This is a genomic window from Curtobacterium sp. 458, from assembly GCF_030406605.1.
GTDB lineage: Bacteria > Actinomycetota > Actinomycetes > Actinomycetales > Microbacteriaceae > Curtobacterium.
In genome coordinates this window covers 570,072-626,187 of record NZ_CP129104.1, presented here as the reverse complement: position 1 = coordinate 626,187, position 56,116 = coordinate 570,072, and the positions used below count along the sequence as shown (strand labels likewise).

The window sequence follows — 56,116 nt, the reverse complement described above, 5'->3', positions numbered from 1 at the left end:
AGCCAGGGCACCCGCCCGCGGAAGCAGAGCGTCGCGACCAACGTCCTCGCGAAGCCGCCGATCCGGAAACTCGCCCGTGACCTCGGGGTCGAACTGAGCGAGATCGTCGCCACGGGGCTCTCGGGTGAGATCACCCGCGACGACGTCATCCGGCACGCGAAGCAGGCCAGCGTGTTCCGCAACATCGAGACGCCCGAGTGGGGCGAGGTCCGCAGCGAGACCATCCCGGTGAAGGGCGTCCGCAAGGCCATCGCGACCGCGATGACCACCTCGGCGTTCACCGCGCCGCACGTGTCGCTGTTCGTGGACGTGGACGCGACGCACACGATGGAGTTCGTCAAGCGCCTCAAGGCCTCGCCGACGTTCGCGGGGGTCAAGGTCTCGCCGCTGCTCATCGTCGCGAAGGCCGTCATCTGGGCGGTCCGTCGCAACCGCTCGGTGAACTCGACCTGGACCGACCGCGAGATCATCGTCCACCACTTCGTGAACCTCGGCATCGCCGCGGCGACCCCGCGCGGGCTCATCGTGCCGAACATCAAGGACGCGCAGGACATGTCGCTGCTCGAGCTGGCGCAGGCGTTGGAGGAACTCACCCTCACCGCCCGCGACGGCAAGACGAGCCCGGCGCAGATGGCGAACGGCACCGTCTCGATCACGAACATCGGCGTCTTCGGCATGGACACGGGAACGCCGATCCTCAACCCGGGCGAGGTCGCGATCGTCGCCATGGGCACGATCAAGCCGAAGCCGTGGGTCGTCGACGGCGAGGTCCGGTCGCGCATGGTGACCACGATCGGTGCCTCGTTCGACCACCGGGTCGTCGACGGCGACGTGGCGTCGCGGTTCGTGCACGACGTGGCCTCGGTGCTCGAGGAGCCGGCGCTCCTGCTCGACTGAGGCTCCGCGTGCGGGATGCCGCACGTGGCGAGCCGAGTCGCGCGGATGTCGCGTGGTGTTCACGCGGATGTCGGTGGTGCGGGTGAGGATCGGAGCATGGTCCACCAGCTCCTGGTCCCCCCGCAGGAGATCCGAACGGATCGCCTGCTCCTGTCACCGCTGACGCCCGGTGACGTCGACGACGTGCACGCGCTCTTCTCGGACGCCCGCACGTGGCAGCACCTGCCCGCGGGTCGGCACCGCTCCCGGGCGCAGACGGTCGAGCTCGTCCAGGCCAAGATCGGTGGACGCATCCGGCACGGCCTCGGTTCCTGGGCTGTCCGCTCGGTGCACGACGGCACGTTCCTCGGGGTCGCCGGGGTGGACATGACCGCCGGTCACGTGTGGAACCTCGGCTACCGGTTCGTCCCGGAGTCCTGGGGCAACGGCTACGCGACCGAAGCCGCTGCCGCCGCGGTCCGGGCGGCGCACGACACCGCGGCGGACGTCCCCGTCACCGGGCGCGTGCTCACGAACAACGCCGGGTCGGCCGTCGTGCTCCGGCGCTCCGGACTCTCCCTGGTGTGGCAGGGCACGACCTCGTCGCCGACGCCCGCCGGGGTCGAGCGCCAGGTGTGGTCGGACCGGGCCCTCAGCAGCGAGCAGCACGACTGGCTCGTCGCGCACGCCTGAGCGGGGCGTCCGCCACGTCCCGTCACGGCGCCACGCTGCGCCGTCGAACCACGGGTACGACGTCGAACCAGGCGCGGCGGTCGGTTCGACGTCGGTTCCGTGGTTCGATGCCGCTGCCGTTCCTGCTCGGGGGCACGCGCCAGGTCGACGGTCAGTCGGCGAGCGCGTCGCAGAGCTGCGGCAGCTGCGAGCGCAACGACCACTGCACGGTGTTCCAGTCGTGCCCGCTCTTCGGCGCGGGCATGAACCGCGTCCGAATGCCGGCGCGCGCTGCGGCGGCACCGAGCAGCCGAGCGTTCTCGGTGAACTCCCGGTCGCTCGACCCCGCCGTGAGCCAGAGGTCGTGCCCGCGGTAGGGTGCGTGGTCGGCCATCAGCGCCCGGGGTGCAGCGGCCCTCCACCGTGCGACGGACCCGCCGAACGCCTGGTCCGCGCTGTGCTGCGGCGACTGGTCGATCGGCTGGAGCTCGCTCGAGATCGCCAGCGCCGCCGCGAAGTCGGACGGGTGCCCGGTGAGGAACTGCACCGCGCAGGTCGCCCCCTGCGAGAAGCCGACGAGCCCCCAGTGCGACCGGTCCGGCGTCACCGGCAGGTGTGACTCCGCCCACGCCGGGACGTCCCGGGTGATGTAGGTGTCGACGTCCCCGAGTCGGGAGTCGACGCACATCGTGTTCCGACCGGGCGCGGAGAGCTGGTCGACGGAGAGCACGATCGGCGCACGACCGTGGTGGGCCCGGGCGTAGGCGTCGAGCACGGTGCCCATCTGCCCGGCGGTGAACATGTCGCTCGGCGCACCGGGTTGACCGGCGAAGGCGAGGACGACGGGCAGCGGGCGGGGGTCACGGACGAGGGCGGCCGGCGGGAGGTACACGATCGCGGGCCGGGCGTCGAAGTGCGACCGGCGTCCGGGGATCGTCACCGTGCGGACCTCGCCGACGGCCGGCATCGTGGCGGCGGGGGCCGCGTCCGTGTCGAACGCCGGGTACGGGTCACTCTGGACGACCGTGCCGAGCGTCGGGTACTTGGCGAACTCGACGTTCACCCCGAGCGCCGGCACGAGGAGTGCGGCGGGCACGAGGACGACCGCGACGGCCCGACGCCAGCGCCCGCCCTGCACCAGGGCCGTGACCGCGAGCGCGAGGGCCGCTGCGGCGAGCGCGCACCACATCCGCGTCACCGGGCTGAGCGCCACGCCGAACAGGTTCAGCACGTCGCTCGTCACCCAGCAGGCGAGCAGCACGACCACCGCCGCGGCAGCCGCGATCCCCGCCCGCAGCCCGACACCACGCCACGCGGCGCGGGAGTGCCAGGCCGCCGCCCGTCGCCGGACCGCGGGGAGCAGGACGAGCAGGGCGACGACGACGAAGGCGAGGTCGATCGGGACGAGCTTCGACGGCGCCTGCAGCTGGGTGGCGAGGAGCCACTCGGTGACGGTCACGAGCGACCGGCGGCAGCGGGCGGCGTCGTGGCCGGCTGCTGCTCCGGAGCGTGCGACCGCCGGTGCGCCTGACGGAGTGCCCACAGGTGCTTCGGCCGCAGCCCCGGCACGTACGCCGTGGCGAGCGCACGGGCGACCCGCGGCACGTGCAGCGGCGTCGGGACCACGAGCCAGAGCGGCTCGTGCCGGGCACCGAACTTCTCCTTGAAGCGCTGGAGCGACCGGAAGCCGTACACCGGCTCGAGGACCCGGGCGAGCACGGCGGAACCCCGGGTGACGAGGACTCCGGCGCCCGGGTGCACGGCGAGCGGCGTCCCGGACAGGCTGATCGTGGTGAGGCCGGCGTCGCGTGCACGGAGGGCGGTCCGGGCGATGAGGAACTCCATCACGCCGGGCATCCCGTCCTCGCCGCGGCGCATCACGTCGAGCGTCCACCCGGTGAGGGCACCGCGCTCGTGCACGGGGAGCCAGCTCGTGACCCCGACCACGCGGTCCTCGGCGTCGATCGCGAGCATGAGCCGCACGTCCGGGTCGTCGAGCTCCCGGAGTCCGCCGAGCGTGAAGCCCATCTCCGGCAGCCGTCGGTCGGCCGCCCACCGGGTGCAGATCGCCTCGACCTCGCTGCGGTGCTCGGGCGACAGCGCAGCGAACGTCGTCCACTCGTCCCGCACGCCCTCGCGGTCCGCGCGGTTCGAGGCGGTCCGGAGGTCCTGGCGCTTCTTGCCGCTCAGGCTGAACGCGGTGACGTCGAGCACGGCCTCGACCCCGACCGGCACGGACGTCCAGCCGTCGGCCGCGAGGATCTCCCGCACGGGTTCGTGCACGCTCGTGAACGCGGGCACCCAGCCGTTGCGCTCGCAGGCCGCCGCGAAGGCACCGAGCACCTCGGCGCGGTCCGCAGCGGCGCACACCGGGTCCGAGACGGTCAGCGCGACGTCGCCGTGCACGCGGTACGCGACCGCGCCGAGGCCGTCCGGGTGCACCCAGGTGGCGTTGCCGTGCCAGGTGCCCATGTGCCCGAGGCTGCCGGCGTCCCCGTCGCGGAGCATCTCGACGAGCGCAGCCTGCGACCCGTCGACGGCGCGGAAGCGTGCGCGGACGAGGCGGCCGTGCAGCCCGAGCACCACGACGACGACCGTGGCGGGCACCAGCCACGCGCCGAGGAGCGTGACCTGCCACTCGAGGGCGTCGAGGCCCAGCCCCTGCCACTGCACGCCGCCCTCCTGCATCGGCTCGATGAGGAACGCATCGGCGAGCACCGCGGTCAGCGTCACGAGGACGCCGACGGCGATCGTCACGCCGAGTCGCCGGCCGTGCTGGACGAGCCAGGCTGCGATCAGCAGGAGGACGCCCACGGCGGCGACCGACCGGTCGCTCATCGCGTCCGCGAACGGCGACAGGACGCCGTCGGCCTGCGGGACGACGAGGGTCACCAGGGTGCCGGCGCCGAAGGCGCTCAGGGTCGCGACGACGAGCGTCCGCGGTGGCGGCACCGCGCGTCCGGTGCGCTCCACCGGCCGGGAGGCACGGGGCGCGACGAGCACGCCGGCTGCGGTCCCGAGGAGGGTCGCCAGGGCACGGGCCAGGTCCGACCCGTGGCCAGCGAACAGCACGAGCGTGAGCACGACGGTCCAGAGGACCGCGCGGACACGCCACCGCGACTGCGTCGGCATCGTGGCGGACGCCGCGCCGAGCAGCGCCACCGCGACCGTGGACGGCGCGGTGAGGGGCTGCCCGACCGCGGCCTCCGCATGCGCCTCACCGAGTGCCGATCCGAGGCTCACGACGGCGAGCGTGATGCCGGCGGCGAGCAGGGGTGCGGCGACCCCGACGAGGACCGTCCGGACCGAGCCGAGCCGGCGTTCGGCGACGAGCGTCGCGAGGACCACGGCGACGAGGGCGAGGCACGCCACCGGCGGGTGGTGCGGGAAGTCCGGCTCGGAGTGCATCATCCGCGCCGAGACGATCAGTGCCGTCGCGACGATCGCGACGACGACGGTCCCCGGGAACGAGCGGAGCCGGGAGAGGACGGGAGGGAGTGCCACGTCCTCATCGAAGCGGCGGACGGGGTGCCGGCACATCGCTCCGGGGCGTGATCCTCGGGTGGCCGATCGGCCATCCGGACCTCATCCGCCCGACGGCGTGTGGTCGGCGGGGATGCGGAGGTGCAGCGCGTACCCGTCGCCGGGCTGCGGGCCGGCCTCGAGCGACCCGCCGAGCAGCGACGCGCGTTCGCCGAGTCCGATGAGGCCCAGCCCCGAGCCGGGCAGTTCGAGCCGTTCGGCACGCGCGGGGCCGTTCACGAGGTCGACGAGGACCACGCCGTCGTGCATCCGGGCACTCACCCGCACGGCGGCGTCGGGTGCGTGCTTCCGGACGTTCGTCAGCCCCTCCTGCACGAACCGGTACACCGCGCGCTGCACGGGCTGTCCGAGCGACTCCGGCAGGTCGACGGTCGCGGTGGTCTCGAGGCCACTGTCGGCGATGAGCCGCGGGAGGTCGGCGAGCACCGGCTGCGGGGCGATCTCCCGCGCGGTCCCGCCCGAGGCGCGCAGCACCTGCACCATCTCGCGGAGTTCCTGCAGCGTCACGACGCAGAGCTGCCGGATCGTCCGGGCGAACCCCCGCTCGGCCTCGTCCCGTCCCGCGACCTGGACGGCCCCGGCCTGCACCGCGATGAGGGTCACCTGGTGCGAGACGACGTCGTGCATCTCGCGCGCGAGGAGGGCGCGCTCGCGGGACAGCGCGACCTCGGCGGCCTGCCGTCGTTCGTCCTCGCGGGCGAGCCGGACCTCGGCGAGCTGCTCGGTCAGCCGCGCGCGGGTCCGGACGAGCAAGCCGATCGCCAGCGGCCCGAGCGCGAAGATCACGGCGTAGAGGATCGACACGACGAGCTCGTCGAGGCTCTGCGGCGGGCCGACGAAGCCGCTGAAGCCGACGAACTGCACGGCGGCGGCGACGAGCATGAGCCAGCGTCGGTCCGTGCGCTCCCCGAGCGTGAAGAGGGCGATGCTCGCGGCGACCACGGCCGAACCGACGAACAGCCCCGGCATGGTGAGCGCGAACGCGAGGACCGGCAGCCGGCGGCGCAGGAGCAGCGCCGCGGCGGCGAGGAGCGACAGCCCGGTCTCGACGGAGGTCGCGCCGGAGATGTCGAGCACGGCGTCCGCGACGGCGGCCACGACGAACAGGACGTCGACCACCCACCAGGGTGCCCGGTGGGTGCGCGCCCAGCGCAGGCCGACGTCGACGAGGCGGTCGAGCCTCCCGTCCGTGGCCCGGAGGGCCTGCACCAGCCGCGACCGGTCCCGGTGCTCAGCCATCCAGCAGTCCCGCCTCGGCTGCGCGCAGTGCGAGCTGCACCCGCGTCGGGACGCCGAACGCCACCAGGAGTGCGCGGACGTCCTCCTTGACCGTGCCGGTGCTCACCCCGAGCCGTCGCCCGATGTCCGGGTTGCTCGCGCCGTCGGCGATGCACCGGAGCACCTGGCGCTCGCGGTCGCTCAGCGGCGGGACCGCGACGGGGCTCCTCGTCGCGAAGAGCCGACGGCGGTCGACCCCGGGTGCGAGGACCACACCGCCGCGGGCGAGGACGCGGACGTACTCGGCGAGGGCCTCGGGGTCGGTGTCCTTGAGCAGGAACCCGGCAGCGCCGAGCTCCATGGCGCGCCCGATGTACTCCTCGGCGTCGAACGTCGTGAGCATCGCGACGGCCGGAGGCTCGGGCAGGGCGTGCACCTCCCGCAGGACGTCGAGACCGTTCACGTGCGGCATCCGCACGTCGAGCAGGACGACGTCCGGGCCGTGCTCGGTGACCACCCGGACCGCGTCGACGTCGTTGGCGGTGGCGACGACGTCGATGTCCGGCGCCGCCCCGAGGATGAGTTCGAAGCCGTAGCGCACGAGCGTCTCGTCGTCGACGATCACCACCGAGGTCACGGCCGTCATCATGTCACGGGCGTTGGCGTTCCGATGCGGACTCGCTACTGTGATGGGAACTGGTCATGTCCGCGCATGACCACCCCTCGTACCACCAGGACAGCAACGGAGCAGACCGAGCGATGACGACCCGCATCACCGAGGGTGCCGAACCCAAGCACCAGCAGCTGCGGCGCATCCTGCTCGACCTCGCGACCGCGCGGCTCGCTCCCGGCGCGGCGATCCCGTCCGAGCGGCAGCTCATCCAGGAGTACGGCGTCTCGCGGATCACCGTGCGCGAGGCCCTCGGCCAGCTCGTCAACGAGGGTTACCTCGAGCGCGTCCGCGGCAAGGGCACGTTCGTCGCCCACCGGCCCGTGCAGTCGACGCTGCACCTCGCGTCCTTCACGGAGGAGATGCGGGCGCTCGGGCACGTCCCGACCACGGTCGTCCTCGTCCGTGAGGAGCGCGTGCCGCCGACGGACACCGTCGCCGCGCTCCGGCTCGCCGAGGACGAGACCGCGTACCACCTCAAGCGCCTGCGGATGGCGGACGGGGCACCGGTGTCGATCGACGACGCCTGGCTCTCGGCGTCCGCGTTCCCCGGGCTGCTCGACCACGACCTGTCCGGGTCCGTCTACTCCCTCGCGGCGACCGAGTACCGGACGCCGATCGACCGGGCGCAGCAGACCGTGGCGGCGAAGCCGGCGGCCGACGACGTGGCGACGCTGCTCGGCACGAAGACGGGCGCCCCCGTGCTCGAGTTCGACCGGGTGTCGTACTCGGGGGACCGCCCTGTCGAGCACAGTCGCTCGTGGTACCGGTCGGACCGCTACCGCGTGCAGATGGAGGTCACCGCGACGGCGCCGCAGGCGGTCGCGTAGCCGCGCCGGTCGCATCGTGCCCGCGAAGGCGACAGTCTGCCGCCCGGACGGCGGGGCAGACTGTCGCTTTCGCGTGTTCGTCGGAGCTGTACCGCGACCTACGCCTCGAAGAGCGCGTCGCCCTCGCGGACCGTGGTGCCGACGGCGCCCTGCGGTACCGAGTCCGGCGCGGAGCCGAGCACGACGACGGGGCAGATCGGCGAGTAGCCGGCGGCGGAGATCACCGACGGGGTGAACCGGACGACCGGGTCACCCGCCGCGACCGTGTCGCCCTCGGCCGCGAGGAGCTCGAAGCCCTCGCCCGAGAGCTTCACGGTGTCGATGCCGACGTGCACGAGGACGTCCGTGCCGGAGGCGCCCTGCAGTGCGAACGCGTGCGGGTGCAGCTTGACGATCGTGCCGTCGACCGGGGCCACCGCGGTCACCGGCCCCTCGACGCCCGTCGGGTCGACAGCGACCCCGGCGCCGACGAGCTGCCCGGCGAACACCGGGTCCGGCACGTCCGCCAGTGCGACGACCGGACCACCGAACGGCGTGCGGACCGCCGTCACAGCTCGTCCTGGATGTCCTGCGCGAGGTTGTCCGCGATCGGGCCGACGATGACCTGCCAGCCGGTGCCGCCGCCGACGACGGCCTGGGCGCCGGCGGCCTGGAGGGCGGCCTTGTCCACGAGGTCGCCGTCCTCGACCTCGACGCGGAGGCGCGTGATGCAGCCCTCGACCTCGTCGATGTTGTCGGCACCGCCGAGCGCGGCGATGATGTCGGCTGCCTTGATGTCGGCCATCGTTTCCTCCTCGTTAAGGGATCTCGCACCAGGTTGACATGCGTCCGGTCCGGTATCAGACTACGGAACTGGTCATGACCGGACAGGACCGGCCAGGTGTCTCCGCCGAGCGTACCTGCGCCCGGCGGTGCGACTCAAGCCACCCCGAAGCCCCCCCCGCAGCTCCACCCGACGACGAGAGGAACTCCGATGAGCGCCACCACCGCCACGGACGTGCCGGAGAAGAAGACCCCGAAGAAGCAGTCGAAGCTCTTCGCCAACGCGCAGCGCCTCGGGCGGAGCCTGCTCCTGCCGATCGCGGTCATGCCCGCCGCGGGCATCCTGAACCGCATCGGTCAGCCGGACCTCCTCGGCGCGATCCCCGGCTTCGAGACCGGCGCGGGCGTCATCTCCGCCGCAGGTCAGGCGATCTTCACCTGGCTGCCGCTGCTCTTCGCGGTCGGCATCGCGATCGGCTGGGCGAAGAAGTCGGACGGCACCACCGCCCTCGCCGCGGTCGTCGGCTACATGGTCATGTACCAGGTCTTCGCGGTGATGTCGCCGATCGTGCTCGCGGGTGTGAAGGACGCGAACGGGAACCAGGCGACGATCAACTTCGGCGTCCTCGGCGGCATCGTGATGGGTCTCGTCGCCGCGAACCTCTGGACGCGGTTCCACCGGACGAAGATGCCCGACTTCCTCGGGTTCTTCTCGGGGCGGCGTCTCGTCCCCATCCTCACCGCAGCCGCGGGCCTGGTCATCGCGGTCCTCATGTCCTTCGTCTACCGCTACTTCGACATCGCCCTCACGGCCGCTGGCCAGGCCGTCTCGGACAACGCCGTCATCGGTGGCGGCATCTTCGGGTTCGCGAACCGCATGCTGATCCCCGTCGGCCTGCACCAGTTGCTCAACTTCTTCCCGTGGTTCCAGCTCGGCAGCTTCAACGCCAACGGCACGATCTGGCACGGTGACATCGCCCGCTTCCTCAACGGCGACCCGACCGCGGGCATCTTCCAGACCGGCTTCTTCCCGATCATGATGTTCGCCCTGCCGGCCGGTGCCCTCGCCATCTGGCGGAACGCGAAGCCGCAGAACCGCAAGGTCGTCGGCGGCATCATGCTGTCCGCCGCGCTCACCTCGTTCGTGACGGGCATCACCGAACCCCTCGAGTACTCGTTCATGTTCGTGGCGTTCCCGCTCTACGTCATCCACGCGTTCCTGACCGGCACCTCGCTCGCCCTCGTCAACGCGCTCGGCATCCGAGACGGGTTCTCGTTCTCGGCGGGCGCGATCGACTACGTGCTGAACTTCGGCAAGGCGGACGGTGCGATCTGGCTCATCCCGATCGGCCTCGGCTACGCGGTGATCTACTACTTCCTGTTCTCGTTCGTGATCAAGAAGTGGAACCTCCGCACGCCCGGCCGCGAGGAGGACACGATCGCCGAGAACACGATCGACGCGGCCACCAAGGCGTAGCTCGGTCGCTCCGCGACGCGACCGACCGACGGACTGGAGGCGCGGTGCCAGCCGGCACCGCGCCTCCAGTCCGTTGTCTGACCGTTCGCTCACGCGACTGATTTTGACAACCGTTATCAAGAAGCGGTAGCGTCGAGGTCATGCAGCAGCGTCTCCTCGCCCTCCCGCTCATCGCCGGCGCCGCCGCGCTCGCCCTGTCGGGCTGCGCGACCAGCTCCGCCTCCGGCAACGGGAGCTCGGACGGCACCATCCGGGTGGTCGCGTCGACCAACGTGTACGGCTCGCTCGTCCAGGCCGTCGGCGGCGACGACGTGTCGGTGACGAGCATCCTCGACGACCCCTCCCAGGACCCGCACTCGTTCGAGTCGAGCGCGAAGACGCAGCTCGCGGTGTCGAAGGCCGACCTCCTCATCGAGAACGGCGGCGGGTACGACGACTTCATGACCACCCTCGCAGACGCCTCGAACACGAAGGCCGACACGATCAACGTGGTGAAGCTCTCCGGGCTCGACAAGGGCGGCGACGCCGAGTTCAACGAGCACGTGTTCTACGACTACCCGACGATGGTGAAGCTGGTGGACGACGTCGCCACCCGCCTGGGCGACCTCGACAGCTCGGGCAAGAGCACGTTCGAGGCCAACGCGAAGACCCTCACCGGCAAGCTCGACCAACTCGAGTCGCAGACCGCGTCGCTCAAGACGCAGTACGACGGGGAGAAGGTCGCGTACACCGAGCCGGTCCCGGGCTACCTCTTCGACGCGATCGGCCTCGACAACGTCACCCCGGAGAAGTTCTCCGAGGCGATCGAGGAGGGCGACGACGTGCCGCCGGCCGCCCTCAACGACACGCTCAAGCTGTTCAGCAGCAAAACCGTGAAGCTCCTCGCCTACAACGAGCAGACGTCGAGCGCGGAGACCGAGCAGGTCAAGCAGGCCGCCGAGAAGGCCGGTGTCCCGGTGGTCGGTGTCACGGAGACCCTCCCGAAGGGGGATGATTACGTCTCGTGGCAGCAGGCGAACATCGACGAGGTGAAGGCGGCGCTGGCGAAGTGACCGTCCAGGCCCCCGAACGGACCGCCGCTGCACCACGCAGCGGCGGTTCCGCCGTGCTCACGCTCCGCGACGCCGGGCTCTCCTACGGCTCGCGGAAGCTCTGGGACGGCCTCGACCTCGACGTCGCGCCGGGGGAGTTCGTCGCGGTCCTCGGACCGAACGGCGCCGGCAAGACCTCGCTGCTCCGGACCGTCCTCGGCCAACAGGCGCTGACGAGCGGCAGCATGACGTTCCTCGGCCAGCCCGTCCGCCGCGGTCACCGTCGCATCGGCTACATCCCGCAGCAGCGGCTGATGGAGGCGGGGACGCCGCTCCGCGCCCGGGACATGGTCGCGCAGGGCGTCACGGGGCACCGGTGGGGCGTCCGTGCGGCGTCCCGTGCCGACCGTGCCCGGGTCGACCGGATCCTCGACGAGGTCGGCGCGACGGCGTTCGCGGACGCCCCGGTCGCCGAGCTGTCCGGTGGCGAGCAGCAGCGCACCCGCGTCGGGCAGGCGATCGCGGCCGACCCCGCGCTCCTGCTCTGCGACGAGCCGCTCATCTCGCTCGACCTCCGGCACCAGCGCGGCGTGACCGAGCTCATCGACCGCCAGCGCCGACAGCAGGGCGCCGCGGTGCTGTTCGTCACGCACGACGTCAACCCGATCCTCGACGTCGTCGACCGGGTGCTCTACATCGCCGGCGGCCGCTTCCGGATCGGTGCCCCCGACGAGGTCCTCCGCACCGACGTGCTGAGCGACCTGTACGGCACACCCGTCGACGTCGTGCGCACCATGGGACGCATCGTGATCGTCGGCGCGAACGAGGCCGCGCACGACCACCACTGCGACCCGGACCCGCACGCGCCGACGACGGACGAGGGGCGGATCTGATGGACGTGTGGTCGCAGGTCTTCTCCTTCCAGGACTACGGCGAGCTCCTCGTGCTCGTGCAGAACTCGATCTGGGCGGGCGCGGTGCTCGGCATCGTCGGCGGACTCATCGGTCCCTTCGTCGTCGCCCGGAACATGCCGTTCGCGGTGCACGGCATCTCGGAGCTCTCGTTCGCCGGTGCCTCGGCGTCGCTGCTCCTCGGGGTGAACGTCGTCACCGGATCGCTCGTCGGGTCGGTGATCGCGGCGCTGCTCATCGGCGTGCTCGGGTCCCGGGCGCGGGAGCGCAACTCGATCATCGCGGTGCTCATGCCGTTCGGCCTCGGGCTCGGCATCCTCTGCCTCGCGCTCTACAAGGGTCGCGCGGCGAACAAGTTCGGCCTGCTCACGGGCCAGATCGTCTCGGTCGACAACCCCCAGCTGACGTTCCTGATCGTCATCGCGGCCATCGTCGTCGCCACGCTGCTGGTGATCTGGCGCCCGCTGATGTTCTCCTCCGTGGACCCGGACGTGGCGGCCGCGGCCGGGGTCCCGGTGCGGACGCTCGCGATCGTGTTCATGCTCGCGCTCGGCCTCGCCACCGCGGTGTCGGTGCAGATCGTCGGGGCGCTGCTCGTGCTCTCCCTGCTCGTCACCCCGGCCGCCGCCGCGCTCCGTCTGAGCTCGCACCCGGTCGTCGTGCCCGTCCTGTCGACGGTGTTCGCCGTGACGAGCGTCGTCGGTGGCATCCTGCTCGCCCTCGGCGGAGGCCTGCCGATCAGCCCCTACGTGACGACCATCTCGTTCGCGATCTGGGTGGTGTGCCGGATCGTCGGAGCGCGGAAGGACAAGCGCGGACGCGACCGCGTCGCACGACGCGAGCGGACCGGCGGAGGTGATCCGGGCCTCCGGTCAGGTGCCGGAGCAGCAGCGAAGATCGGAGTCAGCGCGTGAACGCCGTGCAGAAGCCCAAGCGGAACACCTGGCAGCGTGAGGCCGTCCGCGGCGCGCTCGACTCGACCGAGGGGTTCGTGAGCGCGCAGGCGCTCCACCAGCACCTCCGTGAGGGTGGCTCCACGATCGGCCTCGCGACCGTCTACCGGGCGTTGGCCGACCTGGCGTCCGATGGGGACGCTGACTCGCTGCAGCAGGACGGCGAGTCGCTCTACCGTGCCTGCACGACCGCCGAGCACCACCACCACCTCATCTGCCGGAACTGCGGGCGGACCGTCGAGATCGAGGCGGACCCGGTCGAGCGGTGGGCGCAGGAGGTGGCAGCGCAGCACGGGTTCACGAACGCGAGCCACGTCGTGGACATCTTCGGCGAGTGCGCGGCGTGCACCGCGGCGCGTTCTGAGGCGTAGCCTGCGCGGCATGCACGTGATCCTGGTGCCCGGGTTCTGGCTCGACGCGAGTGCGTGGGACGACGTCGCTCCGGTGCTGGTCGAGGCCGGCCACTCGGTGCAGGCCGTGACCCGCGCGGGCGACTCGCTCGACGAACAGGTGGCGTCGCTCGTCGCGGTGCTCGACGAGGTCGCGACGGCTGACGAGCCGGTCGTGCTCGCGGGGCACTCCGGCGCCGGGCCGATCGCGTACATGGCTGCGGACCAGCGGCCGTCGCTCGTGGCGCACCTGCTCTACGTCGACACGTTCCCCGGCCCGGAGGGTGGCTGCGTCAACGACGAGCTGCCCGTGGTCGACGGGGTCGTGCCGCTGCCGTCGTGGGACGTCTGGGAGGCCTCGACCCTCCGCGGCATGACCGACGAGGTGCGCGCTCGGTTCGAGCGCGTCGCGATCCCCGAGCCGGCGTCGGTGCCCTCCGACCCCTTCCACTACAGCGACCCGGCGCGGCACGCGATCCCCGCGACGGTGATCTCGTGCGAGATCCCGGCGGCCGACCTGGCGCAGATGGTCAACGACCACCAGGCGTGGGCGGCCGAGCTCGTGGCGACGGAGGAGCTCACGATCGTGGGACTCGACACGGGGCACTGGCCGATGTTCACGGCGCCGCGGGAGCTCGGCGAGCTCATGGTGCAGGCGCTCGCGCCGAAGCCGACCGACGGGCCGTAGGGCGCGGGGCGCGGGGGCGGCGGCGCGCGCGGTGTCGGTGTTGGTGTCGGTGTCGGGTCTTGGTCGCTCGACATGCCGCCTGCGTCCTGCGGTGGTCGCAGGAAGTGTCGCTCGGGCGGAACGTGAGCGGCACGTCGTGCGACCAAGCGCCCCGACGCGCGGCGGGCCGCAGCCTGCGCGCCGGACCCGCACCGTGCCTCCAGGCCGACCCGGACCCACCCGCTCCGGCTTGCGACACGCCCGACGCTCGCGTAACGTAGACCCCTGGTCCTCCGCGCCCGCGCGGAGAACAGCTCGTTCCAAGCCCTCCGACCGTCGCGAATGCCGCGGTCGCGCGGTGTCCGCCGGCCCTTCGACAGGGTCATCGGGCCTGGGCGGTGCGCACAACCCCCTCGCCGGTCCCCGGACCAGCGCGTGCGCACCAGGCAAGTGACCTTGGGTGCGGTCGTCCGACCGCACGGTACTCAGGAGGAAACCATGGCAGCAGTGTGCCAGGTGACCGGCGCCACCCCCGGCTTCGGTCACAACATCTCGCACTCGCACCGCCGGACGAAGCGCCGCTTCGACCCGAACGTGCAGAAGAAGACGTACTACGTGCCCTCGCTTCGTCGTAACGTCACGCTCACGCTCAGCGCAAAGGGCATCAAGGTGATCGACGCACGCGGCATCGAGTCCGTCGTCAAGGATCTCCTCGCCCGTGGGGAGAAGATCTGATGGCGAAAAAGGGTCAGGACATCCGTCCGATCATCAAGCTCCGCTCCACGGCGGGGACCGGGTTCACGTACGTGACCAAGAAGAACCGTCGGAACAACCCCGACCGTCTCGTGCTCAAGAAGTACGACCCGGTGGTCCGCAAGCACGTCGACTTCCGTGAGGAGCGCTAAGCATGGCGAAGAAGAGCAAGATCGCGAAGAACAACCAGCGCGCCGAGGTCATCGCGCGCTACGCCGAGCGTCGCCTCGAGCTGAAGAAGGCCCTCGTGGACCCGAACGGTACCGACGAGTCGCGTGAGGCCGCCCGCGTCGGCCTGCAGAAGCTCCCGCGCGACGCGTCGCCGGTGCGCTACCGCAACCGCGACGCCATCGACGGTCGCCCCCGTGGCCACCTCGGTGAGTACGGCATCAGCCGTGTCCGCTTCCGCGACATGGCCCACCGTGGCGAGCTCCCCGGCATCACGAAGAGCTCCTGGTAAGCATCCGCTTCCCGTCGAACGCCCCGTCACCTGTTGGTGGCGGGGCGTTCGTGCTCCCTCGGCGGGGCGTTCGTGCTCCGTGGGCGGGGCGCCGGTGTTCGCTCGGTACGGGCTGTGAGCGGGGTACACGGACCGTCACATCGGTCACATCTGCCCCGCCAGACCCGCGACAGGCCCGGAAATCCGGGCGAGTCGGCCGGAAACGCCCTGGGTGGCTGGTAGGTTCGACCCCGGTTCCACGGGCATCGCGCCTGATGGCCCGACCGATACCGAAGAAGTCCGAGGAGGACATCCAATGGCTGACAAGTCCCTGAACCGTACCGAGCTCGTCGCTGCCGTCGCGCAGGAGTCCGGCCAGAGCCAGGCCACCGTGAACGGCGTCGTCGACGCGCTGTTCAGCGTCGTCTCGAGCTCGGTTGCCGACGGCACCAAGGTCACGATCCCCGGCTGGATCGCCTTCGAGAAGACCCACCGCGCCGCCCGCACCGGCCGCAACCCGCAGACGGGTGAGGCCATCGAGATCGCCGCGAGCGACTCGGTCAAGGTCAGCGCCGGCTCGAAGCTGAAGGCTGCTGTCAAGTAGGACGGTTCTGCTGGTGGGAGGGACGGCTGCGGCCGTCCCTTTCGCATGTCCGGGTGGCTGTCCACCCTCCACCGGCCCGGAGGCGCGGATCACCACCCACAGGTCGCCCCGGCGGATTCTGTGGCCGGGTGGGCAACGCCTAGGCTTGACGGGTGAACCGGATCGCGCGCACCATCGGCCCCGCCGTGCTGCTGCTCGCCGCGTTCTTCTCGCTGCTGGTCGCGCTGGTGATCGGTGGCGGAGCGAACCCCGCGCTCATCGCCGACCCGGGTGCCGTCGTGCGCTTCGGGCTGCCGATCGCCCGGGTCGTGGTCGACCTCTCCGCAGCAGCGACGATCGGTGGGCTCGCCCTCGCGACCGTCGGCTTCTCGCGCACCGCGCCGGAGTGGGACCGCGCGATCGACGTCGCCGCCGCTGCCGCCGGACTCTGGACGGTGTCGAGCGTCGTCACGACGTTCTTCACGTTCCTCAGCGTCGCCGGGTCGCAGGTCTCGCTCGACGAGCAGTTCGGGCAGTCGATGGGGGTGTTCCTCACCGGCACGGACCTCGGGCTCGCGTGGCTCGTGACCGTCCTCGTCGCGGCGTCGGTCACCGTGCTCTGCTTCGCCGTGCGGGCGCGGGGCATGGTCGCCCTGACCGCCGGGGTCGCGATGATCGGCCTCGTCCCGCTCGCGCAGCAGGGGCACGCCGCCGGCACCGCGAGCCACGACGCCGCGGTCACCGCGCTCGGGCTGCACCTCGTCGGCGCTGCGCTGTGGGTCGGCGGGCTCGTGATGGTCGTCCTCGTCCGGCCGGTCCTCGGTGGCGAGCGGCTCCCGCTCGTCATCGGCCGCTACTCGAGCATCGCGCTCGGGTGCGTCGTGCTCGTGGCGGTGTCCGGGGTCGCGTCCGCGCAGATCCGCGTCGGCGCGTTCTCGAACCTCGCGACGCCGTACGGCGTCCTCGTGCTCGTGAAGGTCGGCGCGATCGTCGCGATGGGTGTCCTCGGAGCGGTGCAGCGCCGTCGGGCCATCCGATCGCTCACCGAACGCCCGGGCAGCGGCCGGACCTTCTGGGCGCTCATCGTCACCGAGCTCGCGGTGATGGGCGTCGCGTCGGGGTTCGCCGCGGCACTCGGACGGACCGCGACCCCGACGGACCAGATCGCGCTGAGCAAGACGACGGACCCGACACCGGCCGAGCTCCTCACGGACGACCCGCTCCCGCACGCTCCGGGGTCGTGGGGCTGGCTGACCGCGTGGAACATCGACCTCTTCTGGCTCATGGCGGCCGTCCTGCTCGCCGCGACGTACGCAGCCGGGGTCGTGCGGCTGCGTCGTCGCGGGGAACCCTGGCCCGTCCGGCGCTCGGTCGCCGCGGGCATCGCCGTCGTGTGCCTCGTGGTCGCGACCTCGGGCTCGCTCCACACCTACGACCGCTTCCTCGTCTCCGCGAACGTCGGCGCCCACGTGCTGCTCGGACTCGTCGTCCCGGCGCTCGCCTGGGCGGCCGCGCCCGTGCAGCTGATCCGGGCGGCGGTGCACCAGCGACGCGACGGCAGCACCGGCGTCCGCGAGTGGACCGACCTCCTCGTCGACAACGCCGTCGTGCGCTACCTCGTCCAGCCGTTCCCGGCGTTCCTGCTCCTCGCCGCCGTGTGGTGGGCGTACGCCGCGACGCAGGTCCTGCGGTGGTCGGTGAGCGACTCCACCGGTCGCACCGTGATCGACGTGGTCTTCCTGCTCGTCGGGCTGCTCGCACTGCCCGGCCTGCTGACCCCCGTCGCAGCCGGTGCACGGCGCGCGTCGACGTCGGCCGCCGTCGTGCGGATCATCGGTGCCGTCGTGGTCGCAGCGGGTCTCGTCTCGCTCGGCATCGCGGTGCAGGGGCCGCTCGGGCTCCTGCAGGCGTCCTGGTTCGGGGCGATGGGCCGGACGTGGGGGCCCGACCCGTACGCGGACCAGGCGCGTGCCGGCACGCTGCTCGTGGCGTCCGGGGTCGCGGTCGTGGTGCTCGTCGTCGTGGTGGTGCTCGTCCGGCTGCGGCGGGACCGGGCCGCGACGGACGCCGAGGTCGGGGCGTCGGTCCCGTCGATCGTGCACGACGGGGCGGCCGGGTCGAACCTCGGAGCCGACGTCGCGCCGGGCGATCGCGGGGTTCGACGTCGGGACCGAGGTTCGACGTCGAGCCGCGTCGCAGACCCCGAGGACGACTTCGACGACGTGAGCGATGACGGCGAGGCCGCCCGGGCCGGCCACGCCGACGAGGCGGGTGCGGAGGCGAGGGCGACCCGTGCCTCCCGGCCGAGCAGCGACCACGGGGCGGACGCGCCGTGACCGTCGAGCTCAGCGCCGAACAGCGCGCGGTCTTCGACTACATCGAGCACACGCGCGACCACGTGTTCATCACCGGCCGCGCAGGGACCGGCAAGTCGACGCTGCTGAACCACCTGTCCTGGCACACCGAGAAGCAGGTCGTGATCTGCGCGCCGACCGGTGTCGCTGCGCTGAACGTCGGGGGGCAGACGATCCACTCGCTGTTCCGGCTCCCGATCGGGCTCATCGCCGACGCCGAGCTCCGGCAGGGGCCGGACACCCGCAAGCTCCTCAACACGATCGACACCCTCGTGATCGACGAGGTCTCGATGGTGAACGCCGACCTCCTCGACGCGATGGACCGCTCGCTCCGGAAGGCGCGCGGTCGGCAGTTCGAGGCGTTCGGCGGCGTGCAGGTCGTCATGTTCGGCGACCCGTACCAGCTCCCGCCGGTGCCGGGCGACGGGGACGAGCGCGCGTACTTCACCGACCACTACCGCTCGATGTGGTTCTTCGACGCGAAGGTCTGGCTCGAGGCCGAGCTCCACATCGTCGAACTCGCGACCGTGCACCGGCAGCGCGACGACGCCTTCGCCGCGATGCTGACCGCCGTGCGGCACGGGCGGGTGACGGCGGACATCGCCGGACAGCTCAACACCGCGGGGGCGCGGCCGGCGCCCGACGACGCGATCACCCTCGCGACGCGGAACGACACCGTGGCGCGGATCAACAAGGCGGCGCTCGATCGACTGCCCGGGAAGGTGAAGACCGCGCGGGCCGACGTCAACGGCGACTTCGGTGGGCGGAACTTCCCCGCGGACGAGGCCCTCGAGCTGAAGCCCGGGGCCCACGTGATGTTCCTCCGCAACGACCCCGACCAGCGCTGGGTGAACGGGACCCTCGGCGTCGTGACGACCATCCGTGACACCGTGTGGGTCGACGTCGACGGGGAGTCCTTCGAGGTCCAGCCGTCCGTGTGGGAGAAGTTCAAGTACTCCTACGACCCGGACAAGAAGGAGCTCAAGAAGGACACCGTGGGGGAGTTCCAGCAGTTCCCGCTCCGGCTGGCCTGGGCGGTGACGATCCACAAGTCGCAGGGCAGCACCTACGACCGCGCCGTGGTGGACCTCGGGAACCGGGTGTTCAGTGCCGGCCAGACGTACGTCGCGCTGTCGCGGCTGACCTCCCTCGAGGGGCTGTACCTGACGAGACCCCTGCGTCCGCAGGACATCATCGTGGACCTCGACGTCCGACGGTTCATGTCCGAGGCGCCGCGCGTGGTCGCGACCGAGCTCGAGGCGCCGAAGCCGGCCGACGGCTGACGGCTGACGGCTGACGGCGCGCGCCCGTGGGACGCGCCCGGTGCGCGCATACGGGCCGCGCCCGGCGCGCGCACACGGGACGCGCCCGGTGCGGTCCGCGCTCCGGCGCCCGGTGCGGTCCGCGTTCGCACAACCGAAGTCCGTCCGAACCACCCCGATCCGTGGTGCGGATCGACTTTGGTTGTGCGCAGCCGCAGCCGCAGCCCCAGCCGCAGCCGCGCGCCCCCGACGACGACGCCCCGCCGACCTCGAGGGTCGGCGGGGCGTCAGGAGTGCGGAGCGTCAGCCGTGGGCGGCCTCGGCACGCAGCGCGTCGAGGTTGTCGCGGTCGGCGCGGAGCGCGCGGAGGTTCTCGCGGTCGGCAGCGAGTGCCGTGACGAGCAGCACGAAGCCGACGATCGCGTTGAAGCCGTTGTCGACCGTGTTCAGCGCGAACACGTTGGCCGAGGTGTTCATGAACAGGAAGCCGTAGAGCGCGAGCACGAGCAGCACGACGCCCGCGACGAGGTTCAGGTTGCGCGACCCGATGGTGGTGCCGAGGCCACCGATGAGCATCGCGGCGGCGAGGAGCGTCCAGACGAGGCACAGCGCGGGGTTCACGAGGAACACGCCCCAGAGGTAGCCGCCGTCGTTGCCGAAGAAGGCGTGGCCACCCTCACCAGCGAAGAAGAAGCCCAGGATGCCCCAGAGCGCCAGGATCGCGCCGACGGTCAGGGCCAGGCCCCGGTTCGGAGAAGCGGTGATGCCCGGTTCCTTGACTGCCACTTCGGTTTCCTCCTCGTACACGGCGGGCGACGAGTACGCCAGCGCGTTGCCAGCAGGCCGTCGTTCCGCCGCGTTCCCAGCGTTCGACCTGCTCGTCAACGGTATCGTGTCGGACCCCGACCGACCGAATCGGACGGCCTGCCCGCCCCCGTCCGCTGGACGCCCGCGGAAGCGGCCGACGAGCCGGACGACGACCCCTGCCAGCAGTACCCCGAGGAGGACCAGACCGGTGACGCGAACACCTGTGCCAGGCCCAGTCGTCTCGCGGCGGGGACGGTGGGCGCTGCTCGCGGTTCTCGGGTTCGTGATCGTGCCTCTCGTGTACGCGGTCGCCGTCCTGACGCCGCTCGGTCAGCGGGCGGAGGACGCCGCACTCGGCGGCGTCCGGGAGTCCGACCTGTTCGGGTCGGACACGGCACTCAACGTGATCTCGGTGCCGGTGATCCTGTTGCTCGTCGTCGTGATGGTCGCCGTCGCGTTCGCCCGGCGACGCCTGGCGGTGGGGCTCGGAGCCGGTGTCGTCGTGCTCGCGTCGGCAGCGACCTCGACGCTCGTCAAACATATCGCCGTGCGCCCGGAGATCGCCCAGTCGACGACGCCGAACTCGTTCCCGTCGGGGCACGCGACGATCGCCCTGGCCGCACTGTTCGGCGTGCTGATGGTCACGCCGAGGCGCTTCCGGCCCGTCGTCACCCTCGTCGGCGCCGCGTACGCCGTCTTCGTCGCGAACCAGACCGTCGTCTACGGCTGGCACCGGGTGAGCGACATCGTGGGTGCCTCGGCGATCGCGCTCTTCTGGGTCGGCGTCGTCCGTGCCGTCGGGCCTCGGGTGGACCGGGGCGAGCGTGGCGACCGTGACGGACGACGCGGCCCCCGGCGGGTCGTGAGCGCGGTGCTGCTCATCGCCACCGGACTCGCGCTCGCGGTCGGCATCGCGGCGCTCGTCGTCGGGGTGTCCGGCGCGGCACACGACCACGCAGCGATGCTCGTCGCGGGCCGGCTGGCATCGAGCGTCAGCATCCTCGCCGTCATCGCTGCGGTGTGGTTCGCGGACGGGATGCACACCGCGCCCCGCACCGACGCCCCGTTCTCCTAGCGCTCGCGATCGTCACTGCTGTGGCGCGAGTCCGAGGTGTTGCGCGCGCGGACCCTCGAGGACGACGCCTGACCCGACAGTGCGCGGCCGGTGTCACGCTGAGCACGCTCACTCGTACCGCAGCGCGGCGACCGGTGCACTCCGCACCGCGCGGGCGGCCGGGCCGACGGCGGCGGAGAGCCCGGTGACCACCGCGCCGGCGACCACGGTCACGATCACCCACGCGGGGACGACCGGGGTGATCAGCTGCGCCTCCGGGGTCGCCCCGAGGAGCGTGTACGCACCGGACCAGCCGTACGCGGTGCCGAGCAGCACGCCGAGCAGGACGGCGACGGCGATGGTCATGGCCGTCTCGGTCAGCACGAGCGCCCGGACCTGTCGCCGCGACGTCCCGATGACCCGCAGCAACCCGAGCTCCCGCGTGCGCTGGGCGATCGTGAGCGCGGTCACGACGACCACCCCGGCGGCGGCGATGACGCCCGCGGCACCGGTCAGGCTCGCGAACAGCACCGCGAGCTGGTCGAACTGCTCCTCGATGTCGCGGTAGTACACTGGGTCGGCCGCGGACTGCTGCTGGAGCATCCGCGCGTAGGTCCCGAAGCCGACCGCGAAGGTCACCATCAGGGTCACCGCGATGAGGAGCCCGACGGTCGCCCGGGCCGTCCGACGGGGGGACCGCAGTGAGTTCCGCGCGGCCATCGCCCCGATGACGCTCCGGGAGGCGCCGGCCGCGACGAGTCGGATCGTCGCGGGCACGAGCACGGGGGTGGCGATGACCACTCCGGTGAAGGACACGGCTCCGGCCGCGACGGCGAGGAGCAGCGCACTCACACTCGTCGCACCGAGCACGATCGCGGCTCCGATCCCCGCAGCACCGACCACGAAGAGCGCCGAGGCGACGAGCCAGCGCGATCGTGCGCCCGAGCCCTCGGGCACGCTCTCCTCGGCGGCGGCGTCGAGGGCACGCAGCGGTGGGATCGTCAGCACCGCACGGGATCCGAGCCGGTACGCGGCCGTGGTGATCGCGGCGACCAGGACGGTCACCGGGACGACGGCGACCGGCAGGAGCAGGCCGACCCCCGGCAGGACCGTAGCGACGGCGGCGAGTGCCAGCGCACCGTTCGCGACCACGACGCCGAGCACGGCTCCGACGACCGAGCCGACGACCCCGGCGACGAGGCCCGAGCGCGTGATCTGGCTCCGCAGCTGCGCACCCGTCGCCCCGAGCACGCGCTGCAGGGCGAGGCTCCTGGTCCGGCCCGCGATGACGGTCGCGCACGTGTTCGAGGCGACGACGGCGCTGACGTACAGCGCGATCCCGACGAAGACCCACGCGACCACGGGCAGGATCATCGCGACGGTGGCGGACTGGCCGGTGCGCTCGCCGAGTTCGACGACGCGTTCGGCGGCGGCCGAGCCCGTGACGACGAGCGTGCCGAGCCCGGTGGACAGCGCCGCGACGCCGAGCGTGGCACGGTCGTCGCGCAGCGACAGCGGCGACCGACCGGATGACCGGCGACGGACCCCGTCACGGTGTCGTGACGAGGTCACTTCCCGTCCTCCGTGTTGGGCGTCCACGCGAGCCAGCGGGTGCCCCTCGAGGTCATCGACCACGCGCCGCACTTCGTGACCTCCTGTGCGGCGTAGGGATCCGGAGCCTCGTCGAAGGTGAGCGACGGAGCGGACATGCGGGGTACCTGCTCACAGCGATCGGCGGTGACGCCGTCCTCCGTGGTGAAGAGCATGCTCTTCGGCGCCGTTGCCGGGTCGGAGCTCTTCGTCCCGACGACGGTCGAGATGTCGGTCGCGTCCGCCGGGAGCCAGCTCGGAGCGTCCCGGAGATCCGCACGACCGTCTGCGTGCGACCTCGCCTCGCCGTGCGCGGCGTCGGAGAACTGCGCGCAGCCGCTGAGGCCGAGGGCCCCTGCCGTGACAGCGCCCAGTGCGAGGACCTTCGTGATCAAGGAGTGCACGGGAGCCCTTTCCGTCGAGGTTCGCTTCCATGCTGCCGAGGCCGCCGGCATGTCACATCCCACTGCGGGATGACCTGCGTCGGTCCTGCAGATGACAGCGTCGACCTGGCGGGAATGGACGGGCGTGCGCTACGTTGTACCCAGCAAGTCGATGCAAACGTATCGAAATGGCGAAGGGCAGCACACCATGCAGTTCGGGATCTTCACGGTCAGCGACGTCACGACCGACCCCACCACCGGGACGACCCCGGACGACACCCAGCGGGTGAAGGACATCCTCACGATCGCCGAGCACGCGGACCAGGCCGGTCTCGACGTCTTCGCGACGGGCGAGCACCACAACCCGCCGTTCGTCGCGTCGAGTCCGACCACGATGCTCGGCTACCTCGCCGGACGGACGAAGCACATCACGCTCTCGACCTCGACGACCCTCATCACGACGAACGACCCCGTGCGCATCGCTGAGGAGTACGCGATGCTCCAGGTCATCTCCGACGGCCGCATGGACCTCATGATGGGCCGCGGCAACACCGGCCCCGTCTACCCGTGGTTCGGGCAGGACATCCGGCAGGGTGTCAACCTGGCGATCGAGAACTACGCCCTCGTCCGCCAGCTCTGGGAGAACGACGTCGTCAACTGGCAGGGCAAGTTCCGCACCCCGCTGCAGGGCTTCACCTCCACGCCGCGTCCGCTCGACGGCGTCCCGCCCTTCGTCTGGCACGGCTCGATCCGCACGCCCGAGATCGCCGAGCAGGCCGCGTACTACGGCGACGGCTTCCTCCACAACAACATCTTCTGGCCGATCCAGCACACCGAGCAGATGGTCGGGCTCTACCGCCAGCGCTTCGAGCACTACGGGCACGGTCGGGCCGACCAGGCGATCGTCGGGCTCGGCGGGCAGTTCTTCGCCCGGAAGAACTCGCAGGACGCGGTCGACGAGTTCCGCCCGTTCTTCGACAACGCCCCGGTCTACGGTCACGGGCCCTCGATGGAGGACTTCACCACGCAGACCCCGCTCACGGTCGGTTCCCCCCAGCAGGTCATCGACCGGTACGCGACGATGAAGGACCACGTCGGGCACTACCAGCGCCAGCTGTTCCTGGTCGACCACGCCGGCCTGCCGCTGAAGACGGTCCTCGAGCAGATCGACATCCTCGCGGAGGACATCGTCCCCGAGCTGCGCAGGATCAACGACGAGGGGCGCCCGGCCGACGTGCCGTCCGACCCGCCGTCGCACGCGGACCGCGTGGCGGCAGCCATGGCCGCCGGCACGGCGGGCAGTGACCACGTCGCCGCCGAGGACGAGTGGACGGGCGCGTCCGTCTGACGACGTGACCCTGAAACCGACGGGAGGCGCGGTGCCAGCTGGCACCGCGCCTCCCGTCCGTCCACGGGGTGCGTCCCGCGACCGGCGCTCCCGAGTCTCGTGCTGAGCGACGACTCTCGCTACCCGGAGCCCGAGCAGTGTCGCCTACGCCGAGTCTCGTGCCGCGCTGGACGAGTCTCGCGCTGCGCCGACCGAGTCTCGCGCTGCGCCGACCGAGTCTCGTGCCGGGGCGACCGAGTCTCGGCGAACCCGTCCACGCGCCGGCCGCGCCGGTACGAGCTTGAGCCCGACGACGCACCCGACGATGCCGGCGATGAAGAGGAGCCGGAGGAGCGTCACCGGCTCCGCCCCCGTCGCCATGCCCCAGAGCACGGTCAGGGCGGCACCGGTCCCGGTCCACACTGCGTACGCCGTGCTGATCGGGATGTGCCGCAGCACGTACCCGAACGCGCCGAGGCTCACCACGATCGTCGCTGCGAAGACCAGGCTCGGTCCGAGCCTGGTGAAGCCGTGGCTCTCGCCGAGCGCGGTCGCCCACACGGTCTCGAGTGCGGCACTGACGAACAGGACCACCCAGGCCACGTCAGCTCACCACCTTGAGGCCGACGACGCAGGCCACGAGCCCGAAGACGAGGGCGAGCCGGGCGAAGGACGCGGCCTCCTGCCGGCGGAGCACCGCCACGACGACGGTCAGCGACGCTCCGATCCCGACCCACACGGCGTAGGCCGTACCCACCGGGATGGCCGTCATGGCGTACGCGAGGCCCAGCATGCTGAGCGCCATGCCCGCGACGAACACGATCGTCGGCACGATCTTCTTGAACCCGTCGGACGCGCTGAGGGCGGTGGCCCACACGGCTTCGAGCACGCCCGACAGCACCAACACGATCCACGTCACGTGTGCTCCCTCCCGGATAGTCGCACAACTGTACGACAAAGAAGGTAGCACAGTCGTGCGACCATGGCCCCGTGGCGAGGAGCATCGACATCGGCGAACGGCGCCGCACCGTGTCCGACGCGGCCGCGCGGGTGCTCGCCCGGAACGGCCTCGGCGCGCTGAGCGTCCGCGGGGTCGCGGCCGAGGCCGGGCTGCCCCCGTCGACCGTCCGGTACGTGTTCCCCACGCAGGCGAGCGTCCGGACGCACGCGCTCGAGACCGTGTTCGACGCGACCGCCCGCCGGGTCGACGCGGTGCCCGACACGCTGTCGGACCGCGAACGAGCGCGCCGCATCCTGCTCGAGCTGCTGCCGCTCGACGAGGAGCGGCTCGTCGAGCTCGACGTGTACCTCGCCCTCGGCAACGCGGCACTGACCGACCCGGAGCTCCGGCCGGCGCTCGACCGGGTCGTGTCGGACATGCAGGAGTGGACCGCGCGCATCGTCCACCTCGTCGGGGTGCCGGACGCCGAACGGGCGTACGAGGCTCGTCGCCTGCACGCCCTCATCGACGGGCTCGCGATGCACGTGTCGCGACTGGCTCCGGGGGAGTCGGCGGACTGGGCGATCGAGCTCCTCGACCGGCACCTCGACGGGCTCGCGGCGCGCTGACGAGCCGGCCGCCGTCGACGTCGCCTATCCTTGCGCAGGTGACGCGCGCGACCGCCACGGCCACGACCCCCGCCCCCGCCCGGAGCCTCACCGGCCCGGGGCTCGTGCTGCTCGCCGTCATCGTGCTCCTCGGCGTCCGGATCGTCTCGCCGAGCGTCGGGTCTGCGGGTCTGCCGGACGTCGTGCAGGACTTCCTGACGCTCGCGATCAGCGTCGTCGTCGAGTCCCTGCCGTTCGTCGTGCTCGGCATCCTGCTGTCGATCGTCGTCGAGGTCTGGGTGCCCGTCGGGGTGCTCGAACGGATCCTGCCGCAGCGTGCCGTGCCCCGTCGTGCGGTGATCTCGCTCATCGGCATGCTGTTCCCGGTGTGCGAGTGCGGCAACGTCCCCCTCGCCCGCGGCCTCATGCTCCGAGGGTTCACCCCCGCCGAGGCAGTCACGTTCCTCGTCGCCGCGCCGATCCTCAACCCGCTCGTGATCATCAGCACCGCGCAGGCGTTCGGCTGGTCCGGCTGGATCCTCCCGGTGCGGATCGTCGGCGGGTTCGTCATCGCGAACCTCGTCGGCTGGATCGTCGCCGCCCACCGACGCCCGGCCGACCTGCTGCTGCCCGCGTTCGAGGCCCGTTGCCGCGCGACCGTCGGGGCGCCCCGCTCCCGGAACCGCTGGCGGGACAGCGCCGCGCAGTTCGGCGGTGAGACCGCGACGATGATGCCTGCCCTCTTCGTCGGCGCCGGACTGGCCGCGGCGATCCAGGTCGCCGTGCCCCGCTCGACGCTCGTGGCGATCGGTGCGAACCCCGTGCTGTCCGTCGGCGCGATGATGCTCCTCGCGATGACGGTGTCGCTCTGCTCGAACGTCGACGCCTTCTTCGCCCTGTCGTTCGCGTCGACGTTCCTGCCCGGGTCGATCACGGCGTTCCTCATCATCGGCCCGATCATCGACGTCAAGATGATCGCCCTCCTCCGCACGACGTTCCGCGCACGCTTCCTCGTGCTGCTCGCCGTCGTCTGCGTCCTGTTCGCCGCGACCGTCGGGTTGGTGATGAATGTCCTCGTCTGAGTCGACGGCGCCCGCCGCCCTGGGGCTCGGGTCCGTCCTCGCGGTCGCGTTGTGCACGCTCTGGCTGGCGCTGGTCGGGCACCTCGACCTCTACATCAACCCGCGGTACGCGGTCTTCACGATCGTGCTCGCCGTGCTCGCCGTGCCGCCGGCGGTCGCCGGGCTCGTCGTCGTCGCGCGCGGCCACGGGCACACGCACGGCGACGAGCCGGCCGGCGGCGGACACACGCACGACGACGCGGCCGACGGTGCGCCCGCGCCCGCGGGCCCGGCAGCGGGACCGCACGACCGCGGCGGTCGGCCGGGAGGCGCGGGTCGCCGCACACGGGCCGTCCTCGGCTGGGCGGCGGCAGCCGTCACGGTCGGGGTCACGGTCGCCATGCTCGTCCTGCCGCCGACGACCCTGTCCGCCCGGACCGCGCAGCAGCGGAGCGTCGACGCCGCCACCCTCTCGAACGCCACCGGCACGCAGGGCGTCGCGCTCCTCGGCAGCGACGCCGTCGACACGTCCGACTACGGCGTCAAGGACTGGGCCGCCCTGATCCGCCAGACCACCGACACGAGCGCGCTCGTCGGCAAGCGGGTGGAGCTCACGGGCTTCGTCGTCCCCGCCGGAGACGGCTCGTTCACGCTCACCCGCTTCGTGATCAGCTGCTGCGCGGTCGACGCCCAACCCGTCGGCCTCGGCGTCACCACGAGCGGCGCCGTCCCCGACGCCGACCGGTGGGTGACCGTGCGGGGATCGCTCGTCGCCAACCCCGACCAGTCCGCCGCCGCCAGGATCGTCGTCAAGGCGTCCTCGGTCCGACAGATCGCGCAGCCGAGTGACCCCTACGAGTACTGACCACGACCGTCGCCCCCGCCGCGACCGCTTCCGCGCCAGGTACCTCGCCGTCGCGGTGGTGCTCGTCGTCGTCGGTACGCTCGCCGCGGTCGTCGGGTCGCAGCAGGGTCCGCGCCTCCGGGACGTCACCTACGACGCCACCGGGCTCGTGTCGAAGCCGGCGCAGCGGGTGATCCTCACCGCGAACCAGGCCCTGCAGCCGGTCCGGGCCGCGGACGTGCGGGTCCGGCCGGCGGCAGCGCACACGGTCACCTCGAGCGGCAACACGATCGCGGTCGAGTTCGCCGGACCCCTGGCGTACGACCGGTCGTACGAGATCGCCGTGTCCGGGGTCCGTGCTCCGGGGCAGTCCTCGACGTCGACCCTCCGCGCCGAGGTCCGGACCGGGAGCACCGACGTCCTCGCGCTCGTGCCTGCCGGGTCGGACGGCGGGAAGGACCGGATCGTCCGACGCTCGCTCGACGCCGGCGGCGCCACGACGGTGTACGCCGACACCGGGATCACGGAGTTCGCACGCCTCGGTCGCTCGCTGGTCGTCGTGCGCGACGCCGGCCGGGGCGCGTCGGCCGTCGACGTCGTCCCGCTCACCGGCGGCGTGCAGGACGACACCGTCCCGGTCGAGCACCTCACGCTGCCGACCTCGGCGGGCCGGGTCACCGCCCTGCACGCCGCCGACGACGGCGCCTCGTTCGGGTTCGAGTACGCGGACACCTCGACGGGGCGCTCCGCGGACGTCGGGCTCTACGTCGTCGACATGACCGGGACGCACATGCCGACCGCCATCGCGGCCGACGGGAAGCCGAAGACGGGCGCCGTCCCGATGACGGTCGGCCAGTGGGCGTACGTGCCCCGGACCGAGAGCGCCCTCGTCCGCACGAGCGGCGACGACCTCGTGCTCGTCGACATGAGCGGAGCGGCAGCAGCGGTCCGGCTCGGCAGCGCCACCACCCTGCACGGCTTCGTCGGCTCGGGCACCACGGCCGTCGTCGAGACCGGCACCGGCATCGAGTACCTCGACCTGACCGACGGCGCCCGGACACCGGTCGCCACCCCGGCGGGCAGCACCGGTGCGCCCTACCTCGGCCGGATCGCGCCGCTCACCGACGCGACCTACCTACGTGTGGTGGGCACCGTCCGTGCCGACGGGACGCTCGACCAACGCATCCTCCGTGTCGAGGCGACCCGCGCCTCCCGGCTGGCGGTGACGCTGCCCGCGGACGCGGGCGTCACGGCCGTGTGCCCCTCGCCGAACGGCCAGTTCGCCGCCGTGGTCACCCGCTCGGCCACCAGCGACCTGGTCAGCATCGTCGACGCGACCTCCGGCGTGCTCGAGGCGAGCGTCGAGGCGTCCACGGTCGACTGGTGCGGTGCGCTCCCGACGGGCGACGAGGTCGGTTAGCGCCGACGGAGGGTGTTCTTCGGGTACTCGCCGAAGCGCTGCAGGAACTCGCTCGAGAACCGGCCCATGTGGCTGAAGCCCCAGCGTCGCGCGACGTCGGCGACCGTGGTCTCCCCGATGGAGGAACGGAGCAGGTCCTCGTGGGCGCGGCGCAGCCGGACCTCGCGGAGGTACTGCATCGGCGTCCGGTCGAGTGCCCGCTGGAACGACTCCTGCAGGCCACGGACACTGAGGTCTGCGGCGCGCGCGATGTCCGACACCGTCAGCGGCAGGGCGGCGTTCGCGTGGATGTGCTCGACTGCTGCCCGGACCCGGCGGTTGCTCCGCGCACCGAAGTGCTCGGGGAGCTTCGGTGCCTGGAAGCGGTACAGACCCAGGAGCGCCCGGGCGACACCGCGCTGGGCCTCGTGCCACGCGAGCGACTCCGCGCCGTCCTCCCGGAAGGCGCGGACCGCACCGGCGACCGACCGCTGCCACTGCTGGATCGCGGACGCGTCCGGCTCGACCCCGCGCTGGAAGCCGAGCGTGCCGTCGACGAGGTACTGCTCCGCCGCCACGTCGAGCACGAGGTCTCGTCGCAGGTGCACGAGCCGCTGGTCCCAGTCGCGGTACTCCATCTCGAAGCGCTGCTCGATCGGGAAGAGGACGGGGACGCCGAGGCGCATGGGGGTCGCGTCGCGGTGGGTGTCGACGGTCGCGGTGCCGGAGTCGATCCACTGGACGACCACCTCGCCCTCGACGGCGACGTCGCCGCGGAGGTAGCCGTGCATCTGCGAGCGTCGGACGCTCATCCGGGAGTCGCCGATGCCGGCGTACCGGTACCAGTAGTCGTCGTCCACGTGGGCGGAGTACCACTGCTTGCCCGCGTACATCCCGGCGAGGTCACGGATCGCCGAGTCCGTGTCGCTGCCGGCCACGGAGACGAGCGCCGCGGGGGAGGGGGTGGAAGTGGTGGACATGACCCCCACCATCCTCCGGCTGGACCGCTCCGTCGACCCGGTTGCGTGCCGCGGACGACGCCGACGCGGTCTGCGGATGAACGGGCGGCGCGCTGCTGCACGCGGGTGCGGGCGCGGTGACGGGCTGTCGCCCGGGACGGACGGGAGGCGCGTGGCGGACCCGCCACGCGCCTCCCGGTCGGTCTCCGATCGCGTCAGGCGAGCGTGGCCGCGTCGATCACGAAGCGGTACCGGACGTCCGAGGACAGCACACGCTCGTACGCCTCGTTGATCTGGTCCGCGCTGATCAGCTCGGTCTCCGGCAGGATGCCCTTCTCGGCGCAGAAGTCGAGCATCTCCTGGGTCTCGCGGATGCCGCCGATGGCGGAGCCGGCCCAGCTCAGGCGGCGCGGGATGAGGGCGAAGGCCGGGACCTCGAGGGGCTCGGACGGCGCACCGACGTTCACCATGGTGCCGTCGACCTTGAGGAGCCCGAGGTAGGACGCCATCGGGATCTTCGCCGACACCGTGTTGATGATGAGCTCGAACGAGTTCGCGAGCTGCTCGAACGTCTCCGGGTCCTTCGTCGCGTAGTGGGCCGTCGCGCCGTAACGGAGCGAGTCCTCCTGCTTCGACGTGGTCTGCGACAGGACGGTGACCTCGGCGCCGAGCGCGACCGCGATCTTCACCGCCATGTGCCCGAGGCCGCCCATGCCGATGACGGCGACCTTCGAGCCGGGGCCGACGCCCCAGTGGTGCAGCGGCGAGTAGGTCGTGATGCCGGCGCAGAGCAGCGGTGCGACCTTCTCGATGTCGAGCGACTCGGGCACGCGGAGCACGAAGTCCTCGTTCACCACGATGGCCTGCGAGTAGCCGCCCTGCGTGATGCTGCCGTCGGCCGGGTCGACGCCCGCGTAGGTCTGGATGTTGCCCTTGAGGCAGTACTGCTCCTCGCCCTTGATGCAGTTCTCGCACTCGCCGCAGGAGTTCACCATGCAGCCGACGCCGACGCGGTCGCCGACCTGGTGCTTCGTGACGTCGGAGCCGACGGCGGAGACGTGGCCGACGATCTCGTGACCGACGACCTGTGGGTACTGGATCTCGCCCCACTCACCACGGACGGTGTGGATGTCCGAGTGGCAGATGCCGGCGTAGGCGATGTCGATCTCGACGTCGTTCGGACCGAGGTCGCGGCGGGTGATGGTGGTCTTGACGAGCGGCTCCGTGGCGGACGGGGCAGCGTAGGCGTTGACGGTGCGCAATGGTCTCCTCGTGGGGTGGGTCGATTGCTGGAGGGGCCGGTTCCGGCCCCGACTCCAAGTCTGCTGGAGCGCGCCACACCGAGGGTGGTCACGCTGGGGCACCCCTGCTGGAGGAACTCTCAGGCCATCCGGGCGAGTCGGGTCCCGGCGATCGTCGCGAACCGCAGCGGGTCGCGGAGCGCGTCGGTCGGCTCACCCGTGGTCTGCGTCGCGATCACCGTCAGCGAGGCTGCGGCGGCGAAGGCGTCCAGCGGAGCCTCGATCGCCCCGGCGACGAGCATCGCCCGAGCGCCCGGTGCGTGCTGCCCGACGAGTTCGTGCACGACCGAGACCACCTTGCCCGCCGCGCTCTGCCCGTCGAACCGTCCCTCGCCCGTGACCACGACGTCGGCGCCGTCGAGCAGCGCCGGCAGGCTCAGGACCTCGGCGACCCCGTCCGCACCGCGCACGAGGGTCGCACCCCACGCGAGCAGCCCGAACCCGACGCCACCAGCGGCCCCGGCCCCGGGGGTCGCCGGGTCGACGTGGGGGAAGCGTGCGGCGAACGCCGACAGTCGGGCGTCGAACTCGGCCACGCGCTCGGGGGCGATGCCCTTCTGTGGCCCGAACACCGCGGCGGCACCCGTCGGCCCGACGAGCGGCGAGGTGACGTCGGTGAGGACCGTCACGCCCCCGCTGGGGAGCGGCCGGTCGGCGAGGACGTCGAGCACCGAGGCGCCCCCGTCGGTCGAGGCGCTGCCCCCGATGCCGAGCACGAGCCCCGTCACGCCCGCGTCGAGCGCCGCGACGATCGCCTCGCCGAAGCCCCGCGAGGTCGCGGTGTCGGGCAGCAGCTCGCCGCCGAGCAGCGGCAGGCCGCTCGTCGCCGCGAGCTCGACCACACCGCGTCCGTCGGGGAGGAGCAGCCACTCGGCCTCGATCGGCGTGCCAGCGGGCCCGGTGACGGTCACGGGCTGTCGGACGGACTCGGGGAACGCGGAGGCGAATGCGTCCAGGGTGCCCTCGCCGCCGTCGGCCATCGGCGCGAGGACCACGTCGTCGTCCGGCCGCTCGGTCCGCCAGCCGTCGGCGATCGCCGCAGCCACGGACGCCGCGGTCGCGGTGCCCTTGAACGAGTCCGGAGCCACCACGATGCGCACCCGACCACCGTAGTGGGGCGGCCCGGCGGCGACCAGCCGGGTCTCGCGCGCAGCCGGTCAGCCGGTCAGCGCGAACCGCGGGTGCGGCGAGCCCCCGAGGGCGAGGTCCGCGAGCATCTCCCCGAGCAGGGGCGCGAACTTGAACCCGTGCCCCGAGAACCCGGTCGCGACGGTGAGCGGTCCGCGGCGGTCGATGACGAAGTCCTCGTCGGGCGTCGTGTCGTACAGACAGCTGATGAAGGTCGGCCTCGAGGCGTCGACACCGGGGACGTACCGCGCGACGTACGCCTGCAGGCGCTCGGCCTCCGCGGGCGCCGGGGTGAAGTCACGGTGGTCCGGGTCGACCACCGGCCCCGTTCCGTGGAAGCCCACCTTCACGCCCTCGCCCGGGGTCAGCAGGCCGTACACGTCGTCGCCGTCGGCCCAGTGCACGAAGCTCGGCCACGCCTCGTCCGGCAGGTGGCTGGGGAAGTGGGCGGGCTGCTCCTGGGTGACGCGGACGGCCGGGAGGCGCGCCCCGCGTCGGGCGAGCAGGTCACCGACCAGCGTGGGGGCCCAGGATCCCGTGGCCGCGATCACCGACCGGCTGCGGATCCGCGCGCCGTCGCTCGTCGACACCGTCAGTTCGTCGCCGTGGTCCTCGATGCCCGTCACCCGGGTGTCGAAGCGGAGGTCCGCCGACCCGGTGGCCTCGGCGAGCGTCAGGAACGCCTCGATCGCCTCGGCGGAGCGGATGCGTCCGGCGGTGGCGTGGGTGAGCACGTGCCCCTCGAACGCGATGCCGGGCCAGCGCTCGGCCGCCTGCTCCGGCGTGAGCGTCTCGTGGGGGATGCCCGCGTCGGCCAGTGCCGCGGCGATGGCGTCGACCACCTCCGGCCGTCCGTGGTCCACCGCGCCGGTCCGGTCGAGGAGCTGTCTGCCTGCACGCGCCTCGAGCGCGTCCCAGCGTGCGAGCGCCCGGGTCGTCAGGGCGACGTAATCGGCATCGGCGTAGCCCTGCCGGAAGATCCGCGTGGCTCCGTGCGACGAGCCCCGGTCGTGCCCGCGGCCGTGCTGCTCGACGAGGACGACGCGCTCGCCGCGGGCGGTGAGGGCGTAGGCCGTTGCTGCTCCGACGACCCCGCCGCCGATGACGAGGTGGGCCGGTGCGAGCTCGTGGGCGGGCATGGGGCGAGCGTAGTGCGCCGGCGGCGGCCGCGTGCGAACGAGTGTGTCCGCACGAGCGCATGCTCGCGGCGCAGTCAGACCAGGAGTGGAGCGAGTGACGGGAATCGAACCCGCGCTACCAGCTTGGGAAGCTGGAGTTCTACCATTGAACTACACTCGCGCATCCCGCTCGGCGGGACGTCGACAACCCTACCGGATTCTCCGCTGGAAGCCAGCCGAACGCGCTCCGGGAGTCTCCGTGGCGGCGGTGATCCGTGCCTCCAGGCCGTGTCCGTGTAGGCGCTGTGAGCCCACCGGCGTGACGGACAGGTGTCGCCCTCGTGTGTACCGTCCAGGGGGACCCGAGCGGCAGGACGACCGAGGAGGAACCGGATGGTCAGGCATCCCCTCATCGACGACGTGGTCGGTTCAGCGATCGTGGTGGACTCCGCTTCGTCGGTGGTGTGGCTGACCGACGCCTTCGCATCCCTGCTCCGCCGCGCCTCCGCTGCCGGCCGGATGGTCGTGCTCCGCACCGGGGCCGGCGCGGCCCTGACCCCGGCCGTGCGCCACGCACTCGGTGCGCACGGCGCGGCGTGGGCGGTCACCGACCCCGACGGGTCCGTGCGTGACGGACGCACCGGCGCGGCGGCGACCGGTGTCGAGGACTTCGTCCGACGCGGTCCGGAACTCGTCGGGACGCCGTCGCCGGAGCACCCGGTGTCGTCGGACTCGGTGCGGCAGATCAGCATCGACCTCACGCTGCGGCACCACGAGGGGCGCGCGGTCGACATGGGGTCCGCCATCGAGGCGCTCTGCGACACCGTCGGTGCGTGTCCGACCCGCTGGGGGACCGCCGAGCCCCTGACCGTGCCGTGGGACCGTTGGGTCGTGACGCAGTACGCGAAGCACGAGGCGCCGGGCGTCTCCACCTCGTACGCGATCGGCGACGGGTTCTCGGCGACGATGACCGCGCACCTGCAGGACGGGGTCGTGATCGAGACCATGTCGGCGGTGCTCACGGTGCCGGAGGAGCACGCCGACCCGTCGCTCGCCCCACGTCTGTTCGACGCCGTCCAGCGGGTCGCCGACGAGGTGGAGCCGGTGTTCGGCGTCGTCATGCAGCGTCGCGGTGACGCGGACCACCTCGTGCGGGCGGTCTCGCACGGTGAGCCGTCGCCACTCGCGGTGGTCGTCGGACCCGAGGCCACCGCGTTCCTGGACCGCGACGGGGAGTGGCCGCCGCCGCACACGTCGACCACGACGTTCGGGACCGCTGCGTCCGCGGGCTCGGACGCGTCCGATGGTTCCACCGGGTCCACCGGGTCCACCGGGTCCGGCGGGGACGCCGGGCTCATCGTCCGGTTCGAGCACGGGTGGGAGGCGCTCGAAGCGTTCCTCGACCGCATCGACGAAGACCGCTTCCTGCAGCTCGTCGGCGGCGCTCCGCTCGACCCGGCGCACGAGGACGGCCACGTGGGAGCACCGGTCAGCGGAGGTCCCGGTGCCGCGTGAGGTGACCCTCCTCTGTCGTCGGCCCGTGGAGATCCGCGACGTGGCCGAGGCGCTGCTGCTGCATGACGAGACGTGGGGTGTCCGCGCGCTCGACGACGGGCCGGTGATGCAGGTCTGCCGGGACGCGACGCACCCGGTGCTGACGGTGCTCGGTGTCCGCCGGGTGGACGCCTTCGACGAGGTCGAGCGGATCCTGCCGGAGGCTCCGACGCTCGAGGTGCCGCTGTGGTGGGTGGACGTGGTGACCCCCGCGGGGCCGGACGGCGAGTCGGGGATCTCGGCGGCGCTCGAGGCGGCGATGGACCTCGACGCCGTGTGCCTCGTGCACGGCGACTGACGCGCTGGCGCGGCGGCGCCGCCGGGCGCGGCCGCCCCGGCCCCCGCGGCCATCGGCGCACAACCAAAGTCCATCGACACCACGGGAAAGCGCGGTTCGAGCCGACTTTGGTTGTGCGAACGCGAAGCGCACCGGACGCGCCGGGCGCACCGGGCGCACCGCCCGCGCCTGCCGCCGCTCAGTCGCGGTCGCGCAGCGCCGCGAGCCGATCGTTGTACGCCTTGAGGTCGGCGTCCCCGTCGCGGTCGGCCTTGCGGTCGAGACGCTTGGCGTCCCGCGCATCCGACCGCACCCAGTTCCGCACCACGAGCAGCGCGACGAACACCATCGGCAGCTCACCCGCACCCCACGCGATCCCGCCGCCCGTGTGCTGGTCGGCCAGGAGCGCCGCGTCGTTCGTCTGCCCGAGCGCGTGGAACCAGTCGGACGCGAACACCGACGCCGAGGTCATCACCGCGACACCGAAGAACGCGTGGAAGGCCAGCGTCGCGAGCAGGGCGATGATGAGGATCGGGTACTGCGGGCGGGCGGGGCCGGGGTCGATACCGACGAAGACCCAGAAGAAGAGGTACCCGCTGAGGACGAAGTGCACGACCATCACGACGTGCCACTCGTGCGACTGCATCGCGTACTCGAACGCGGGCGTGAAGTAGAACACCACGAGGGAGCCGGCGAAGATCACCCCGGCGACCGCTGGCTTCGCCATGAACTGCATGTAGCGGGAGTGCACGAAGAGCATGAGCCACTCGCGGGCCCCGCGGGAGCCGTCGTTGCGCACCGGCAGCGTCCGGAGGGCGAGCAACACCGGGCCGCCGAGGACGAGCGGCAGCGGCACGAACATCATGAGCAGCATGTGCTGCACCATGTGCGACGAGAAGTGGATCATCCCGTAGACGGCCGGGCCGCCCGAGGTCGTCCAGATGAACAGCGCGCACCCGATCAGCCAGGCGATCGTGCGCCCGACGGGCCACTTGTCCCCGCGCTTCCGGAGCTTCCGCACCGCGAGCAGGTACCAGCCGGCACCGGTCACGGCGAGGGCTGCCCACACCCAGTCCCAGTGCCACTCGGTGAAGTACGTGTGCAGGGTCTGGGTCGGCGGGTACGGGTAGCCGATGAGCCCGGAGCGGGTGTCGTCCCCGGTCTCCGGCGTCTGCGGGATCGGCGGCTGCGAGCGCGACACCGCGACCGAGACGCCGATCGCCACGGCCATGAACACGATCTCAGCGAGGGCGAAGCGGGTGAACGAACGGCGGTCGAGCGGCGAGCGGAGGAGTGCCGGCACCAGGCGACGGCGCTGCACGACCCCGGCGAGGCCGAGCAGCACGAGGATCACGGCCTTGGTGGTGATCAGCCAGCCGTACGTCGTCGTGAACAGGTCGAGCGGGCCGGTCAGCCGCAGCGACGCGTTGACGATGCCCGAGAACGCCACCGCGGCGAACGACCACCCGGCGAGCGTCGAGTAGCGCGACACGACCCGGCCGGTCGCGCCCTTCGTCCGGGTGCGGAGCAGCAGCACGGCGACGAGTCCGCCGGCCCAGACGCACACCCCGACGAGGTGCACCGCGAGCGAGTTCACCGCGTTCGCGTGCTCGAGCGACCCGGCGGCGTGCCCCGAGAGCGCCAGTGGCAGCAGTGCGAACAGGGCGAGGACGGTCGCCACGGCGAGGGTCGTCACGCGGGTGGCGAACGCGGCGACGACGGTCGCGGCGAGGATGGCTGCGGCCGAGACGACGAGCGCCTGGCCGATCTCGACCTGGAACGCGAAGAGCAGGAAGTTCCGGGCGAACACCGGTGACGACAGTGGGACTCCGAGCGTGTTCGCCCCGGTCAGGACGATGCTCACGACCGCGGCGAGGAACCACACGCCGCCGGTCGCCGCGGCCCACCGGGTCGCCCGGTGCTGCACGCTCGAGACCGCCCCGTGGTCCTGCTTGCGAGCGGGGAGCGCGAACGCCGCGACGATGAGGAGGCCGATGGTGACGGCGGCCATCGTGTCGTGCACGGCACGCGCGATCGGCAGGCCGTAGGTCACGAGGTCACCGGCGGAGACGAGCTGCTGGTCGGAGCCGAACGCTCCGGTGACGACCATCCCGAGCACGGCGCAGGCCGCGGCGAGCGGGACGGCGACGACGAGGACCGTCGCGACGGTGGACGTGCGCGCGGTGACGGGCGCCGATTCCGGCGCCGCGCCTCCGGACGGGGGTGCGGAGGACGTGACGGTCATGACCGTCCCATGGTAAGCGCCCAGGCCTGGGCCCAAGCCGCCGGTTCCCGGGCGACGCGCCAACGGCGTCCGGGCCGTGCCGGTGGGGAGAGGCTCGGTGCGCGTCCGCCGCACCGGCTGCGGTCCGGCTCGGGCCGGGTCGGTCCGGGTCGGTCCGCCGACCCGGCCAGCCGGGGCCCGCTTCAGTCCCGGTGCTCCCAGATGCCCTCGCTGCCGACGCCGACGAAGCCGACGGCCTCGTTCACGTCGAGCATCGGCCGGTTCTCCTCGGCGTTGAACGTGACGATCGACGGGCGTCCGGGGAATTCCCGCTCGACGAACGCGATGCCCTCCACCTTGAGCAGCCACCCGAGCCGGTGTCCGCGGTGCTCCCGCAGCACGAGGGTGTCCCACTGCATGACCGCGCGCTCCGGGGCGTCCGGGACGGCCAGCTGCGTGAACCCGACGAGCGTGCCGGAGTCGGCGCGCTCCACGGCGATCGTCACCATCGTCCGCGGCGCCCGCTCGAGCTCGGCCTCCTGCTCGCGGAGACGGTCGGCGTCCCAGACGTCCTCCGGCTCCTCCATGTCACCCTCCGGAGCGTCGGTCGACATCCGGGTGTGCAGCAGTGCGACGCCGTCGAGCCACCGCTCCGGCGTCCGACCGGTCCAGGCGTGCATGCGGTACGCGTCACCCGCGGCACCGGCCGCGCGCTCCCTGAGGGCGGCGACGACCGAGGCGTCGGCGGGCAGCGCGAGTCGGCTGATCCGGTTCACCTGGCCGAAGCGCCACCCGCGACCCTGGAGGAAGCGGACCGCGGCCTCGTCCGCGGGGACGGCGCCGTACCCGGTCGGTGCCTGCAGGAACCCGTCGCCGGCCCCCGGGCCGACCTGGCGCGACACCGCGTACGTCTTCCACTGCGTGCGGCCCTCGTCCCGTGCGACCTGCTCGACCCGGTCGGCGAGCAGGGTGCCGATGCCGCGGCCCTGGTGTGCAGGGTCGACGCCGACGGCGAGCCAGCAGTTCGTGGTCCCCGCTTCGTCCTTCGAGTCGTACGACGCCGAGCCGACGACCGTCCCGGCGGTGTCCCGTGCCACGAACAGCCGACTCGGCGCCCCGGGGGTGTGGCACTGCGGGAGGTACTCCTCCGCGGTCCAGGCGAGCTCGGTCAGCCCGTGGACGTCCGCCTCGGCGCGGTCGGACACGTCGAGCCAGGCACGGAAGGCATCGACGCGTCGGGCGTCGTCGTCCATCGTGGTGGGGACGTCGAGTTCCTCGACGGTGTACGGCGGTCGGCCTGCGGTGGTCATCGTCCTGCTCCCGTTCGCCGCCCGGACCTGGGCAGCCTCACAGGATATCGACGCGGACGACCGGCCGCTAGGCTTCCAGCGTGCTGCTCTCCGACCGCGACATCACCTCCCAGCTCGCCGACGGCCGCATCGGTCTCGACCCGTACGACGCGTCGCTCGTGCAGCCCTCGAGCATCGACGTCCGGCTCGACAAGTACTTCCGGCTGTTCGACAACCACAAGTACCCGCACATCGACCCGGCGGAGGACCAGCCGGAGCTCACGCGGCTGGTGGAGACCGACCCGGACGAGGCGTTCGTCCTGCACCCGGGGGAGTTCGTGCTCGGGTCGACGTTCGAGGTCGTGAGCCTGCCGGACGACATCGCGGCACGGCTCGAGGGCAAGAGCTCGCTCGGGCGTCTCGGGCTGCTGACGCACTCGACGGCGGGCTTCATCGACCCGGGGTTCTCCGGGCACGTCACGCTCGAGCTGTCGAACGTCGCGACACTGCCCATCAAGCTCTGGCCGGGCATGAAGATCGGCCAGCTCTGCTTCTTCCAGCTGTCCAGCCCCGCGGAGAAGCCGTACGGGTCGGCCGAGTACCAGTCGCGCTACCAGGGGCAGCGCGGACCGACCGCGTCGCGCTCGGCGCAGAACTTCCACCGCACGGACGTCTCCACGCGCGACTGAGGCAAGCGGCGGGCCCGCGGTGGGCCCGCGTCGGGCCCGCGTCGGCCGCGGATCAACGACACACCGCGATATAGCAGGAGCAATCCCCGCAACCGGTTGTGGCGAACCGCAGTACATGGGCCGGCAAATTTCACATTCTGTGTATCGTGGCCGCATGTCCGCAGTCCTCCCCAGGCCCGCGCCGCCGGTGTCGGCAGCCGAGCTCATCCGTGACGCCCGCGTCCGCGCCGAGCTGACACAGGTGCAGCTCGCCGTCCGGGCCGGTGTCACCCAGAGCGTCATCAGCACCTACGAGAACGGTCGCCGGGAGCCCTCGCTCGCCGCACTGCAGCGGCTGCTGCTCGCCGCCGGCTTCACCGCGTCGATCGAGCTCGAACCCGTCGAGGAGCCGCCGCCCCTGCGGGAACGGGTGGCCGCCGTGCGGAACGAGCTCCACGCCATCGTGCGGCGGCTCGGCGGACGCAACCCGCGCATCTTCGGCAGTGTCGCGCGCGGGGAGGACGGGCCGGGGAGCGACGTCGACCTCATGGTCGACCTCGGGCGCGGGCTCGGCATCTTCGCGCTGATGCGGATCCAGGACGAGGCCGAACAGCTGCTCGGGACCCGGGTCGACGTCGTGGACGCCGCGGGGATGGACCCGAAGGTCGTGCGCGAGGCGATCCCGCTGTGACACGGGGGACGGGGGAACGCCTGGACGACGTGATCCGGGCGTGCGGGGTGATCGGCGAGTACGTCAGCGACGACGGGCTGCCGGAACACCTCGTGTACGACGCGGTCCGGATGCGACTGGTCGAGATCGGGGAGGCGGTGCGGATGCTCCCGGGGGAGGTGACCGCCTCCGAACCGAGCATCCCGTGGGCGAAGGTGTCCCTGCTCGCGGAGCGGCTCACCCGTCGGTACTTCGACACGACCCCGGCGGTCGTCTTCGGGACCGCGCGGACCGACGTGCCGCACCTGTGCGCCGCGGCTCGCCGCCTGCGGGCGGCGCACGTCGAGGACGCGACCACGTGACGGCCGGGAGGGACGGTGCGGGCCCGCACCGTTCCTCCCGGCCGTCGTCCGGTCCCGTCGCCGGGCGCGGGACGGCCCCGTCTCGCGAGTGCGAGACGGGGCCGTCCGTGTGCTGTGTGCCGAGGGGACTCAGCCCTTCTTGGCGAGCTCCTCGAGGGTGTCGTTGCCCTTGTAGGCCTCGACCGCGTTCTCCTTGGTGACGAGGATCGGGGTGAGCTCGATCGCCGGGACCGTCTTGACGCCGTTGTAGTTGTTCGTCTTGTCGATCTTGGTGTCGGGCTTGTTGCCCTTCGAGAGGTCGGACACCAGGTCGATGGCGGCCTGCGCCTCCTCGGTGGTGTTCTTGTAGATCGTCGAGTACTGCGTGCCCTTCATGATGAGCGGGATCGACGCGGTCTCCGAGTCCTGGCCGGTGACGACGGGGTTCGGCTTGCCGGCCGCCTTCGTCGCGGTGAGGATCGCACGGGCGAGGGTGTCGTTCGGCGACAGGACGCCGTCGAGCTTGGTGTCACCCGAGTAGTACTGCGACAGCAGGTCGGTCATGCGCGACTGGGCGTTCTGCGCGAGCCAGCCCTTGGTCTGGACCTTCTGGAACGTCTCCTGGCCGGACACGACCTTGACCGTGCCGTCCTTGATCTTCGGCTCGAGCACGTTCATCGCGCCGTTGAAGAAGACCGTCGCGTTCGCGTCGTCCGCCGAACCGGCGAAGAGCTCGATGTTGTACGGGCCGTCACCCTTCTCGGCCTTGAGGCCGTCGAGGAGTGCCTGCGCCTGCAGCTGGCCGACCTTGTAGTTGTTGAACGCCACGTAGTAGTCGACGTCCTTGGTGTTCAGGATGTTGCGGTCCCAGGCGATGACGGTGACGCCCTTCGCCTTGGCGGCCTTCACCTGCGAGCCGAGCTGCGAACCGTCGGCGGCGCCGATGATGACGACCTTCGCGCCCTTGGTGACCATGCCCGAGATCTGCGACTGCTGGTCCGGGACCGGGTTGCCGGCGTTGGCGTACTGGATGTCGGCCTTGAAGCCGGCGTCCTCGATCGACTTCTCGAACGCGGCGCCCGCGAGCACCCAGTTCTGCGAGGTCTTGGCCGGCAGGGCGACACCGATCAGGTCACCCTTCTTGATCTCCGTGCTGGCGGAGTCCGAACCGGAGGTCCCGCGAGCGGAGCAGCCGCTGAGGGCGAGGCCCGCGACGAGGGCCAGGCCGATTCCGGCGATGAGCTTCTTGCGCATGAGATTGCTTTCTCTTCGTTGAGGGGTGGTGCTGTGGTGGTGGGGTTCGTGCGCCGGGCGGACGGGCCGCCCGGCGCCACGTTCTACTGGGGGTTGACCTTGTCCGGCTGGTCGTCGATCGACCGCGGCTGCTGGGCGGCCACCGTGTTCTGCTCGGTGTCCTTCCGCTGGAACTGCCGCATCATGCCGCCGATCAGCGACGGGCGTCCCTGGGACTTCGAGTAGACGTCGAAGGCGACCGCGACGAGGAGGACGAGACCACGGATGATCTGGACCTTGTTCGACTCGATGCCCATGAGCTGGAGACCGTTCGACAGGAGCGCCATCACGAGGCCACCGATGATCGACCCGGAGATGGTGCCGATGCCACCGGCGACCGCGGCGCCACCGACGAACACGGCCGCGATCGCGTCGAGCTCCCAGCCGGTGCCGTCGGCAGGACCGGAGGCGTTCGAGTAGCCGACGAAGACCATGCCCGCGACGGCGGCCAGGACCGACATGTTCGCCATGACGAAGAAGTTGATCTTGCGGGCGCTGACGCCGGACAGGACCGCGGCGCTGGCGTTGCCGCCGACCGCGTAGACCTGGCGGCCGAAGATCGTGTTCTTCGTGATGAAGCCGTACACGATCGTGAGGACGCCGAGGATGATCGCGACGATCGGGACCGAGGTGCCGACCGGGCCGGCGCCGAACAGGTAGGTCGCGACGAGGGTGACGGCGACGAGGATGCCCGTGCGGACGACGGAGACCCACAGCGGCGGGACCTCGGCCTGCATCTTGCGGCGACGACGGCGACCGCGCACCTCGATGATGATGAGCGCCGCGATCGTCACGAGACCGAGCAGGAGCGTGCCGTTCGAGTAGCCGAAGTCCGGGCCGAAGTCGGGGAGGTAGCCTGCGCCGATCGTGTTGTACGAGTCCGGCGTCGGGACCGAGGTGGACTGACCGATGATCTGGTTCGCACCGCGGAAGATGAGCTGACCGGCGAGCGTCACGATGAACGCGGGGACCCGGACGAACGCCACCCAGAAGCCCTGCCAGGCACCGACGAGTGCACCGACGGCGAGGCCGAGGATGATCGCGGCCCAGGCCGGCCAGTGCCACACGGACATCGACTGCGCGACGATGATGCCGACGAAGGCCGCGACCGAACCGACCGAGAGGTCGATGTGGCCCGCGATGATCACCATCACCATGCCGAGCGCGAGGATGAGGATGTAGGAGTACTGCAGGAACAGGTTGATCACGTTGGTGGGCTCGAGGATGAGCCCGTCCGTCGTGAACCAGAAGAAGGCGACGATCACGACGAGCGCGATGATCATGCCGTACTGGCCGATGCTGTTGCCCTTGCCGAAGAGCAGTTTCAGGTTGTTCATGAGACGGTGGCGCCCTTCCGCGCGGAGGTCATGCTGCGCATGAGGGTTTCGGGGTCGGCCTGGTCGGCCGGGAGGTCAGCGGTGATCTGGCCCTCGAAGATCGTGTAGATCCGGTCCGAGAGGCCGAGGAGTTCGGGGAGCTCGGACGAGATGAGGATGATGCCCTTCCCCTCCGCCGCGAGCTGCTGGATGATGCCGTAGATCTCGAACTTCGCGCCCACGTCGATGCCGCGGGTCGGCTCGTCGAGGATCAGGATGTCCGGGTCGGTGAACATCCACTTCGACAGGACGACCTTCTGCTGGTTCCCGCCGGAGAGCTTCCCGACGTTCTCCTCGACGGTCGGCACCTTCGTGCGGAGCAGCTTCCGGTACTTGTCGGCGACGTTGTACTCCTCGAGGGAGTCGACGACGCCGGCCTTCGAGATCTTCGGCAGGTCAGCGGAGACGGTGCTGCGCTTGACCGTGTCGAGCAGGTTCAGGCCGAGCGCCTTGCGGTCCTCGGAGACGTAGCCGATGCCGTGCTCGATCGCCTGCTGGACGTTCTTCACCTCGATCGTGCGGCCGTCCTTGACGATCTCGCCGCCGAGCCAGGTGCCGTAGGAACGACCGAAGATGCTCATCGCGAGCTCGGTGCGGCCGGCGCCCATGAGGCCCGCGAAGCCGACGATCTCACCGCGACGGACGTGGAAGTTCGAGCCCTTGCAGACCAGGCGCGACGGGTCGAGCGGGTGCTGCACGGTCCAGTTGCGGACCTCGAAGAACGTTTCGCCGATCTTCGGGGTGCGGTCCGGGAAGCGGCTCTCGAGCGACCGGCCGACCATCCCGCGGATGATGCGGTCCTCGTTGACGCCGTCGCCCTTCACGTTGAGGGTCTCGATCGTCTTGCCGTCGCGGATGATCGTGATGCTGTCCGCGATCTGCTCGATCTCGTTGAGCTTGTGGCTGATGATGATGCTCGAGATGCCCTTGGCCTTCAGCCCGACGATGAGGTCGAGCAGGTGCTGGGAGTCGTTCTCGTTCAGCGCGGCGGTGGGCTCGTCGAGGATGAGGAGCTTGACGTCCTTGTGCAGGGCCTTCGCGATCTCCACGAGCTGCTGCTTGCCGACGCCGATGTTCTTGATCTGCGTGTCCGGGTCCTCGGCGAGGCCGACGCGGGCGAGCAGGTCCTGCGCGCGGAGCTGGGCGCTCGTCCAGTCGATCACGCCGAACTTCGACGGCTCGTTGCCGAGGAACAGGTTCTCGGTGATCGAGAGCTCCGGGATCAGCGCGAGCTCCTGGTGGATGATCACGATGCCGGCCTGCTCGGACTGCTTGATGTCCTTGAAGCGGACCTCTTCGCCCTCGAAGACGATCTCGCCCTCGTAGGTGCCGTACGGGTACACGCCCGAGAGGACCTTCATGAGGGTCGACTTGCCCGCGCCGTTCTCGCCGCAGATCGCGTGGATCTCGCCGGCGCGGACGTCGAGCGACACCTCGGAGAGGGCCTTCACGCCCGGGAACTCCTTGGTGATGGACCGCATCTCGAGGATGGTCTCGGCTGCGGTCACCGACCTGGTGGCCAGGTCGGGGCCCTGTGGGGTTGACGCCACGGTGCATCTCCTTCTGCCGCTCCAGCGCGGCAGTCATTCGGGTTGACACTGCGGCAGCGGGGGCGCAGTCACCTGCGTGGACCTCGTTGTCGCGTCCGGTGCCCCGGCCGTGTGACGGTCCATGTGAACGGTCACATCGGCTGGAACGGGGGCAATCCTACGCACAGGTGTGCGGATGCTGTCAATTCAGGATTGTCGCGTTTGTGTAACGGCCCGCGTCATCCGGCGCGACGCGCCGGTCCACGTCCCCCGGTGTGGGGTACTTCCGCGTCCTGTTGCGGATGTCCGCACACGTCGGCGCGGTCTGCGTGCACCGGCCTGGAGGCGCGTGGCGGGCCCGCCACGAGCCTCCAGGCCGGTGGTGGGTCGCGTCGGACCGCCGGGTCGGGACGACTCGTCAGGGCGGTGCGTCAGCGCGAGCGCGGCGCGCTCGTGGAGCCGCGCACCACGAGCTGCGGGACGATGTCGATCGGCCGGAGCTGCTCGTCGTCCCGGGGGAGCAGGAGGTCGACGCACCGCCGGCCGAGCTCCGCGAAGTCGACCTGCACGGTGGTGAGCGGCGGCCAGAAGTGCTTCGCCTCGGGGATGTCGTCGTAGCCCACCACCGAGAGGTCGCCGGGGACGTCCAGGCCGTAGGACCGCGCCGCGTGCACGAGCCCGAGCGCCATCTGGTCGTTCGAGCAGAACACCGCCGTGCAGTCCCGCCACCGCAGGAGTTCACGGCCCGCGTGGTAGCCGAAGTCGGCCGTCCAGTCCCCGAGGATCGGCGCCACGACGGGCATCTCGCGGTCCGACATCTCGCGCAGGAAGCCCTGCATCCGGGCGTCGGCCTCGATCCAGTCCTGGGGTCCGGCGATGTGTCGGACGTACTCGTGACCGAGGTCGAGCAGGTGCGCGGTGGCGAGCCGGGCGCCCTCCATCTGGTCCACCCAGAGCGCGGTCGGGTCCTCGCCGACGCTGGCCCGCATCGTGACGTACGGCGTCCGGATGCCGAGCTCCTCGATGAGGTCGAACACCTTCTGCTGCGGGGCGATCACCACGATCCCCTCGACGTCGAGGTCGAGGAGCCGCTGGATGCTCTCGCGCACCGCCTCGTCGGTCGTCTCGGTCAGCGTCGAGGTCGTCACGTTGTACCCGCGGGCCACCGCTGCGTCCTCGATCGCCTGCAGCGCGACCGCGGGGCCGTAGTGCGCCCGCCGCGCCGTGAGGACGCCGATCGTGTGCGTCCGGCTCGTCACCAGCGCCCGCGCGGCCCGGTTCGGCCGGTACTGCAACTGCTCCATCGCGGCGAGGACCCGGTCGCGGGTCTCGGCGCGGATCGCCTCGGAGTTGTTCAGGACACGGGAGACCGTCTGGTGGGAGACCCCGGCGACCCGTGCGACGTCGCGGATGCTGGGCGCACGCGACTGCTGTGCTCGCGTCGACGCCATTGCTGCTCATTCCTGCCCGGTGTCGTGGCACGTCGATGTGCACGTTCACATTCCGGGCCTGATCATTATGCACGCCTCGTCGCTCCACGCCACCCGGGACCGATCACGGCGGCGGCCATCGTCGGCGGATGCGACCGCAAGGCGGCCTGGGGGCGCGGTGCGGCCCCGCACCGCGCCTCCAGGCCGTCACGCGGTCGTGTCTGCGCCCCTCGCGGCTACAGCCAGTTGCGCTTGCGGAAGACCGCCCAGAGCACGGCCATCAGGACGAGCATCGCGACGATCGCGACCGGGTACCCGAACCGCCAGTGCAGCTCCGGCATGTCGTCGAAGTTCATCCCGTAGATGCCCGCGATGAGTCCCGGAGCGAAGAGGATCGCGGCCCACGACGAGATCCGCTTCACCTCCTCGCCCTGCCGGTGCGCCGCCCGGGCGAGCTGGCGGCTCTCCTCGCCCTGGGCGAGGCTCGCGCTGGTCATCCGGCGCATCGCCTCGTTCTGCTCCTGGGAGACGAGCGTCGAGTGCAGGGTGAGGGCGTTCTCGAGCAGCGCCCGGAACGAGTCGACCCGCTCGGTGACGCGCAGGGCGTGGTCGAGCACGTTGCGCAGGCGGTGCTGGACCTCCTCGTCGACGCCGTACTTGTCGGCACCGCGCAGGAGGCCCTTCACCATCGCGGGCACCGGCGTCGTCGCGCGCTGGAAGCCGAGGACCTCGCTGAGCAACTGGTAGATGCGCTTCGAGACACCGGGGTCGACCTGGCCGGCGAAGAGCTGGTCCTCGATCGCGTCGATCTCCTCCTGCAGGATCTCGACGATCGGCGCGTACCCGTCGACCACCTCGTCGAGCACGGCCGCGGTGACGGCCTCAGACCCGCGGGCGAGGAAGTCCGGGTCGGCCTCGCACCGGGCGCGCAGTGCCGCGAGGTCCGGACGCTCGGCGTGCCGGACGCTCACCACGAACCGGGCACCGACGAAGAGGTGGACCTCGCCGAACCGGACCTCCTCGGCGGTGCGGTCGTACCAGGCCGGACGGAGGACGAGGAAGAGGGTGTCGCCGTACCGCTCGAGCTTCGCCCGCTGGTGTCCCTTGCGGGCGTCCTCGACAGCGTTCTCGTGCAGGTCGAACTCGGCCGCGACGGCGGCGAGCTCGGACGGCTCGGGGCGGAGCAGCCCGATCCACGCGAGGTCGCCCCGGGTGGCGCGCGACGGGGTCGACGGCGAGTCGACGCGGTGTCCTGCGACGTAGACGGCGTTGTCGATCAGTGCCATGGCGTGCTCCTTGCGTGTCGGGAGCAGGCAGGCGCGAACCGCCCGTGGGCGGTGCGGGATCAGGGACGGGGCGCGTGGATCCGCCGGGGCAGGGTCCGTCGGCCCGATCGAGGATGGTCACCCGACATCGCGCCTCACCTGCCCTTCTGGTCGTCCGTGGGCTGCCTCGTGCAGCCGACCTCCGAGCCTAGTCACGCGCCGCGAGGGCGTCGACCCCGGTCGGTGACCGCGGAGCCGAGTCTGAGTGCCCTCACATGTCCCAGACGTCGCGGTTCGACGAGGCGACGGCGACCGCCCCCGCGCCGAGTGCCGCCACCACGTCGGCCTTGTCACAGACCAGACCGCCGGCGATGACCGGGACGTCGGTGTCCGCACGCAGCCACGTGATCACGCGGGGCATGCAGCCCGGGAGGATCTCGATCGCGTCCGGCCCGGCCTGCTCCACGACGCGGGGGAGCTGGTGGTACGAGAACGAGTCGACGAGGAAGAACCGCTGCACGGCGACGAGCCCCGCGCGCCGGGCAGCCCGGACGAGGTTCGACTTGGTGGACAGGACCCCGTCCGCCCGGGTGTTCGCGGCGAGCCAGGTGACGACGACCTCCCGGCTGGAGAACCCGTCGAGGAGGTCCACGTCGACGAGGACGGTCTTGCCCGCGTCCTTCGCCTGCTGGACCACCTCGGCGATGTCGAGCACGCTGCCGAACAGCACGAACACCACGCCGCGGTCCGAGGCGAGCACGTCGTCGAGCGCCGCCCGGTCCTTCACGCTCGCGATGACCGGGTCGTCGCGGAGGGCGTCGAGGACGGCGTCGGCGGCACTGGTGGCATCGCGCTCCGCGGTGGTCATGCGGACCATTGTCGATGCGGTGCGCTGGACACTGCCTGGTCCGGGAGGGCGAGTCTCGGCCGGTGCCGCACGAGTCTCGGCGTGGGCGACACCGCTCGCGCGGCGGCGCGCGAGAACGGTCGCGCAGCGCGAGTCTCGGCATCCCGCGGCGGCGCGCGGCACACGCCCGCGCGCGGGCGCGCTACGGCGTGATGCGGAGCCCGGCCTGCTCGGTCTCGGCGAGCTGCCACCCGAGCCAGGGGCTCCACGCGAACGGCGCACCGGCCACCGAGGCCCGCAGCTCGTCCTCGGACACCCACGCGTACTCGGCGACCTCGTCGTCCGCGGGCGCCGGCACGTCGTCGGTCACGGCGCGGAACACCGGGCAGACCTCGTTCTCGACGATCCCGGAGGCGTCGACCGCGCGGTACCGGAAGTCGGGCAGGACGGACTCGACGTCGCGCACGGTGATGCCCAGCTCACGGGAGGCCCGACGGGCGATGGCGTCCTCGAACGTCTCGTCCGGACCGGGATGGCCGCAGAACGTGTTCGTCCACACCCCCGGCCACGTCTTCTTCGACAGCGCCCGGCGGGTCACGAGGACCTGCCCGGCGGTGTTCCGCACGTGGCACGAGAAGGCCAGGTGGAGGGGCGTGTGGTCGGTGTGCACCGTGAACTTGTCCGCCGTGCCGACCGGGGTACGGTCATCGGCCAGCAGCACCACGGATTCAGGGAAAGTCGTCATCTGCACCGATAGGTTAGGCCAATGAGCGAGGAAGCGACCACCATGGCGCAGAACGACCTCGCGCTCGTCGACGACTGCCTCGAGCGCTTCTTCGCCGTGTCGAGCGCCCGGGCCGAGCGGTACGGCGGTCCGAACCCGGAACTCTGGCGGGTGCTCCGCAAGGCGAGCATGGGCGGCAAGCGCTTCCGGCCGCGCATGGTCCTCACCGCCTACACGGCGCTCGGGGGCACCGACACCGCGGCGGCCGTGCAGGTCGGCGCCGCCTACGAACTCCTGCACACCGCGCTCGTCGTGCACGACGACGTCATCGACCGCGACTGGTCCCGCCGTGGGCAGCCGAACGTCGCCGGGTCCTTCCGCGACACCGGCACCACGGGCGGACTCCCGCTGCCGACCGCCGAGCACCGGGGCACGAGCGCCGCGGTCATCGCCGGTGACCTCGCGCTCGCCGCGGCACCTCGCTTCATCGAGGCGTCGGGCGTCACGGGGGAGCGACGCTCCCGGCTGCTCGACATCTTCGACGAGGCCGTGTTCGCGAGCGCCGCCGGCGAGATGGCCGACGTCGACCTCGCACTCGGACCGATGCCGACCGTCGACGACGTCCTCGCGATGGAGCGCGCGAAGACGAGCGTGTACTCGTTCGAGGCGCCGCTGCAGTCCGGGGCCGTGCTCGCCGGTGCCCCCGAGCCCGTCGTCGCAGCGCTCGGAGCGTTCGGCCGCGAGATCGGGATCGCGTACCAGATCGTCGACGACCTGCTCGGGGTGTTCGGTGCCGAGGCCGAGACCGGCAAGACCGTCCTCGGCGACCTGCGGGAGGGCAAGCGCACGGTCCTCATCGCCCACGCCGCGGCGACGGACTGCTGGCCGGAGCTGTCGCAGCACCTCGGCGACCCGGACCTCACCGAGGAGCGGGCCGCCGAGCTCCGTGCCACGCTGGTGTCCTGCGGCGCCAAGTCCGCAGCCGAACAGCGCGTCGCCGAGCACACGGCACTGGCCCGCGCCGAGCTCGCGGGCCTGCCCTACGACCTCGCCGACCGACTGGAGTCAATCGTGTCCGAACTCGTGGAGCGAGCCCGGTGACCCTCGCGCACCACCCGCAACCGAACCGCTCCGCCCGACTCCCGCTCTACGACGCGACCGCCGAGGCCGCCTCCGGGGTCGTCATCGACCGGTACTCGACGTCGTTCGGCCTGGCGTCGCGCCTGCTCCGGAAGGACGCCCGCGAGCACATCCGCAACGTCTACGCCCTCGTCCGCGTCGCCGACGAGGTCGTGGACGGCCCCGCGACCGAGGCCGGCCTCGACCGCGGGCTCGCCCGCACGGTCCTCGACGAGCTGGAACGCGACACCGAGCGCGCGATCGAGCTCGGCTTCTCGACGAACCCGGTCGTGCACGCCTTCGCCCGGTCGGCCCGTGTGACCGGTTTCGGCGCGGAGCTCACCCGACCGTTCTTCGCGTCGATGCGCATGGACCTCGACCGCACCGTGCACGACGACGACTCCTTCCGCGAGTACGTGTACGGCTCCGCCGAGGTCGTCGGTCTGATGTGCCTCCGCGCGTTCCTGTACCGCGCCGGGCGCCCGACGTTCGACGACTCCGTGCTCGTCGACGGCGCTCGGGCCCTCGGTGCCGCGTTCCAGAAGGTCAACTTCCTCCGCGACCTGCACGCCGACTTCGAGGTCCTCGGCCGCTCGTACTTCCCCGGCGTCGACATCCGCAGCTTCGACGAGGCCACCAAGGTCCGGCTCGTCGCCGACGTCCAGGCCGACCTCGACCGTGCCGCGATGACCATCCCGCTGCTGCCCAAGGACGCCCGACACGCGGTCGGCCTCGCCCACGCGCTGTTCCAGGAGCTCAACACCCGCATCGCGCGGACACCCGCCGCGCAGCTCGTCGCGACGCGCGTGCGCGTCCCGAACCCCGTCAAGGCGCGGCTCGCCGCGCAGGTCCTGTCGGGTCGTGGGCCGGCCACGCGACGGCCTGGAGGCACGGCGTGACCCCGCCCCGCGCCTCCCGTCCGGCCGGCTCCGCGTCCACCAACCGGCGCAAGGTGCCCGTCCGCCGCGCCGTCGTGATCGGCGGCGGCATCAGCGGACTCGCGTCCGCTGCGCTGCTCGCGCGCGACGGCTACGCCGTCACGCTGCTCGAGCAGCGCAGCCAGCTCGGCGGCCGCGCGGGCTCGTGGGAGCGCGACGGCTTCACGTTCGACACCGGACCGTCGTGGTATCTCATGCCCGAGGTGTTCGACCACTTCTTCCAGCTCCTCGGCACCACCGCGGCCGAGCAGCTCGACCTCGTCACGCTCGACCCCGGGTACCGCGTGTACTCCGAGGGCCACGACGAGCCGCTCGACCTCCGCGCCGACAAGGAAGCCAACATCGCGCTCTTCGAGTCGGTCGAGCCCGGGGCCGGAGCACGGATCCGGAAGTACCTCGACTCCGCCGAGGAGACCTACGCCATGGCGGTGCGGCGGTTCCTCTACACGACCTTCGCGGACCTCCGGAAGCTCGCCGCCCCGGACGTCCTGCGCCGGCTCCCGAAGCTCCTCCGTCTGCTCACCGAGCCGCTCGCGAAGTACGCCGAGACCGCCGTGCGCGACCGTCGGCTCTGGCAGGTCCTCGGCTACCCGGCGGTGTTCCTCGGCACCAGCCCGTACAAGGCGCCGAGCATGTACCACCTCATGAGCCACCTCGACCTGGCCGACGGCGTGCAGTACCCGAAGGGCGGCATCCACGAGATCATCGGCGCGATCGGACGACTCGCCCGCGCCGAGGGCGCGCAGGTCATCGCCGGCGCGAAGGTCGAGCGGATCGTCGTCGAGGACGGCCACGTCACCGGCGTCGTGCACCGCGACCGCGACGGTGGGCAGCACGTCGCACCGGCCGACCTCGTCGTCAGCGCGGCCGACCTCCGGCACACCGAGCTGCAGCTGCTCGACCCCGAGCACCGCTCCTACCCGGCGAAGCACTGGCAGAAGCGCGACCCGGGGCCGTCCGCCGTCCTCGTCTACCTGGGCGTCGACGGACCGGTACCGGGGCTCCTGCACCACACGCTCGTGTTCACCGCCGACTGGCAGGCGAACTTCGGCGCGATCTTCGGCAAGGACCGCCGCGTCCCCGACCCCGCGTCGATCTACGTGTGCGCGCCGAGCGAGACGGACGCGACGGTCGCGCCGCCCGGGTCGAGCAACCTCTTCGTCCTCGTGCCGCTGCCGGCCGACCTGTCCATCGGCAAGGGCGGCATCGACGGGGCCGGCGACTTCGAGGTCGAGCGGATCGCGGACCGCGCGATCGACGTCATCGCCGAACGCTCCGGCGTGCCCGACCTCCGCGACCGCATCCGGGTGCGCCGGACGATCGGGCCGCAGGACTTCGCCGACGACTACAACGCGTGGAGCGGCTCGATGCTCGGGCCGGCGCACACCCTGGCGCAGAGCGCGTTCTTCCGGGAGCCGAACCGGTCGAAGAAGGTCGACGGGCTGTACTACGTCGGCGCTTCGACGACGCCGGGCATCGGGCTGCCGATGTGCCTGATCAGCGCCGAGGTGCTGCTCAAGCGCCTGCACGGCGACACCAGCACCGAGCCGCTCCCGACGCCGCTCCGGCGGGACACGGCGGTCTGATGCCGGGGCTGTACCTCGCCGGGCTCGTCGTGTCGCTCGTCGGCATGACGGTGCTCGACGCCCGCTTCCGGCTGTTCTTCTGGCGGGCACCGTGGCGGGCGGCGGCGGTGATGGCGATCGGCATGGTGTTCTTCCTCGTGTGGGACGTCGCCGGGGTCGCCGCGGGCATCTTCTTCATCGGGCCGCAGCGGGTCCTGACCGGGCTCGTCGTGGCGCCGGAGGTCCCGGTCGAGGAGATCTTCTTCCTCCTGCTGCTCTGCTACACGACGATGAACGCGTTCGGCGCGGTCACGCCGCTCGTTGCGAAGGCGCTCGATCGGCGGCGCACGTGAGCTCGCACGCCGCGTACGCCCTGCTCGCGGTGCCGTTCCTCGCCGTCGCCGTCGTCGTCGCGGTCACGGCCGGGGTCGTCGCCGCTCGGCGTGCCCGGGCCGCAGGTCGGCCGTCGGGGCCCGGTCGCCGGGTCGCGCTCGTGGGCGGGCTGATCGCGGCCGTGGTGCTCCTCGTGATGACGATCGTGTTCGACAACGTCATCGTGACGCTGCGCGTGGTCGCGTACGACCCGTCGCTCATCAGCGGTGCGAAGATCGGTGCGATCCCGGTCGAGGACCTCGCGTACTCGATCGGTGCGGTCCTGCTGCTGCCCGCCCTGTGGGTGCTGCTCGACCGTCCGTCCTCCACCGCGCCACCGGCGCGACCGTCCCGCGACGCGCCCGGTGCGCGACCGTCCGCAGAAGGCGAGCCGACCCCATGACCGCGACCCGTGCCTCCCGGCCGTCGACCCTGCGCGCCCTGTTCACGTCCTCGCGGCCGATCAGCTGGGTGAACACCGCCTACCCGTTCGGTGCCGCGTACCTGCTCGGCACCGACGTCTTCGGTTCGGTGCTCGGCGTCGTGACCTTCGTCGTCGGCGTCGTCTACTTCCTCGTGCCGTACAACCTCGGGATGTACGGCATCAACGACGTGTTCGACTACGAGTCCGACCTGCGGAACCCCCGGAAGGGCGGGGTCGAGGGTGCCCTGCTCGACAAGAGCGTGCACCGCACCACGCTCTGGGCGGTCGTCGTCACGAACGTGCCGTTCCTCGTCGCGCTCGTCGTGCTCGGCGGGCTGAGCGGGAACGGTCCGTGGTCGTGGCTCGTCCTCGCGATCAGCGTGTTCGCCGTGATCGCGTACTCGGCGCCGGGGCTGCGGTTCAAGGAGAAGCCGTTCCTCGACTCCCTGACCTCGTCGACGCACTTCGTGTCGCCGGCCGTGTACGGACTCGCGCTCGCCGGGCCGCACTGGACCGGGCAGCTCGTCGCCGTGTGCGTGGCGTTCTTCCTCTGGGGTGTGGCGTCGCACGCGTTCGGTGCCGTGCAGGACGTGCTCGCCGACCGGGCGGGTGGCATCGGCTCCGTGGCGACCGTGATCGGTGCCCGGGCGACGGTGCGGCTGGCCTTCGTGGCGTACGTCGTCGCGGGCATCGTCCTGCTGTTCTCCGCGTTCCCGGGGCCGATCGCCGCGGTCGTCGTCGTGCCGTACGCCCTCAACGTGCTGCCGTGGTGGAACGTCACGGACGCCGGGGCCGAGGCGGCGAACGCGGGGTGGAAGCGTTTCCTGTGGATCAACTACCTCGCGGGCTTCCTCGTGACGATGGCGCTCATCGCGTACGTGTTCGTGCGCTGACGCGGGCGCGGCGCGCGTCGCTCGCTGTCGGCGATGCCTGACAGACTGGAGGGACGTGCGCCGTCGAGGCCGCACGAGCCGAACACGAAGGAGTGCACGCATGCCGGTCCGCATCATCCACGTCGGTCTCGGAGGGTGGGGCGGCAACTGGGCCCGCACCGCCATCCCCGAGGTGTCGGAGGTCCAGGTCGTCGGCATCGTCGACCCCGTGCCCGCGACGCTCGACGCCGTGCGCACCGACCTCGGCCTGCCGGCGGCCGCCGCGTTCGCGTCCCTCACCGAGGCGCTCGCCGGGGTCGAGGCCGACGCCGTCGTCATCACCGCCCCGGCCGTCACGCACGTGCCGCTCGCGCTCGAGGCCCTGGACGCGGGCAAGCACGTCCTCGTCGAGAAGCCCTTCGCCAACACCGCGGAAGAAGCGGCGAGCGCCGTCCGTCGCGCCGAGGAACTCGGGCTCGTGCTGCAGGTCAGCCAGAACTACCGCTGGTACCCGGCACCCCGCGTCGTGACCGAGCTGCTCGAGGCGGACGTGGTCGGCGAGGTCGCCACGATCGACGTCGACTTCCGCCAGTGGGACAACGACCTCCCGTTCGAGGAGCACCCGCACTACCGCTTCCCGCACGCGATGATCAACGACATGGCGATCCACCACTTCGACCTGATGCGGATGGTCACCGGCCGTGAGCCCGTGCGGGTCTTCGCCCGCGCCTCGTCGCCGTCGTTCAGCAAGTACCAGGACGAGGCGATCGCGTCGATGCTCATCGAGCTCGAGGGCGGGCTGGTCGTCAGCTACCGCGGCAGCTGGCTCTCCCGCGCACCCCGCACGGCCTGGGCGGGGGAGTGGAGCATCCAGGGGTCGGACGGCGAGCTGTGGTTCACGAGCCGTTCGGGTGAGCCGAACGCCGTCGAGGGCGACCGCGTCACGCTCCGCCGCACGCAGGACGACGAGGCCGAGCCGGTGGAGCTCCCGACGATGGAGCACACCGATCGGCAGGGCGGGCTGCAGGCCTTCGCGCGGTCGATCACCGGTGGGCCGGCGCCGGAGACGAGCGGTCGCGACAACCTCCGCAGCCTGGCGGTGATGGAGGCGGCGCAGCGGTCGGCGGAGTCCGGCGTCCCCGAGGACGTCGTCGTCCCGGAGTAGGCGGCGCCGCGACTCGGGCGCGGCCACGTTCTGTCGCTCCCGCGAAAGCGACAGAACGCGGCGACCCGACTCCGACATCTGTCGCTTTCGCGGCCCGCGCCGCGGCGTTCGCCGGGTGACTGTCGCTTCGGCGACGGCGCAGCGACCAGGAGACGGACGGGAGGCGCGGTGCGGGCCCGCACCGCGCCTCCCGTCCGGCACGCGGTCGCCGCCACCGCGCCTGCACGCCGCACGCACCGACGCACCCGCGCCCGCCGCACCGACG

Annotated in this window: 57 protein-coding genes and 1 tRNA gene (1 of these 58 running past the window's edge); 33 read left to right on the top strand and 25 right to left on the bottom strand. The window is 71.7% G+C overall.

The genetic code is table 11. The features are described from left to right. Both QPJ90_RS02985 and QPJ90_RS02980 read left to right on the top strand, forming a co-directional pair. Positions 1-897, top strand: partial view of a dihydrolipoamide acetyltransferase family protein gene (locus QPJ90_RS02985; protein ID WP_290132986.1) — the 3' portion only. The gene continues 678 nt to the left of window position 1, outside the view; the window shows 897 of its 1,575 coding nt (coding positions 679-1,575); its start codon lies off the left edge, out of view; it ends in the stop codon at positions 895-897. A gap of 96 nt (positions 898-993) precedes the next feature. Next, complete coding sequence (locus QPJ90_RS02980; protein WP_290132985.1) at positions 994-1,569, top strand: GNAT family N-acetyltransferase; 576 nt, start codon at positions 994-996, stop codon at positions 1,567-1,569. Positions 1,570-1,720: 151 nt separating this feature from the next. On the opposite strand, the gene QPJ90_RS02975 is transcribed toward QPJ90_RS02980, so the two are convergent. The 4 genes from QPJ90_RS02975 to QPJ90_RS02960 form a co-directional block, all read right to left on the bottom strand. Further along, positions 1,721-3,007 (bottom strand): alpha/beta hydrolase-fold protein, encoded by a 1,287-nt coding sequence (locus QPJ90_RS02975; RefSeq protein ID WP_290132984.1) that lies wholly within the window; start codon positions 3,005-3,007, stop codon positions 1,721-1,723. Then, complete coding sequence (locus QPJ90_RS02970; protein ID WP_290132983.1) at positions 3,004-5,052, bottom strand: DUF2156 domain-containing protein; 2,049 nt, start codon at positions 5,050-5,052, stop codon at positions 3,004-3,006. Before QPJ90_RS02970 ends, QPJ90_RS02975 begins: the two co-directional genes overlap by 4 nt. Positions 5,053-5,133: 81 nt before the next feature. Continuing rightward, the gene (locus QPJ90_RS02965; RefSeq protein WP_290132982.1) at positions 5,134-6,330 is read right to left on the bottom strand and encodes a histidine kinase; all 1,197 of its coding nucleotides are present in this window, start codon (positions 6,328-6,330) and stop codon (positions 5,134-5,136) included. Continuing rightward, entirely contained in the window at positions 6,323-6,955 is a 633-nt protein-coding gene (locus tag QPJ90_RS02960; RefSeq protein WP_290134157.1) for a response regulator transcription factor, read from the bottom strand. Before QPJ90_RS02960 ends, QPJ90_RS02965 begins: the two co-directional genes overlap by 8 nt. 56 nt (positions 6,956-7,011) lie before the next feature. Between QPJ90_RS02960 and QPJ90_RS02955 the strand changes: the two genes are divergently transcribed. Next, positions 7,012-7,809 (top strand): GntR family transcriptional regulator, encoded by a 798-nt coding sequence (locus QPJ90_RS02955; protein ID WP_290132981.1) that lies wholly within the window; start codon positions 7,012-7,014, stop codon positions 7,807-7,809. 98 nt (positions 7,810-7,907) lie between these two features. Here the strand turns inward: QPJ90_RS02955 and QPJ90_RS02950 are convergent, their stop codons facing one another. Further along, the gene (locus tag QPJ90_RS02950; protein ID WP_290132980.1) at positions 7,908-8,360 is read right to left on the bottom strand and encodes a glucose PTS transporter subunit IIA; all 453 of its coding nucleotides are present in this window, start codon (positions 8,358-8,360) and stop codon (positions 7,908-7,910) included. Then, entirely contained in the window at positions 8,357-8,593 is a 237-nt protein-coding gene (locus QPJ90_RS02945; RefSeq protein ID WP_058741885.1) for a PTS transporter subunit EIIB, read from the bottom strand. The genes QPJ90_RS02950 and QPJ90_RS02945 overlap by 4 nt, the downstream gene beginning before the upstream one ends. A 189-nt stretch (positions 8,594-8,782) precedes the next feature. Between QPJ90_RS02945 and QPJ90_RS02940 the strand changes: the two genes are divergently transcribed. The 12 genes from QPJ90_RS02940 (at position 8,783) to QPJ90_RS02885 (ending at position 19,411) form a co-directional block, all read left to right on the top strand. Continuing rightward, the gene (locus tag QPJ90_RS02940) at positions 8,783-10,048 is read left to right on the top strand and encodes a PTS transporter subunit EIIC (RefSeq protein ID WP_290132979.1); all 1,266 of its coding nucleotides are present in this window, start codon (positions 8,783-8,785) and stop codon (positions 10,046-10,048) included. A 140-nt stretch (positions 10,049-10,188) separates the two neighbouring features. Continuing rightward, on the top strand, positions 10,189-11,100 hold the full coding sequence (locus QPJ90_RS02935) for a zinc ABC transporter substrate-binding protein (protein ID WP_290132978.1): 912 nt from the start codon (positions 10,189-10,191) through the stop codon (positions 11,098-11,100). After that, the gene (locus QPJ90_RS02930) at positions 11,097-11,972 is read left to right on the top strand and encodes an ATP-binding cassette domain-containing protein (RefSeq protein ID WP_290132977.1); all 876 of its coding nucleotides are present in this window, start codon (positions 11,097-11,099) and stop codon (positions 11,970-11,972) included. Before QPJ90_RS02935 ends, QPJ90_RS02930 begins: the two co-directional genes overlap by 4 nt. Beyond that, positions 11,972-12,904 carry a metal ABC transporter permease gene (locus QPJ90_RS02925; RefSeq protein ID WP_290132976.1) on the top strand — a complete coding sequence of 311 codons (933 nt, stop codon included), beginning with the start codon at positions 11,972-11,974 and terminating at the stop codon, positions 12,902-12,904. Before QPJ90_RS02930 ends, QPJ90_RS02925 begins: the two co-directional genes overlap by 1 nt. Continuing rightward, positions 12,901-13,314 carry a transcriptional repressor gene (locus tag QPJ90_RS02920; protein ID WP_290132975.1) on the top strand — a complete coding sequence of 138 codons (414 nt, stop codon included), beginning with the start codon at positions 12,901-12,903 and terminating at the stop codon, positions 13,312-13,314. The genes QPJ90_RS02925 and QPJ90_RS02920 overlap by 4 nt, the downstream gene beginning before the upstream one ends. 10 nt (positions 13,315-13,324) lie before the next feature. Further along, on the top strand, positions 13,325-14,020 hold the full coding sequence (locus QPJ90_RS02915) for an alpha/beta hydrolase (RefSeq protein WP_290132974.1): 696 nt from the start codon (positions 13,325-13,327) through the stop codon (positions 14,018-14,020). Positions 14,021-14,497: 477 nt separating this feature from the next. Then, positions 14,498-14,734 (top strand): 50S ribosomal protein L28, encoded by a 237-nt coding sequence (gene rpmB, locus QPJ90_RS02910; RefSeq protein WP_022903747.1) that lies wholly within the window; start codon positions 14,498-14,500, stop codon positions 14,732-14,734. Then, on the top strand, positions 14,734-14,904 hold the full coding sequence (rpmG, locus tag QPJ90_RS02905; RefSeq protein WP_022903746.1) for a 50S ribosomal protein L33: 171 nt from the start codon (positions 14,734-14,736) through the stop codon (positions 14,902-14,904). The genes rpmB and rpmG overlap by 1 nt, the downstream gene beginning before the upstream one ends. A gap of 2 nt (positions 14,905-14,906) precedes the next feature. Continuing rightward, positions 14,907-15,212 carry a 30S ribosomal protein S14 gene (gene rpsN / locus QPJ90_RS02900; RefSeq protein ID WP_022903745.1) on the top strand — a complete coding sequence of 102 codons (306 nt, stop codon included), beginning with the start codon at positions 14,907-14,909 and terminating at the stop codon, positions 15,210-15,212. 295 nt (positions 15,213-15,507) lie between these two features. Further along, positions 15,508-15,795 carry an HU family DNA-binding protein gene (locus tag QPJ90_RS02895; RefSeq protein WP_022903744.1) on the top strand — a complete coding sequence of 96 codons (288 nt, stop codon included), beginning with the start codon at positions 15,508-15,510 and terminating at the stop codon, positions 15,793-15,795. A 152-nt stretch (positions 15,796-15,947) separates the two neighbouring features. Next, positions 15,948-18,110 (top strand): cytochrome c oxidase assembly protein, encoded by a 2,163-nt coding sequence (locus QPJ90_RS02890; RefSeq protein WP_290132973.1) that lies wholly within the window; start codon positions 15,948-15,950, stop codon positions 18,108-18,110. After that, entirely contained in the window at positions 18,107-19,411 is a 1,305-nt protein-coding gene (locus QPJ90_RS02885; RefSeq protein WP_290132972.1) for a DEAD/DEAH box helicase, read from the top strand. The genes QPJ90_RS02890 and QPJ90_RS02885 overlap by 4 nt, the downstream gene beginning before the upstream one ends. A 282-nt stretch (positions 19,412-19,693) precedes the next feature. Here the strand turns inward: QPJ90_RS02885 and QPJ90_RS02880 are convergent, their stop codons facing one another. Next, on the bottom strand, positions 19,694-20,176 hold the full coding sequence (locus QPJ90_RS02880; protein ID WP_290132971.1) for a DUF4383 domain-containing protein: 483 nt from the start codon (positions 20,174-20,176) through the stop codon (positions 19,694-19,696). A 310-nt stretch (positions 20,177-20,486) separates the two neighbouring features. Between QPJ90_RS02880 and QPJ90_RS02875 the strand changes: the two genes are divergently transcribed. Continuing rightward, entirely contained in the window at positions 20,487-21,272 is a 786-nt protein-coding gene (locus QPJ90_RS02875) for a phosphatase PAP2 family protein (RefSeq protein WP_290132970.1), read from the top strand. A 108-nt stretch (positions 21,273-21,380) separates the two neighbouring features. Here the strand turns inward: QPJ90_RS02875 and QPJ90_RS02870 are convergent, their stop codons facing one another. Together QPJ90_RS02870 and QPJ90_RS02865 are read right to left on the bottom strand one after the other, a co-directional pair. Then, complete coding sequence (locus QPJ90_RS02870; RefSeq protein ID WP_290132969.1) at positions 21,381-22,823, bottom strand: ABC transporter permease; 1,443 nt, start codon at positions 22,821-22,823, stop codon at positions 21,381-21,383. Continuing rightward, complete coding sequence (locus QPJ90_RS02865) at positions 22,820-23,245, bottom strand: hypothetical protein (protein WP_290132968.1); 426 nt, start codon at positions 23,243-23,245, stop codon at positions 22,820-22,822. The genes QPJ90_RS02870 and QPJ90_RS02865 overlap by 4 nt, the downstream gene beginning before the upstream one ends. Positions 23,246-23,432: 187 nt before the next feature. Between QPJ90_RS02865 and QPJ90_RS02860 the strand changes: the two genes are divergently transcribed. Further along, complete coding sequence (locus QPJ90_RS02860; RefSeq protein ID WP_290132967.1) at positions 23,433-24,572, top strand: CE1758 family FMN-dependent luciferase-like monooxygenase; 1,140 nt, start codon at positions 23,433-23,435, stop codon at positions 24,570-24,572. Positions 24,573-24,716: 144 nt separating this feature from the next. Here QPJ90_RS02860 and QPJ90_RS02855 read toward each other — a convergent pair whose 3' ends face one another. After that, a complete protein-coding gene (locus QPJ90_RS02855; protein WP_290132966.1) occupies positions 24,717-25,154 on the bottom strand; it encodes a multidrug efflux SMR transporter in 438 nt (145 codons plus the stop codon). 1 nt (position 25,155) lies between these two features. Further along, positions 25,156-25,470, bottom strand: a complete 315-nt coding sequence (locus tag QPJ90_RS02850; RefSeq protein WP_290132965.1) for a multidrug efflux SMR transporter — start codon at positions 25,468-25,470, stop codon at positions 25,156-25,158. Between the two features lie 71 nt (positions 25,471-25,541). Here QPJ90_RS02850 and QPJ90_RS02845 point away from each other — a divergent pair, with 71 nt between their 5' ends. Genes QPJ90_RS02845 through QPJ90_RS02830 form a run of 4 tightly spaced genes read left to right on the top strand, consistent with a single transcriptional unit; the run spans position 25,542 to position 29,424 of the window. Next, positions 25,542-26,120: a TetR family transcriptional regulator C-terminal domain-containing protein gene (locus tag QPJ90_RS02845; protein ID WP_290132964.1), complete on the top strand. Its 579-nt coding sequence runs from the start codon at positions 25,542-25,544 to the stop codon at positions 26,118-26,120. A 38-nt stretch (positions 26,121-26,158) separates the two neighbouring features. Beyond that, the gene (locus QPJ90_RS02840) at positions 26,159-27,181 is read left to right on the top strand and encodes a permease (RefSeq protein ID WP_290132963.1); all 1,023 of its coding nucleotides are present in this window, start codon (positions 26,159-26,161) and stop codon (positions 27,179-27,181) included. Further along, positions 27,168-28,025 (top strand): TIGR03943 family protein, encoded by an 858-nt coding sequence (locus QPJ90_RS02835; RefSeq protein WP_290132962.1) that lies wholly within the window; start codon positions 27,168-27,170, stop codon positions 28,023-28,025. Before QPJ90_RS02840 ends, QPJ90_RS02835 begins: the two co-directional genes overlap by 14 nt. Further along, on the top strand, positions 28,006-29,424 hold the full coding sequence (locus tag QPJ90_RS02830) for a hypothetical protein (RefSeq protein ID WP_290132961.1): 1,419 nt from the start codon (positions 28,006-28,008) through the stop codon (positions 29,422-29,424). Before QPJ90_RS02835 ends, QPJ90_RS02830 begins: the two co-directional genes overlap by 20 nt. Here the strand turns inward: QPJ90_RS02830 and QPJ90_RS02825 are convergent. From QPJ90_RS02825 to QPJ90_RS02805, 5 genes are all read right to left on the bottom strand, one after another. Then, entirely contained in the window at positions 29,421-30,383 is a 963-nt protein-coding gene (locus QPJ90_RS02825; RefSeq protein ID WP_290132960.1) for a helix-turn-helix transcriptional regulator, read from the bottom strand. The genes QPJ90_RS02830 and QPJ90_RS02825 overlap by 4 nt on opposite strands. Before the next feature lie 194 nt (positions 30,384-30,577). Then, positions 30,578-31,624 carry an NAD(P)-dependent alcohol dehydrogenase gene (locus QPJ90_RS02820; protein WP_290132959.1) on the bottom strand — a complete coding sequence of 349 codons (1,047 nt, stop codon included), beginning with the start codon at positions 31,622-31,624 and terminating at the stop codon, positions 30,578-30,580. 119 nt (positions 31,625-31,743) lie between these two features. Next, positions 31,744-32,763 (bottom strand): glycerate kinase, encoded by a 1,020-nt coding sequence (locus QPJ90_RS02815; protein ID WP_290132958.1) that lies wholly within the window; start codon positions 32,761-32,763, stop codon positions 31,744-31,746. 57 nt (positions 32,764-32,820) lie between these two features. After that, a complete protein-coding gene (locus QPJ90_RS02810) occupies positions 32,821-33,930 on the bottom strand; it encodes an FAD-dependent oxidoreductase (protein WP_290132957.1) in 1,110 nt (369 codons plus the stop codon). A gap of 86 nt (positions 33,931-34,016) precedes the next feature. Further along, positions 34,017-34,090 (bottom strand) — tRNA-Gly (locus tag QPJ90_RS02805). Between the two features lie 212 nt (positions 34,091-34,302). Here QPJ90_RS02805 and QPJ90_RS02800 point away from each other — a divergent pair. Continuing rightward, positions 34,303-35,424: a DUF6177 family protein gene (locus tag QPJ90_RS02800; protein WP_290132956.1), complete on the top strand. Its 1,122-nt coding sequence runs from the start codon at positions 34,303-34,305 to the stop codon at positions 35,422-35,424. 25 nt (positions 35,425-35,449) lie between these two features. Then, the gene (locus QPJ90_RS02795; protein ID WP_290132955.1) at positions 35,450-35,761 is read left to right on the top strand and encodes a hypothetical protein; all 312 of its coding nucleotides are present in this window, start codon (positions 35,450-35,452) and stop codon (positions 35,759-35,761) included. Positions 35,762-35,939: 178 nt separating this feature from the next. Here QPJ90_RS02795 and QPJ90_RS02790 read toward each other — a convergent pair whose 3' ends face one another. Both QPJ90_RS02790 and QPJ90_RS02785 read right to left on the bottom strand, forming a co-directional pair. Further along, on the bottom strand, positions 35,940-37,985 hold the full coding sequence (locus QPJ90_RS02790; protein WP_290132954.1) for a cytochrome c oxidase assembly protein: 2,046 nt from the start codon (positions 37,983-37,985) through the stop codon (positions 35,940-35,942). A 182-nt stretch (positions 37,986-38,167) separates the two neighbouring features. Next, a complete protein-coding gene (locus tag QPJ90_RS02785; RefSeq protein ID WP_290132953.1) occupies positions 38,168-39,274 on the bottom strand; it encodes a GNAT family N-acetyltransferase in 1,107 nt (368 codons plus the stop codon). 80 nt (positions 39,275-39,354) lie between these two features. Here QPJ90_RS02785 and dcd point away from each other — a divergent pair, with 80 nt between their 5' ends. The 3 genes from dcd to QPJ90_RS02770 all read left to right on the top strand — a co-directional run bounded on the left by dcd (position 39,355) and on the right by QPJ90_RS02770 (position 40,953). Beyond that, positions 39,355-39,942, top strand: a complete 588-nt coding sequence (gene dcd / locus QPJ90_RS02780) for a dCTP deaminase (protein WP_290132952.1) — start codon at positions 39,355-39,357, stop codon at positions 39,940-39,942. A gap of 154 nt (positions 39,943-40,096) precedes the next feature. Continuing rightward, positions 40,097-40,612 (top strand): helix-turn-helix domain-containing protein, encoded by a 516-nt coding sequence (locus QPJ90_RS02775; RefSeq protein ID WP_290132951.1) that lies wholly within the window; start codon positions 40,097-40,099, stop codon positions 40,610-40,612. Beyond that, positions 40,609-40,953 (top strand): HepT-like ribonuclease domain-containing protein, encoded by a 345-nt coding sequence (locus tag QPJ90_RS02770; protein ID WP_290132950.1) that lies wholly within the window; start codon positions 40,609-40,611, stop codon positions 40,951-40,953. The genes QPJ90_RS02775 and QPJ90_RS02770 overlap by 4 nt, the downstream gene beginning before the upstream one ends. A 129-nt stretch (positions 40,954-41,082) precedes the next feature. On the opposite strand, the gene QPJ90_RS02765 is transcribed toward QPJ90_RS02770, so the two are convergent. From QPJ90_RS02765 to idi, 7 genes are all read right to left on the bottom strand, one after another. Then, positions 41,083-42,186 (bottom strand): sugar-binding protein, encoded by a 1,104-nt coding sequence (locus tag QPJ90_RS02765; protein ID WP_290132949.1) that lies wholly within the window; start codon positions 42,184-42,186, stop codon positions 41,083-41,085. A gap of 83 nt (positions 42,187-42,269) precedes the next feature. Next, entirely contained in the window at positions 42,270-43,562 is a 1,293-nt protein-coding gene (gene mmsB, locus QPJ90_RS02760) for a multiple monosaccharide ABC transporter permease (protein WP_290132948.1), read from the bottom strand. Then, positions 43,559-45,082, bottom strand: coding sequence for a multiple monosaccharide ABC transporter ATP-binding protein (gene mmsA, locus QPJ90_RS02755; RefSeq protein ID WP_290134156.1), 1,524 nt, complete (start codon positions 45,080-45,082; stop codon positions 43,559-43,561). The genes mmsB and mmsA overlap by 4 nt, the downstream gene beginning before the upstream one ends. Before the next feature lie 479 nt (positions 45,083-45,561). Further along, the gene (locus tag QPJ90_RS02750) at positions 45,562-46,581 is read right to left on the bottom strand and encodes a LacI family DNA-binding transcriptional regulator (protein WP_290132947.1); all 1,020 of its coding nucleotides are present in this window, start codon (positions 46,579-46,581) and stop codon (positions 45,562-45,564) included. Between the two features lie 215 nt (positions 46,582-46,796). After that, the gene (locus tag QPJ90_RS02745) at positions 46,797-47,846 is read right to left on the bottom strand and encodes a magnesium and cobalt transport protein CorA (RefSeq protein WP_290132946.1); all 1,050 of its coding nucleotides are present in this window, start codon (positions 47,844-47,846) and stop codon (positions 46,797-46,799) included. Between the two features lie 250 nt (positions 47,847-48,096). Continuing rightward, positions 48,097-48,693, bottom strand: coding sequence for a glycerol-3-phosphate responsive antiterminator (locus tag QPJ90_RS02740; protein WP_290132945.1), 597 nt, complete (start codon positions 48,691-48,693; stop codon positions 48,097-48,099). A gap of 181 nt (positions 48,694-48,874) precedes the next feature. Beyond that, complete coding sequence (gene idi, locus QPJ90_RS02735) at positions 48,875-49,417, bottom strand: isopentenyl-diphosphate Delta-isomerase (protein ID WP_290132944.1); 543 nt, start codon at positions 49,415-49,417, stop codon at positions 48,875-48,877. Between the two features lie 21 nt (positions 49,418-49,438). Here idi and QPJ90_RS02730 point away from each other — a divergent pair, with 21 nt between their 5' ends. The 7 genes from QPJ90_RS02730 (at position 49,439) to QPJ90_RS02700 (ending at position 55,851) form a co-directional block, all read left to right on the top strand. Beyond that, positions 49,439-50,497, top strand: coding sequence for a polyprenyl synthetase family protein (locus tag QPJ90_RS02730; protein ID WP_290132943.1), 1,059 nt, complete (start codon positions 49,439-49,441; stop codon positions 50,495-50,497). Next, positions 50,494-51,414 carry a squalene/phytoene synthase family protein gene (locus QPJ90_RS02725; RefSeq protein WP_290132942.1) on the top strand — a complete coding sequence of 307 codons (921 nt, stop codon included), beginning with the start codon at positions 50,494-50,496 and terminating at the stop codon, positions 51,412-51,414. Before QPJ90_RS02730 ends, QPJ90_RS02725 begins: the two co-directional genes overlap by 4 nt. Continuing rightward, complete coding sequence (gene crtI / locus QPJ90_RS02720) at positions 51,411-53,039, top strand: phytoene desaturase family protein (protein WP_290132941.1); 1,629 nt, start codon at positions 51,411-51,413, stop codon at positions 53,037-53,039. Before QPJ90_RS02725 ends, crtI begins: the two co-directional genes overlap by 4 nt. Then, positions 53,039-53,371 carry a lycopene cyclase domain-containing protein gene (locus tag QPJ90_RS02715; RefSeq protein WP_290132940.1) on the top strand — a complete coding sequence of 111 codons (333 nt, stop codon included), beginning with the start codon at positions 53,039-53,041 and terminating at the stop codon, positions 53,369-53,371. The genes crtI and QPJ90_RS02715 overlap by 1 nt, the downstream gene beginning before the upstream one ends. Further along, positions 53,368-53,793, top strand: a complete 426-nt coding sequence (locus QPJ90_RS02710; RefSeq protein WP_290132939.1) for a lycopene cyclase domain-containing protein — start codon at positions 53,368-53,370, stop codon at positions 53,791-53,793. The genes QPJ90_RS02715 and QPJ90_RS02710 overlap by 4 nt, the downstream gene beginning before the upstream one ends. Beyond that, positions 53,790-54,707, top strand: coding sequence for a prenyltransferase (locus QPJ90_RS02705; RefSeq protein WP_290132938.1), 918 nt, complete (start codon positions 53,790-53,792; stop codon positions 54,705-54,707). Before QPJ90_RS02710 ends, QPJ90_RS02705 begins: the two co-directional genes overlap by 4 nt. Before the next feature lie 100 nt (positions 54,708-54,807). Then, positions 54,808-55,851 (top strand): Gfo/Idh/MocA family oxidoreductase, encoded by a 1,044-nt coding sequence (locus QPJ90_RS02700; protein WP_290132937.1) that lies wholly within the window; start codon positions 54,808-54,810, stop codon positions 55,849-55,851. Positions 55,852-56,116: the final 265 nt, after the last annotated feature.

What these genes read in the sequence shown, in the direction of transcription:
- QPJ90_RS02965 (WP_290132982.1), bottom strand. Translation starts at nt 6,330, where the DNA reads ATGGCTGAGCACCGGGACCGGTCGCGGCTGGTGCAGGCCCTCCGGGCC.
- QPJ90_RS02940 (WP_290132979.1), top strand. Translation starts at nt 8,783, where the DNA reads ATGAGCGCCACCACCGCCACGGACGTGCCGGAGAAGAAGACCCCGAAG.
- QPJ90_RS02750 (WP_290132947.1), bottom strand. Translation starts at nt 46,581, where the DNA reads ATGGCGTCGACGCGAGCACAGCAGTCGCGTGCGCCCAGCATCCGCGAC.
- QPJ90_RS02775 (WP_290132951.1), top strand. Translation starts at nt 40,097, where the DNA reads ATGTCCGCAGTCCTCCCCAGGCCCGCGCCGCCGGTGTCGGCAGCCGAG.
- rpmG (WP_022903746.1), top strand. Translation starts at nt 14,734, where the DNA reads ATGGCGAAAAAGGGTCAGGACATCCGTCCGATCATCAAGCTCCGCTCC.
- QPJ90_RS02980 (WP_290132985.1), top strand. Translation starts at nt 994, where the DNA reads ATGGTCCACCAGCTCCTGGTCCCCCCGCAGGAGATCCGAACGGATCGC.
- rpsN (WP_022903745.1), top strand. Translation starts at nt 14,907, where the DNA reads ATGGCGAAGAAGAGCAAGATCGCGAAGAACAACCAGCGCGCCGAGGTC.
- QPJ90_RS02860 (WP_290132967.1), top strand. Translation starts at nt 23,433, where the DNA reads ATGCAGTTCGGGATCTTCACGGTCAGCGACGTCACGACCGACCCCACC.
- QPJ90_RS02935 (WP_290132978.1), top strand. Translation starts at nt 10,189, where the DNA reads ATGCAGCAGCGTCTCCTCGCCCTCCCGCTCATCGCCGGCGCCGCCGCG.
- QPJ90_RS02825 (WP_290132960.1), bottom strand. Translation starts at nt 30,383, where the DNA reads ATGTCCACCACTTCCACCCCCTCCCCCGCGGCGCTCGTCTCCGTGGCC.
- QPJ90_RS02705 (WP_290132938.1), top strand. Translation starts at nt 53,790, where the DNA reads ATGACCGCGACCCGTGCCTCCCGGCCGTCGACCCTGCGCGCCCTGTTC.
- QPJ90_RS02835 (WP_290132962.1), top strand. Translation starts at nt 27,168, where the DNA reads ATGTCCTCGTCTGAGTCGACGGCGCCCGCCGCCCTGGGGCTCGGGTCC.
- QPJ90_RS02895 (WP_022903744.1), top strand. Translation starts at nt 15,508, where the DNA reads ATGGCTGACAAGTCCCTGAACCGTACCGAGCTCGTCGCTGCCGTCGCG.
- idi (WP_290132944.1), bottom strand. Translation starts at nt 49,417, where the DNA reads ATGACGACTTTCCCTGAATCCGTGGTGCTGCTGGCCGATGACCGTACC.
- QPJ90_RS02765 (WP_290132949.1), bottom strand. Translation starts at nt 42,186, where the DNA reads ATGCGCAAGAAGCTCATCGCCGGAATCGGCCTGGCCCTCGTCGCGGGC.
- QPJ90_RS02715 (WP_290132940.1), top strand. Translation starts at nt 53,039, where the DNA reads ATGCCGGGGCTGTACCTCGCCGGGCTCGTCGTGTCGCTCGTCGGCATG.
- QPJ90_RS02945 (WP_058741885.1), bottom strand. Translation starts at nt 8,593, where the DNA reads ATGGCCGACATCAAGGCAGCCGACATCATCGCCGCGCTCGGCGGTGCC.
- QPJ90_RS02745 (WP_290132946.1), bottom strand. Translation starts at nt 47,846, where the DNA reads ATGGCACTGATCGACAACGCCGTCTACGTCGCAGGACACCGCGTCGAC.
- QPJ90_RS02740 (WP_290132945.1), bottom strand. Translation starts at nt 48,693, where the DNA reads ATGACCACCGCGGAGCGCGATGCCACCAGTGCCGCCGACGCCGTCCTC.
- QPJ90_RS02790 (WP_290132954.1), bottom strand. Translation starts at nt 37,985, where the DNA reads ATGACCGTCACGTCCTCCGCACCCCCGTCCGGAGGCGCGGCGCCGGAA.
- mmsB (WP_290132948.1), bottom strand. Translation starts at nt 43,562, where the DNA reads ATGAACAACCTGAAACTGCTCTTCGGCAAGGGCAACAGCATCGGCCAG.
- QPJ90_RS02925 (WP_290132976.1), top strand. Translation starts at nt 11,972, where the DNA reads ATGGACGTGTGGTCGCAGGTCTTCTCCTTCCAGGACTACGGCGAGCTC.
- QPJ90_RS02960 (WP_290134157.1), bottom strand. Translation starts at nt 6,955, where the DNA reads ATGACGGCCGTGACCTCGGTGGTGATCGTCGACGACGAGACGCTCGTG.
- QPJ90_RS02785 (WP_290132953.1), bottom strand. Translation starts at nt 39,274, where the DNA reads ATGACCACCGCAGGCCGACCGCCGTACACCGTCGAGGAACTCGACGTC.
- QPJ90_RS02915 (WP_290132974.1), top strand. Translation starts at nt 13,325, where the DNA reads ATGCACGTGATCCTGGTGCCCGGGTTCTGGCTCGACGCGAGTGCGTGG.
- mmsA (WP_290134156.1), bottom strand. Translation starts at nt 45,082, where the DNA reads ATGCGGTCCATCACCAAGGAGTTCCCGGGCGTGAAGGCCCTCTCCGAG.
- QPJ90_RS02810 (WP_290132957.1), bottom strand. Translation starts at nt 33,930, where the DNA reads ATGCCCGCCCACGAGCTCGCACCGGCCCACCTCGTCATCGGCGGCGGG.
- QPJ90_RS02800 (WP_290132956.1), top strand. Translation starts at nt 34,303, where the DNA reads ATGGTCAGGCATCCCCTCATCGACGACGTGGTCGGTTCAGCGATCGTG.
- QPJ90_RS02955 (WP_290132981.1), top strand. Translation starts at nt 7,012, where the DNA reads ATGTCCGCGCATGACCACCCCTCGTACCACCAGGACAGCAACGGAGCA.
- rpmB (WP_022903747.1), top strand. Translation starts at nt 14,498, where the DNA reads ATGGCAGCAGTGTGCCAGGTGACCGGCGCCACCCCCGGCTTCGGTCAC.
- QPJ90_RS02730 (WP_290132943.1), top strand. Translation starts at nt 49,439, where the DNA reads ATGAGCGAGGAAGCGACCACCATGGCGCAGAACGACCTCGCGCTCGTC.
- QPJ90_RS02700 (WP_290132937.1), top strand. Translation starts at nt 54,808, where the DNA reads ATGCCGGTCCGCATCATCCACGTCGGTCTCGGAGGGTGGGGCGGCAAC.